Source organism: Ramlibacter sp. (assembly GCF_029866045.1).
Classification (GTDB): domain Bacteria; phylum Pseudomonadota; class Gammaproteobacteria; order Burkholderiales; family Burkholderiaceae_C; genus Ramlibacter.
The window spans coordinates 1-43,905 of the sequence record NZ_JARXAB010000095.1; the positions used below are offsets into that span (position 1 = coordinate 1).

The window sequence follows — 43,905 nt, forward strand, 5'->3', positions numbered from 1 at the left end:
TGTCCGAGCGGGCGGCCCATCTGCGCGAGGGTGTCAACGAGATCCCTGGCGATGCGCCCGTGTGGCATCCACCCGTGCTCACCACGGTGGCACTGAGTGGCAAGGGAATTGACACGCTGTGCACATGGCTGCAGGCGCACCGGCAATTTCTAGAGATGACCGGGCGCTTTGAACAGCTCAATCAGCAGCATGTCCTGCGCCGGATGCAGGCCTATTTCAACGAGGTGGTTCAACGGCGCTTGCGTGAGCGGACCGACCATCTAGGGCTCGAGCAACGCCTTCGCAACCAACTGGCCGAGGACAACGCCGACCCGCTGGTCATCGCGCGGCAGCTCGCCGATGCGGTGTTGCCGCCCCTCTCGTCCACCGTCACCCGCCCCTGATTTCCGTCGATGACTTCCCCTGTGTTTCACCCCAGCCCAAGCGCCACTAAAGGAGACAAACCCATGAAGAGCCCAACCGACAACACCCGCCGCCGCGGTCTGCAAATTGCGGCAGCCAGCCTCGCCGCAACCTTGCTGCCACAGGCCGTGCGTGCGCAGCAGGCCACCTGGCCGGCCCGCCCGGTGAAATTCATCGTCCCGTTTTCTGCGGGATCTGGCACCGACATCCTGGCGCGAATCCTCGCCGAGAGCATGTCAAAAAGCACCGGGCAAGCTTTTGTGGTGGACAACCGCCAAGGCGCCGACGGCATCCTGGGAACTGACTTGATCGCCAAGTCTCCCGCAGACGGTTACACGATTGGCGTCGTGCCCTCCAGCCCCATCGTGATGAACCCGGCGCTCTATGCCAAATTGCCCTTTGATCCGATCAAGGACCTGATTCCGGTCGCCAATATCGCCCGCGTGGGCTGCGTTCTGGGCGTGCAACCGACCCTGCCAATCAACAACGTGCAGGAACTGGTTGCCTACCTCAAGGCCAATCCAGGCAAGCTCAATTACGCGGCCGGATCCACCTTCACGCACCTCGCCGGTGAGATGTTCAAGCTGCTCACGGGGACCAATATGCAGGCCATCCCCTACAAAGGCACCGCCCCGCAAGTGACCGCGATGCTGGGCAAAGAGGTCGACGTGATCTTCGACCCGTTCCTGGGCGTTCAGCACTTCAAGGGTGGGAGGATCCGCCCGCTTGCGGTCACCTCAGGCACCCGATCAGGTGTTTTCCCCGATCTGCCAACCCTTCAGGAGGCCGGCGTCAAGGACTACCAGGTCGAGACCTGGATCGGTGTGTTCGCGCCCCCCGGAACACCCAAAGCCATCGTCGACCAACTGCACAGGGAAGTGAATCGGGTCTTTGCGACGCCAGAGGCTCGCCAGCGGCTTGCCGATCTTTCCTACGATCCGCTGCCGGATACGCAGGACCAATTCGCCAGACGCATCGTTGCCGACACCGCCCGCTGGGGCAAGACGGTCAAGGATGCCAATTTCGCAGTGAACAAATAAACGCCGAATCAGGAGACACACATGAAACGCTTCCAATTCATCCGGATTTTTTCAGCCCTCGCCGCGGCCTTTGCGATCACGCCGGCTTTGCACGCGCAGACGGCTGCGTGGCCGAACAAGCCAATCAAGATGATCGTCCCCCTGGCGCCAGGCGGCGGGACGGATGTGGCGGCGCGCGTCGTCGCACAGTACCTGGGCGAGGCACTGGGTCAGACGGTCATCGTGGAGAACAAGGTGGGCGCCAATGGCGTGGTGGGCGTGGGCGAAGCGGCCAAGGCCGCACCCGACGGCTACACGATCGTCGTGGGCTCTTCCACCACGATGGCCGCCAACAACTTCTTGTACAAGAGCGCTACCACCGACCCCCTGCGGGACTTTGCTCCCCTGGCCATGCTGGGAACGATTGACTTCGCCATGGTGGTTCCGGCGTCCTCGAACATGAACAGCCTCAAGGACCTGATCGCTGCGGCAAAGGCCAACCCGGGCAAGCTCAGTTACGGCTTCGGCTCAAGCGCCGCATTGCTCTGTGGCGAAATGTTCAACACGGCCGCCGGCATCAACATTACCAAGGTCCCCTACAAGGGAACCCCGCAATCGCTGACCGACCTAGCTGCCGACCGCATTCAGCTGGTGTGCGAGCCGCTTGGCACCAGCATGGCCCTCATTCGCGGTGGCAAGCTGCGCCCTCTGGCCGTGACAAGCAAGAACCGTAACCCGCTCTCCCGCGATGTTCCCACCATGGCCGAGGCCGGACTGCCCATGGAGCACGAAACCTGGGCGGGCTTTTTTGCGCCAGCCAAGACACCGCGTGAAGTGGTGCTGCGTCTGAGCAATGAAATCGTCAAGGTCATGAGCCGCCCCGATGTCCAGGCGCGCATCACCGAGACCGGGTTTGTCCCGCGCCAATTTGGCACGGAAGAATTCGGTGCCATCCACCGCGCCGACTTCGCCCGCATGGCCAAGCTCATTCCTGCCGCCGGAATTAGCCCGGAATAACTTCACACCCCCGCGACAGGACAACGCATGGCCCACCACCGACCCGCCCGCCCCGCCCGGCCTGCGGCGACCCACTACGACGCCTGGTTCGATATGAACCAGGACGAGTTACGGCAGACCCGCAAGCCTTCTTTCGTGACGCCCAACGGCGTCACTGTCCAAACCCTCTACACCCCCGAGCATCTCGAGAAAGAGGGTTGGAACTACCAAAGCGATGTCGGCTTTCCGGGCCAGGCGCCCTGGACCCGGGGCTTCAACCCGGCCGGTTACCGGCGCGAGCTCTGGAAGACCGAGATGTACGCGGGGTTTGGCTCGGCAGAAGAGGCCAACGAGCGCTATCGCTATCTGATGTCGCAGGGGAGCACAGGCGGCATCTCGATTGCGCTCGATCTGCCAACCCAGATCGGTTACGACTCAGACCACCCCATGGCACGCGACGAGGTGGGCCAGATCGGCGTGGCGCTGACCTCACTCGACGATGTGGAACGGGTGTTCGACGGCATCCCTCTGGAGAAGGTCGGCCACATCTTTTCCACCGCCAATGCCATCGGCCCCATCGTCTGTGCCTGGCTTTTGGCCCTGTATGAAAAGCGGGGCACCAAGACCGGCGATTGCATCGTGCAGTTGCAAAACGACCCCATCAAGGAGTACGTGGCGCGGGGAACGCAGTTTCTTCCGATCGAGTCGGCGGTCAAACTTACTACCGACATGATCGAGTACTGCCAGACGGCGGCGCCCGAATGGCTTCCGATCTCGGTCTCTGGCTCCCACATGAAGCAGGCAGGAGCGACCTGCATCCAGGAAGCCGCCTTCACCATTTGCAATGCCATTACCTACGTCGAGAGCTGCCTGGCGCGCGGCTTGAAGATCGACGACTTCGGACATGTTCTCGAGTTGCACTTTTGCACCGAGATGGATTTCTTCGAGGAGGTAGCCAAGTACCGCGCCGTGCGCAAGGTCTGGACCCGGCTGGTCCGCGAGCGCTTTGGCGGAACCACCGAGCGCGCCCAGCACTTCCGCCTGCACGCAGCAACCTCCGGACGCCCATTGACTGCGCAGCAGCCACTGAACAACATCGCTCGCATCACCCTGCAAGCGCTGGCGCAGATCCTGGGCGGATGCGAGCAAACGCGCACGGCTTCGTTTGACGAGGCCCTGGGTATTCCGACCCAGGAGGCCGCGCGCACCTCGATCCGCGCCAACCAGATCATTGGCTACGAAAGTGGCATCCCCGATACCGTGGATCCGCTCGGCGGCTCCTATTTCGTCGAGCATCTCACGCTCACCTACGAGCGGGAGATCGAAGCAATCATCCGCAAGGTCGACGAGATGGGTGGCGCGCTCGCAGCCGTTCGCGAGGGCTACTACAAGCGCGCCATTTCCAAGGGGGCCTACCGGGAAGCCTGCGCGATCGAGAGCGGCGAACAGGTCGTGGTGGGTGTCAACCGGTTCCAGTCCGAGGAAAGCCAACCCGTACCCACCTTCAAGCTCGATCCGGGCGCGGCGGAGCGTCAGGTGGCCAAACTGGCTGCCGTTCGCGCGAAGCGCGATGGTGCCGAGGTGCGCAGGACGCTGGCCAATCTGCACAAGGCCTGCGCGGCCGGCGGCAATGTCATGCCAGCCATCGTTGAGTGCGTGAAGGTATACGCCACCATCGGCGAAATTGCCGATGTGTGGCGCGATGTGTACGGCGTTTATGTTCCTGAATCGGAGAGGTTCTGATGGAAAAGCAGGCTCAAACTCCCGGCCAAGCCACACTGGCGGCGGGCCAACGCCCCATCCGCGTGGTTCTCACCAAGGTCGGTCTGGACGGCCATGACCGCGGCGTCAAGGTCATTGCCCAAGCCTTGCGCGATGCCGGCATGGAGGTGATCTACGCCGGCTTGCGTCGCACGCCAGAGGACATTGCACGCATCGTGCTCGAGGAAGACGCGGACGTCCTCGGTCTCTCTATCTTGTCGGGCGCGGTGGTTCCCTTGACACGCCGGGTGCTGGAAGCCTTGAAGGCACTGGACATTGATGACGTGGTGCTGGTGGTCGGCGGCATTGTCCCGGACCCAGCACGCGCAGAACTGAACGGCATGGGCGTGCCGGGCGTTTTCACGCCGGGCACGTCGCTCACAGAAATTGTCAAATTCATCGAGTCGAGCGTGAAGCTCGATCGGGACTACGGAGAAAAACAATGAAGGGCCGCCACGTTTACATCAACGGCGTGGGGTTTCATCCCTTCGGTCGCTTTCCAGACAAGTCGCTCAAGACGCTCGCGGCAACGGCGGCCTTGGCCGCGCTGGACGATGCCGGCATTGGCATTTCCGGCATTGACGCAGCCTTGTGTGCCAACGCGTACAGCGGCCTTCTCAATGGGCAGGAATCCATCCGTGGAGAAACGTGGCTGCGGGGCATCGGCCTGGGCGCCATCCCCGTCATGAACGTCGAAAACGCGTGTGCCAGCGGAAGTACGGCGGTCCATCTCGCCTGCATGGGTATCGCCAGTGGCAACTACGACACCGTTCTGGTTGTCGGCGCCGAAAAGATGTTCGTCAATGACACCGGCCGCACTCTCGCTGCCCTGGCCAATTCAGCCGACACCGAGGTGATGGGCAATATCGGCATGCAGTTTTCTGCGGTCGATGCCATTCGCGTACGCGAAATGATGGCCGAGGAAGATGTCGGTGCAGAGGCCTTCGAGTGGATCACGATGAAGAACCACGATCATGCCGTGAGCAACCCCATCGCCCAGTACCGCAAGCCGATCAGCATGGAGCAAGTTCGGGCCTCGCGCATGATTGCCGACCCGATTCGCCTGCTGATGTGCAGCGCCATTTCGGACGGTGCGGCTGCTCTGGTGATCTCCAGCCAACCGGGGCGTGGTGGCGTGCGTGTTCGCGCCAGCGCCCTCACCTCTTCCCCCTGGCGCTTGGCGCCCGGTGCGCTGCCTGGCCCCACCTTAGCGGCGGACAAGGCGTACGCGCAGGCGGGGATAGGCCCTTCGGATCTCGATCTGGCCGAAGTGCATGACGCTGTATCGCCCGCCGAACTGATGCACTACCGAGAGCTTCGCTTCTGCGAGGACGGTGAAGTGGCCAAGTTTGTGGCCGAACGCGCCAGTGCCCTGGGTGGGCGCCTGCCTGTCAACCCCAGCGGAGGGCTCAACTCCCGGGGGCACCCGGTCGGAGCCACCGGGGTGGCGCAATTGCTCGAACTCACCCTGCAATTGCGCGGCGATGCCGGGGCGCGCCAGGTGCCTGGCGCACGCCTCGCACTGGCCCACAACTCAGGGGGCTGGATTGGCGAAGACCCCGCAGTGAGTGCTGTCCATATTCTTGAACGCACGGCATGAGGGAGATTTTCTGATGCAAAAGGCCAACCCCCATCTTTTCGTCCTTGAAGGCGAACTACCCGACGCACCGGGCCTGCGCGGCACTCGCTGCCGTCAGTGTGCACAAGTGGTGCTACTTCAAGTTTCCGCCTGTCCGCGTTGCGCAGGCCGCGACCTCGAAGCCGTCTGTATCGGCCAACGTGCCACCTTGGGCGAATCGTCAGAGGTGTTCCACTCTCTCGACGGTTTCGAGGCCCCCTACTTCATCGGGATGATCAAAACCGAACAGGGGCCCGCGACATTCGCGCCGATCGCCGCTGCGCCAGGTACCGCCTTGACGGCGGGCATGGCCCTGAAATTCACGCTTCTCCCCCGGCCTGACGGCCGCGTCGGCTTTGCCTACGCCATTGCAGAGGGCGCAGCATGAACGTTGCCGACCAATTGCACCGGGCGGCATTGCTCTATGCCGATCGGGAGGCGGTGCGCTGCGGCGATGAAGTTCTCACCTTCGCCGAGCTGGAAGAACGCAGCAACCGATTGGCCAATGCGCTGCTGGCCCACGGACTCGCGCAAGGCGACCGGGTGGCCACGTGGCTGGAGAACTCGATTCGCTGCATTGAGTTGGACTATGCCCTGGCCAAGGCCGGCCTCGTTCGCGTGTCACTCAACCCGCGCCTGACCCCCCGCGAGGCGCAATACATCGTTGCGGACAGTGACGCACGCTGCATGGTGTGGGGCGCCTCCTTTGACGAGGCGATGGCGACGGTGCTGGCCGAGGCGCCACTCGTGGAGCTTCGGCTGCGAGACCCGGAAGGGGTTGCGCCAACCTCGCCCTGCGTCGACTTTGAACAATTCCTGCTGTCTGGCGCCGCAAGTGCACCAGGTCGGCAAATCGACGGCGAAGACCTTTACTGTCTTTTCTATACCTCGGGCACGACCGGCCGCCCCAAAGGCGTGATGCTGTCGCACCGCGCCATGCTCCATGTGTCGTGGAACCTGCTCATGGAGATCGGCCCGCTGGAGATCGGCGAAAAGATCTTGCTGATGCAGCCCCTGAGCCATGGCGCAGGGTTTTTCGTCTTGCCCCAGGCGATCAAGGGCGGCTGCAGCGTCATCATGCGGCAGTTTGATCCCGCCGAAGTGATTCGCCTGGCGACGGTCCATCAGATTGAGGTGATCAAGCTCATTCCCACGATGCTGCAGCGCATCTTGCGCGTCCCTGGCCTCGACCAGATGAAGCTCCCCCACTTGCGGGCACTGGTCTACGGCGCCAGCCCCATGCCGGCGGAGCCGCTTCGCCAGGCCATCGAGATTTTCGGCCCGGGACGCCTGGTCCAGATCTACGGCCAGAGTGAGTGCCCGGTGACCCTGTCGGTCCTGCACGGGAACGAGCATCGGCTCGATCAAGCGTACCCACAGCGGCTGCTGTCCGCCGGCCGGCCCTGGGCCACGGTGCAAATGCGCGTGGTCGACGATGACATGAAGGACGTGAGTCCTGGCGGCATCGGCGAGGTGGCCTTGCGGGGCCCCCACCTCATGACCGGCTACTGGAAGCGCCCCGACCTCACCGAGCAGGCGATTCAAGACGGTTGGCTGCGCACCAAGGACATGGGCCGCATCGACGAACACGGCTATGTCTATTTGCTGGGCCGCAAAGATGAAATGATCATCAGCGGCGGCTTCAATATTGCGCCGCGCGAAGTGGAAGACGTCATCTACCGCTTCGATGGGGTTCTTGAAGCCGCTGTATGCGGCGAAGCCGACGAGGAGTGGGGCCAGGCCGTCGTGGCCTATGTCGCGCTTCGGCCAGGGCTCACCGGTTCGGCTGGCCCGATGGTGGACTTTCTGCGCGCGGAGCTGGGGTTCAAGCGGCCCAAGCGCATCTACCTCGTCACCGAGCTGCCCAAAAATGCAGCTGGAAAAATCCAGAAAAGTGCGCTCAAGCCTGCACTGGCCATTGAAACAATCGGCGCAGCCAAGGTCACGGAGACAAGCACATGATCGACCCGATAGGCAAGAGCGTCCATTCCATCCGCTGGGACGCCTTCAGTGACAAGGCCCAGAAAAAATTGCTGCTGTGCCTGCTCGCCAATTTAGCCGTTGGTATCGCAGGACGATCCGCCATGCGCATGCCCCAACCGGCGGCGGGCGCAGGGCATCTGCTGCTCGATGGCGGCCAGACGCCCAGCGCACGGGATGCCGCGTTCTACAACGCGGCCCTGATGCATGCCCGAACGCAAGATGACTTCCACCCGATTGGCAATCTGCATCTGGCCACGGTGATCCTTCCGGCGCTTCTGGCACAGGCGGAAAGCAGCCCTGAAATCTCGGGCCGGGATTTCCTCGAAGCCATGGCCACTGGCTATGCCTGCGCCACGGGGCTGTCGGCCCAGTTCTCGCCCCTGGGGACGCCCAGAGGATTGCGCTCGACCAGCCTGTACTCCGCCATGGGAGCCGCTGCTGCCGTGGCACGCCTGCGCGGACAGGATGCCGCCGGCATCGCCAACACCATCGCACTTGCTTCCCAATCGGCGTTTGGAACCACGCAGTGCTGGCGTGATGGGAGCGACGAGTACCAGTTGCATGTCGGCAATGGCGCGTCGCAAGCGATTCTGTGCGCCCAACTGACTGACGCGGGGGTACACGGAGGCACCCACGCGCTGGACGGCCCCAGCGGCTTCTACCCTGCCCTGCTCGGGCAGGTGCCGGCATTCGACACCATTGCGGCGGATTTTGACGCTGAAGCCTCCATCCTCAAGACGGTACTCAAACGCTATCCGGTCAGTGGCATCTGCCAACCCGTGGTGCTGTTGTCCGAGCGCCTCGCAGCGGCCTTGGGGACTCAGCGTGTCCAGTCTGTGCGGGTCGAGATGAACGCGTTTGAGATGAACTACCCGGGCACCCTGAACGCCGGGCCCGTCTACAAATCTTTCTCAGACCGGCTCATGAGCGCTCGGTTTTGCGTGTCCTCGGTGCTGGAGAACGGCCACTTCGACTTTGCAGCCTTCGTACGACCCTTGTCCGCAGAAGGCAGCCGCATCATTGCAGCGACCGATGTGCAATCTGCCGACGACCTGGGCACACTCAGCTGCCGCATCCGCATCACGACGACCGAAGGCCAGACGATTCAGGGCGAGTTGCGCGATGGCGGCGACCAACTGACGATCGACTGGTCGTCCATCGACGAGTGGTGCGCCCAGTTGTGGAAGGAGGCAGGACGCCTACCGCGCTATGGCCAAGCCCTGCGAAGCGCCGTCGAAGACCTGCCAAAGACTGGCTTCGCGCCGCTTCGGCAGGCCCTGCTCGGCTCGGGGGCGCCGGCATGAGCAACTTGCTCGGCGCCTTTGCCCATGCCAGCCTGCCCGCTTCGGCCCAGGCCTACCGGCGCGATGTGCAGGCTTTCCTGCGTGAGCATCAACCCAGCCAACCCGCTGATGTCAGAGCCAGATCGTGGATGGGATTTGACCCGCAATTTAGCCGTGAACTGGCGAAACGTGGTTGGGTGGGTGTCACGCTGCCGGCTGAATATGGCGGAGCGTCCTTGGACGCTTTTTCACGCTTCGTTCTCGTGGAAGAACTGCTCTGCGCCGGCGCACCGGTCGCGGCCCATTGGATCGCAGATCGCCAGAGCGGCCCCCTCATTCTGAAGTACGGCACGGACGCCCAGCGCCGTCACTATCTGCCTAAGATTTGTGCAGCAGAGGCGTTCTTCTGCATTGGCATGAGTGAGCCCAATGCCGGCTCAGACCTGGCCAGCGTGTTGACCCGGGTCACCCGCGAAGCAAATGGCTGGCGGCTCAATGGTCGAAAGATCTGGACCACCTACGCACACCACTGCCACTACATGATCGCCCTGGTGAGGTCACAGGGAGCGCCAAGCGATCGGCAAAAGGGCTTGTCTCAGTTCATCATTGATTTGTCACTTCCCGGTGTCACGGTTCGGCCCATTCGCGATTTGTCGGGGGACGCGCACTTCAGTGAGGTGAGCTTCGATGATGTGTTTTTATCCGACGATGCGCTGATTGGACAGGAAGGCGCGGGCTGGGAACAGGTTACGGCGGAGCTTGCATTCGAGCGCAGCGGTCCGGAACGGATTTATTCCAGCATGGTCTTGCTCGAACACTGGATTGCCTGCCTGAAGGCAAATGGCGTGAGCGGCGGCAGAGGCGGTAGCAGCAGCGATACGCACGCGGCCTTGATCGGGCGCTTTGCGTCCCACCTCTCGGCGCTGCGCCATATGTCCATTGCGGTGACGGCAAGCCTCGTTCAGGGCGGGAGCCCCGTGGTGGAAGCCGCACTGGTGAAGGATTTGGGGACTGAGTTCGAACAGTCAGTCCCTGCCCTGCTCGAGGGCGTGCTCGGTGCGGATCCCAACGCATTGCCCGATCCACAGTTGTTGCGAGCGATGACTTATCTGAGCCAGATCGCTCCCACATTCTCATTACGCGGCGGAACGCGTGAAATTCTGCGCGGCATGATCGCCCGTGGACTTGGATTGCGCTGAAGGAATCACGATGTTTGCTGAGGCTCTTGAGGCGATTTTGAAAGACCACTGCACACCGGCGGTGGTGAGGTCCATTGAGGAAGGCGCCTCAGGACTCGACTTATGGGAAAAAATTGAGGGCGCGGGCTTCTTAGACCTGCTTGCGCCTGAATCCGATGGCGGGGGCGGGCTGTCCCTGGCCGAGTTCTACCCTGTCTTGCTGGCGATTGGCCGCCACGCACTGCCACTGCCCTTGGCGCAGTCCATGGCCGCACGGGCGCTGGCAGGTGACGCTGGCGAACTTCCCAAAGGCTTGATCTCCATGGCACCCGGCGTCACCGAGGGTGCGGATGGCACGCTTGTCTGCCCGTTGGTTCCGCATGGCCTACAGGCTTCGCATGTGGTGCTGGTGCACCAGGGACGCCGCAGGCTTGTAGACGCCCGCAATGCCGAGCGCAGGGCCTACGGCGCGCCGGGTCGACATACCGCCACTCTCTGTTGGGCGAAGGGTCATGCAACAGGCGCAGACATCGGCCAGGACTTGGGCCCGGACAGCGGCGAGTTGGAGGCATGGGGGGCCTCGATCCACGCCGCCTTGATCGCCAGCGCGATGACCCGTGTTTTTGAAATGACGCTCGAGTATTGCAACGGCCGTGAGCAATTTGGCCGGCCCCTGGGCAAGTACCAGGCCGTGCAGCACCAACTCAGCGTGATGGCCCAGCAGGTGGTTGCCTCGAGCAGTGCTGCCCAGGCCGCCTTTCAGGGGAAGGGCCAGAGCCCGAGCTTTTTGTCTGCCGCGGCGGCCAAATCACGAGCGAGCGAGGCCGCGGTGAGTGTCGCCAACACGGCCCATGCACTGCATGGCGCGATTGGGGTCACTGCTGAATATCACCTCCATCTCTACACACGGCGCCTGCACGAATGGCGGCTGGCACATGGCTCGGAAGAATGGTGGAACTTGAAGCTGGGTCACGCCGTTCTGGCGTCGGGCCAGGGTCTCTCGGAGTTCATCCATACTCTTCACACCTGAACCTCACCAAAAGAAGTACGACATGCGTGATTCAGTGATTGGGCGGATCCCCGGCGTCGCTCTGGCCTACGCTACTCTGATGTGAAGACGCAAAAGAGCCTGCCTCCTCCCCTATTTTGCTTGCTCCTCGCGTCGGCGTTTACGGTCATTGCCGGACCGTCCGCGGCCATGGAGGCAGTCGTTGCCCAAGACACCCTGATCCTGTCCGGGCCGGTGGTCGAAGGCGACATTCAGCGCTTTGACAACGCTTTGGCCCAGAACCCTGGCGTCAAGACTGTCGTCTTGCGCAACTCTTGGGGCGGGCACATCGACTCCGGCTATCGGATCGGCGAGCGAATACGTGAATTGGGTCTCTCCACCGCCGTCTCGGGCCATTGCGTTTCATCGTGCTCGCGCATGTTTCTGGGCGGCAAGGAGCGGCGCTTTTCCAGCGACTTCTCTCTGGAGAGAACCTTCGTCGGCTTCCATGGCCACTATGACGCGACCGGCAGGGTCAATCAACGCTTGGTCGAACGGCTGAACCTGGCGCAGTGGACGATCAAGCACTCAGACGGCAAGGCCGACCCCGCCCTGGTACAACGCTGGGTGTCGATCGAGCTCAACACCGGCATGGTCGCGTTCATGCATCCCGACACGCGCACGCCGTTTCGCACCGACAAGACATTCTTTTGCCAGGGGCGGGAGTCCAATCGCCCCTTGGGTTGCAGCACCCTCTCGGTCACGGCGCTGGACATGGGCGTGGTCACCGACATCACCCTGGTGCGCAGCCCGGATCGGTGAGCCTGGCGGGTCAGGCGAAATCCGCGCAGAAGCCAAAGAGGCGTCCCTGCGCATGGGGACATGCACAGGCCCGGCTGCGCACCGCGCCCCGCTCGCTCAGCGCGCCACCACGTCCTGCAACTGGGCCAGCGAATCGAGCCAGGCCAGGGCCGGGGTATTGCGGATCGGCTCGCCGTGGTTGTAGCCGTAGGTCATGAGCACCACCGGGCAGCCGGCGGCGTTGGCCGCTTGTGCGTCGTTGCTCGAATCTCCCACCATCAGGGTGCGCTCTGGGGCGGTTTGGAGGGCTTCGCAGGTTTTGAGCAGGGGCAAGGGGTCTGGCTTTTTGCGCTCGAAACTATCCCCGCCGAAAACCTGCGCGAAGTAAGGTGACAACCCCTTGGCCGCCATCAGAGGCCGGGCGAAGGCAATCGGCTTGTTGGTCAGGCAGGCCAGCGGCAGGCCCATGGCCTGGAGCTGCGCCAGGCCGTCCATCACGCCAGGGAAAACCTGCGAAAACCCGCCGTTGATGTCCAGGTAATGATGCTCGTAACGCGCCCACACGGGCGAGAACAGAGCCTCCACCTCACGGACGGTGTCCGCATGGGCGCCCTGGGCCGCTTGATCTGCCAACTGGTGGGCCAGCACGGTACGGATCAAGTGCTCCGAACCCTTACCGATGGATCGCTCGATCAGGCTCCGACTGGCGGGCGGCACCTGCAGGTCACCGAGGGCCCGGTTCAGGGCGACCTCAAAGTCGCCAAGAGTGTCGACCAAGGTGCCGTCCAAGTCGATGATGACGGCTTGCAATTCGAGTGCATTCATACCCAGTTTCTACCCCGTTGATCATCGCCGCTAATGCAGGTCCTTGCCATCACCAGCACACGCCTGCTACCGGTCCAGGTTCGCTGGCTCCTCGCCTTCCTCGTGGCAAACATTGCACAGCGGCCAAAGCCTTCGCGGACCGCATGAGCAAAGCCGTGCGCACAAGGGCCCTCGGAAGTAGGTCCTGCGCTCATGGGCCGAAATCGCCCCCTGAAGCGACACATCACTTCAGCCGCTCTGACAGAAACCGCGTGACCGCTGCCTGTGCAGCCGGCTCGAAAGCTGTGGCATGACCCACGCCAGGGAACATCAGTTCGGTGGCATTTGTCCTCCGGTTCCACGCCGGGGTCTGGACGCATTGCTTGAAAGGAGAGCTGACGAAGTAGGGATCTTTTTCCCAATTCAAGGCGAGGACCGGGGTGTCGAACTTAGCCCGCACGCCACCGCGCGCGGCACATGGAAACCCCGACAGCACGATGGCCCGAAACCCGGACTCCGGGGTGAGGTAAGCGGCCATTGCGCCCTCGCTATGGCCCATCAAAAACACCCTGCCCTTGTCGGCCCAGGGCTGCTCCCTCACTTGAGCCATCGCGTATTGGGCCTCGGCAGGTCGCAAATCATTCACCGGAACCAGACCCAAATTGGTTGTGTGTGACGAGGGGTCACAGTTTCTGGGCCGGTTGGGAATTGCGAACGAGTCGGGCATCACCACGATGAACCCCTGTCGACTCAGCGTCTCAGCCCACTTCTTTTCATGGACACCAATACCCGCACAGCCGTGCATCAAAATGACGACGGGCATCGGCGCCTCTGTTTTGACCGTGGCAGGTGTCTTGGGGAAAAAATTGGAGGGCACATAGACCACGGCCCCGTCCCAGGACTTTGAAATCTCGTAGTCCGCAAGCACTTGGGCACTTGCGGTAGCCGGTCCAAAACCGCCGCCCAAGCGAAGACCAGCAGCAGCCACTTCATCGCAGGACCCGCGCTTTCAGGTTGCCTCGCCAAGCTCAAGGCGAGGAGCGCTGTTCAACCGGCCGGTCGGCAAAGCGCATGGAGAAGTCCACCGCCTGGATGTCCTTGATCAGACCGCCGACCGAGATACGGTCAACGCCGGTGGCAGCCAAGTCGGGCAGTGCCTCGAAGGTCACCCCGCCGGAGATTTCGAGGCTGCAGCGCCCCCCGGCCATCTCCACCGCCTCGCGCAGGGTGGGCAGCGTCATATTGTCCAAAAGGACCATCGTGACCCCCACGTCCAAGGCCTCCCGCAGCTGGGTCAAGGTCTCGACCTCCACCTGGATGAAGGCCACCGGCTGCCGGCTCGCCAGTGCCTGCGCAGCGCGGAAGGCGGCGGTCAGTCCGCCGGCTGCGGCAATGTGGTTTTCCTTGATCAGGATGGCGTCGTACAGACCCATGCGGTGGTTCTGTCCGCCGCCGCAGCGCACCGCGTATTTCTCGGCGACGCGCAGACCGGGGATGGTCTTGCGGGTGTCCAGGATGGCGGCGCGGCTGCCCTGCACCGCCTCAACGTAGCGGGCGGTCTTGGTGGCAACGGCACTCAGCGTCTGCAAAAAGTTCAGACAGGTGCGCTCGGCGGTGAGCAGCTCTCGGGCCGGGCCAGTGATCTCCACCACCTTGGCGCCTGGGGTGGTGAGGCCGCCGTCGTCAATGAGCCAATGGGGCTTCGCGGTGGGCGCAAGCTGCCGAAGCACCTCGTCCACCCAGGGACGGCCGCAGACCATGGCCGCCTGGCGGCAGACGATGGTGGCGGTGACCTGGCGGTCAGCGGGGACGAGTGACGCGGTCAGGTCGCCGCTGCCCACATCCTCTTCGAGGGCGCGGCGCACGTCGGCCCGGATCTGGTCGGGCGAAGGGGTAGCTTGCATGGGCGTTATCGGTCAAGGCTCCGAGCATTATCGCTGGGGGTGCGACGCCGACCGATGTCACGGCGCACGACGACCGGCTTGCCACCGAGGCGCTGCTTGCACATCCAATGTGCCAGCGCAGAGTCGAGGTAGTCCGCATGGCCGGGGAACCAACGGGCCAGTTCCAGCGCTAGGCGGCGGCAGACCGCTGCGTCGCCCTGGGCGAGACGCTGCTTCACCCCACGCAAAGACGCGAGCACGGCCGCATGCTCGTTGACATGGCATTCGCGTGCGGGGAACCCGGTTTCTTCCATCCAGCGGTCCTCCTCGCCGAAGTGCGCAAGGACATGGGCCTCCAAGGCGTCGAGCGCCGCCGGCAGGTCGGCGTCGGCGGCCTGCTGCAGCGCGCTCAAGCACTGAACAAACTCCTGGTGAACACCATCCATAGGCCCGTAGCCCAGGAGCAAGCCGTCATGCCAGGCGAGCGTTTCGTCCCCTGCCTCGGCCATTTGCGCACCGGGGCTCGCCACTCACTCGGCCTTCAGGTCGGCTTCCTTGCCGGCCTTGGCCATGGCCTGGTTCTCACGGTCGATCTCACGGCGATAGGAATCCGGATTCCCCCCCACACCCATGATGCCGGCCGCGGTGAATTTTTCGATGACGTCGGGTTGCTGCACTGCCCAGGCAATGTCGTCGGCGAGGCGCTTGATGGCCTCGGGGCTGGTGCCCGCCCGGGCGAGCGCACCAATCGTGACCGAAAAGTCAAAGCCAGGAATCAACTCAGCGATCGCCGGAACTTCAGGCACCTGCGGGGAGCGCTTGCTGTCGTTGCTGCCGACCAGCACCACCTGCCCCGACTTCACGAAGCCGACCATCGAGGGAAGCGCAGCGAACAGGAAATCAACCTGACCACCCAAGAGCGCGGGCACCGACTGGCCAGACCCGCGGAAAGGCACGTGGCGTATGTCGAGCTTGAGGTCGGCCTTGAGCGCCTCCATGGTGAGGTGATGGGTGCTGCCGATGCCCGAGGAGCCGTAGGTGTAGTTGCCGGGCCCAGCCTTGGCCTTGTCCACGAAGTCCTTGAGGCTTTTGACGCCGGTCTTGGGGTGCGCCACTAGGAACAGCGGAGAACGGGCAATCAGCGACACAGGCAGCAGGTCACGGCCGACGATGTAGGAGGCCGACTTGTTCAGAAGCGGGGTGATGGACAGCATGGAGCCGTCGGAGACGATGAAGGCGTGGCTGTCGTTCGGCCCGGACAGCAGGTTCTGGTAGGCCACCACACCGTTGCCGCCAGCCCTGTTGTCCACCACCACAGACTGCCCCATGCGCTCGGTGAGCTTTTGGGCCACGATTCGCGCGACGGAATCTGGCAACCCGCCCGCTGCATAAGGGACGATCAACTTGACCGGCTTCGTAGGCCAGCTCTGGGCCAGGCCGGCCAGGGGCAATGCAGCCAGTGCAAGGCTGAGGGCTGCCAGGGTTCTGCGTTTCATGACTGACTCCGGGTTTTTGAGGATGTATTTTCTTAGCGGGCTAAGATAATTCAATTTTTGAGAGCACCCCGGCTCTTGTCAAGCGTGCTAACCCCGTCACCCGAGTGCCGTCCATGACCCTTTCTCACCCTCTGCGCCCCGTTCGGGTCATTCGCAAGCACCCGATCGCACGGGACATTCATCTGCTTGAACTGCGGGATCCCTCCGGGGAAAGCTTGCCCGCATTCTCGGCGGGTGCACACCTGCCGGTGCAAATCCCGACGGGCGCCATGCGTCACTACTCGCTGTGCGGCGATCCGAGAGACGCGGGGGCGTATCAGATCGCGGTCAAGCGGGAGGCCACAGGCCGGGGGGGATCGATCAGCCTCATCGACGGGGTGAATGAGGGCGACACCCTGATGGTGGGCGAGCCGGACAACCAGTTTGCCCTCAGCGAGAAGGCCCGTAGCTTCATCTTGATCGCAGGCGGCATCGGCGTCACCCCGATGCTGGCCATGATCCATCAGCTGCGTGCCGAAGGCCAGCGGCCCTTCAAGCTCTATTACCTGGCGCGTGACCCGGAGTCCACCGCTTTTGCCGAGACGCTGACCGCACCCGAGCTGGCTGCCCAGGTGCTGATTCACCATGACCACGGCGACCCGGCCCGTTCGCTGGACCTCTGGCCGGTACTCGAAAAATCGGTGAGCGGAGCACATTTGTTCTGCTGCGGCCCCAAGGGGCTGATGGACAGCGTGCGCGACATGAGCGGCCACTGGCCGACCAGCGCGGTGCACTTTGAGAGCTTTGGCGCCGACACCCGGCCGCGCGAGGACGATCAGCCGTTTGAGGTGGTTCTGCAGCGCAGCGGCAAGCAACTGAGCGTCGGGGCGCGCCAAAGCCTGCTCGATGCCCTGCGTGGCCACGGGGTACAGGTACCCAGCTCCTGCGAAAGCGGCACCTGCGGGTCCTGCAAGGTGGGGCTTCTGGAAGGTCAGGCTGATCACCGTGACTACGTCCTGCTGCCTGAGGAGTCGGACACCCACCTGATGGCGTGCGTGTCACGCGCCAAGGGCGGTGGGCCGCTGGTATTAGACCTATGACATTCGACCAATGACATTGGACCTATGACACTGAACCGCGCACCCCTGCGGATCGGCGTGCTCGGACTGGGCCGCGCCTTCACCCTGATGGTGCCCACCTTCAGCCGAGACCCTCGCGTCCAGCTGGTGGCAGCCTATGACCCGCAAAAGGCGGCCTGTGCAGCCTTCACCCGCGAGTTCGGTGGTGTCGCGCACGCAAGTGCGCAGGCGGTGTGCGCTGACCCGGCGGTCGAGTGGGTGTACGTGGCCACCCCCCACGCCATGCACGCAGAACATGTGCAACTGGCCGCGAGCCATAGCAAGCATGTGCTGGTTGAAAAGCCCATGGCCCTCGGCCTGGAAGACTGCACCCGCATGATCGATGACTGCGCCCGCGCTGGCACGCAACTGCTAGTGGGCCACAGCCACAGCTTCAACGCGCCGGTGCGCCTGGCGCGCAACCTGATCGCCAGCGGCAGCTTGGGGGCGGTGCGTCTGGTGCACGCGATGAATTTCACCGATTTCCTCTACCGCCCGCGCCGGCCCGAGGAACTCGATACCGCCCGCGGCGGTGGCGTCGTTTTCAGCCAGGCGGCACACCAAGTAGACATCGTCCGCATGCTGGCGGGCGGCCAGGCGCGGTCGGTCTATGCCCGTACCGGCGCCTGGGATCCGGCCCGCCCCACCGAGGGCGCCTACACCGCATTGATCGACTTCGCAGGCGGGGCGGTGGCCAACCTGACCTACAGCGGCTACGGCCGCTACGACACCGATGTCATCATGGACGGTATCGGCGAGATGGGACGGCCCAAGGCGCCAGGCACCCATCAAGCAACAAGGCAGCGGCTCGCGGCTGCGACCGATGAGGCCGCCGAGGCCGCGCAGAAGGCGCAGCGTAATTTTGGCGGCAGCGCCTACCAGGGCGACGACGGCCGGGTGCCCGACGCGTATCAGCACTTCGGCCCGGTGGTCGTCTGCTGCGAGCACGCCGATCTGCGGCTGACGCCGACCGGAGTCGAGGTGCATGACCTGGCCGGCCTGCGCATAGAGGCGCTGCCGGCCCCGACGGTGCCCCGCAGCGAGGTGATCGACGAGTTATGGGCGGTGGCGCGCGAGGGCCAGGCCCCGGTGCACAGCGGCGCCTGGTCGAGGGCCACGCTGGAGGTGTGCCTGGCCATCCTGAGCTCGCAGCGCCAAGGCGGGCCCATCCCCCTCCACCAGCAAGTAGCGTTGGCTGCCTGAGCCCGCAATCTGCCATGACAAGCCCCAGCCAGCCCGCGAACGACACCCACCAACTTCTGAAGCACTGGCGCGAGTCCGTGCCCGACGACCGGCTCGCGCACTTGGTCCGTGATGTGGCACGCGCCCAGATGCGGGCGCTGCAGCAACGCCTGACTCCCCATGGCGTGTCCTTCGGACACTGGACCTTTCTTCGCATCCTCTGGATCCGTGACGGCCTGACCCAGAAGGAGCTGAGCGACCTGGCCGGCGTGATGGAGCCCACCACATTCAGTGCGGTCAAGGCCATGGAAACCATGGGCCTGATCGAGCGGCGACAGCGCGAGGGCAACCGGAAGAATATGCACGTCTTCCTCACACCCGCAGGCCGCGCCCTGGAGAAAAAGCTGGTGCCGCTGGCCGAGGAAGTCAACCACATCAGCATGCGTGGGCTGTCGGACAAGGCTGCGGCAACGCTGCGCAAGTCTTTGCTGTCGATGATCGAAAACCTCGCCGCCGAGGAAAGTGGCGGGCTCGGCGACGAAGGGGAATAGACGCCGGAGAGCGGCTGGTGCGCTGGGGCAGTTAGACCTTCAGGCCTTCACCGCATAGTTTTGGTCGGTTCCTGCTTGGGCCTCTTCCACACCCAGCCAGATAGGGTGGGCGTCGTAATCGCGCCAGTCGATGGTCTTGGGGATGACATGCTGGAATGAGCAGACATCGGTAGGCGTTGCCTGGGCACCTGTGCCGATGGCAGGGCTGCCGTCTGCCACTGCGCGCACAGCCTCGATCATCTGCTTGCGAAACTCCACCACCGCCAGGTCACTGGCACCGAGCCTGTCGCGGGTCCGGTCGGTCACGCGTCCCATGGACACCCACATGGCCATGTCCTGGTTGGGAATTCCTTGAATACCGGTGAAGTTGCCGTCCCGCATCGCCTGCCGGTCTTGCCAGAACCGATTCTCGTGGTTGCGCAGCGGCCGATAGCGCTCGTCCACGTCGACACCCACGGTCAGATGCAGAAAGCGCCGCCATGCTTCGGTGTCTGGCGTCTGCTCGGCGTGGCCCCAGCCGATGAAGTAGAACACCATGTGGGTGTCGTCCATCGGCACGTTGACGTTGGCCACGTTGTACAGGTTGTTCGGCGGAATCAACACGGTGAACGGCGCGACAAAGATGGTGGTGCGCACATAGTCGTGCGTCTGCGCATTGAAGATGGGCCGTCGAATGGCGGCGTAGCGAAACCCGTAGCCGGTGCGCTGAACCTGCATCCGCGGGGCCTTGTCGGTGGTGGGGCGCAGCCAGTTCTTGTCATTGGCCTCAGCGCCCTGCACGCGTGCCGGCACCATGTCTGAGCTGTGCAGGCTCGAGCTGTGGGCCGAGTCGATCGCGCCCTCGAGCACCTGCACCCAGTTCACCGGCAATATGGCCTTGCCAATGGACACGCGCGTGTCAGCCGTGGGCGCCCAGCGGGGCGGCACGAACTCCGGCGCATCGACCTGCGGGTCCATCCAACCCCACACCATGCCGCCCCACTCCTTGACTGGGTAGGCCTTGTGCTTGACCTTGTCCATAAAGCCGCTGGCCGCCGGTTCGGACACCATCTCGATCACGTTCCCGTGAACGTCCATCTTCCAGCCGTGATAGAGGCAGCGCAGACCACCCTCTTCGTTACGGCCATAGACCAGCGAGGGTCCGCGGTGTGGACAGGCCTCGTCGAGCACGCCCACATTGCCGTCGCTGTCGCGGAACACCACCAGGTTCTCGCCCAGGATGCGTGCGGACACCGGGTCGCAGTCCGGCTCTGCCACCTCCTCGCTCAGGCAGATCGGCACCCAGTGCTGTCGCATCAGGCGGCCCATGGGCGCTTCGCCCTCGACGCGGCACAGCAAATCGTTTTCTTCGCGCGTGATCATGGTGTGAGTTTGCTCAGATAACCGGACACCGGAATATCCTTCGAGGGCTAAGAAAGAGCATCCGGGATATCCCTAGGGCGCGACCCCAGTGGGGCAAAAGTCCTCGTCGACAGTGCTCGCTGACAGTGCTCGCCGACAGTGCGCGCCGACAAGGCCTCAGTCTGCGGCCTGGCCCGAGGAGAGACCGGTCCGATGGCGCAAGGCCTCAATGGCGTAGTTGATCGTGGCCTGCTTGTTGGACTTGCCCGCCTCGCCAGCGGAGGAGATCGCAAGCCCACGCGAAAGGGCCCAGATCGCACGGATGATCAGAATGCCCTCGCTGGGCGGGATGCCACGCTTCTTGAGATGGGCCAACCAAAGCGCCTCGGTTTCAGAGCGCTGGGAGGTCAGAAGCCGGATGGCCGTATCCCCCACCAGGGTGTGCCTGCGCACCGACAGAAAGATGTCGAGGTAGATCAGGAACTCGGGCGCCGTGTAGAACCGCTCGGCGCTTCGGGAGATCGTGACCAACAGGTCCTCGTCCACCGGCGCGCGCGAAGCCTCCTGGGCGGCCCGCCGCATCACGCGTTGCGACAGCCGCTCCAGGACAGCCACCACAAGACCATCTTTGCTGGGAAAGTGGTGCAACTGCCCACCCAGCGACACGCCGGCTTCACGGGCGACAGCGGCCACACGAAGCGATGCGTAACCGTGCTCGGAGAGCAGTTGGGTGGCGGCCTCAAGAATCAGTTCGCGCGTCGCGTCCTTCTGGTCGCTTCGAAGGGTGCGCGATTTGGGGGTCTGCCGAATGCCGCTCTTGTCCACTTTCGCCGTCTCCACTGTGCACAGCGCGCAGAGGCGCTTGGGTCGCCATTTTGGTGCGTGCTACCGCCCGACCGCTGCAAAGTATGCCCCTAGAACGCGACCGCTAGGGTTAGTACGCATTCCGACAATTTTCACCGTAAGAACATACTGCGGAATGAAAAGGAGACAGTCATGGATATGAAGACGGTCATCAATAAGGACACCGTGGGTCCACGCGTCAATTTCAAGATCGTTGCAGACTGGGGCAACGCCAACTTTCATGCGATCGCGGGCTGGATCTGCGCCCACCTGCGCTGGCGCTCGGAGCCTGACTCAGAGTTCTGGATCAAGACCGGAACCGGCTACGGCGACAACATCAAGGCTTTGGCCGCGGGAGAAGTCGACCTGGCAATCACGACCCCCTTTGACCTGGCCCCCGAGTGGGCGATGGCGGGCTCACACTACTTCGCCGGTCGCGGGCAGTTGCCTGGCATGCGTGCACTCGGCTGGTTGCCGCAAAACGACCGCCTGGTGTTCGCCATTCGGGCTGACACCGGAATCACCTCATGGCAGGATCTGCGTGACCGTAAATTTCCGCTGAAACTGGCCAGCGCGTTTCGCACCGAAGACAACATGATGATGTGGGCAGTCGATCGTGTTCTGGAAGAACATGGGATCGAGGTTGAAGGCTGGGGGGGGGAGTGGCTGGAGCATGACTTCCCGCGGATCTGCGTCCCGTTCGTCACCAACGGACAAGCCAATGCAGTGATCAATGAAGCGATCGTGGTGCCGCAGTGGCGCGAGCTGGTCGAGAAAGTGCCGATGCGCTTTCTTTCCTACGAGCCGGACGCATTGCAACGCTTGCAGACGAAGTATGGTCTGCGCCCCGGTGTCATGCCCAAGGGCTATCTCAAGGCGCCAGAAGACGTGCAGTGCATCGACTGGTCAAACTGGGCGATCCTGGTGCGTGACGACATGGACGATGACCTGGCCTACCGCATTACCTCCTTGATGGTCGAGGAACGTGCCGAGTTGGAAGGGCGTTACCGGCATCTCCCGTCCGAGCATGCGGCGATGACCTACCCGATCGACCCCTATGCCATGTGGAAAGGTGTGGGCGCGCCCCTTCACCCGGGCGCCGAGCGCTACTACCGCGAGCATGGGTACATGAAGGGCGCCTGAGGCCCGATTTCGACCGACCCACCCCTTCCTACGAGGCCCCATGCTCTATCAGGATATTGCCCTGACCACGCCGCTGGAGGACACGCTTGACCAGTGGAACCTGCTGGCAGACGATGCAATCCGCCAGTTCTTCGGATTCAAGGGAACCGGCGACAACATCATCGGGATCCGCAACATCGAGCGCGCCACTGTCGCCCAGCTCGGTGAGAAGACGGTTCCGGTCGCTCTGCCTGCCATTCGCAAGAACTACGAGATCGGTCCGCAAGGCGTGGTCGAAGTGCCGCGCATCCCCTACTCCGCGCACGTGACGCGTGCAGGAACGCCGCACCGGACGCAGCATGTCTTTGGTTACTGGCACATCAACGACAAGGATGAAATCATCATCCCTCTGCCTCCTGATGGCGACCGACCCGGGCGGGTTCTCATCATCATGGGGATGCCAGCGGGAGATGAGACTGACCGGTTTGCCTGGTATTGCGACAAGTGCCTGACGCTGCTTTTCATGCGAGAGTCCACCAACTTCGACAAGTTCTGGGCCGCAGAACTGGCGGCTGTACGGGACTACAACGCGGATCCAGAGCACCAGATCTGCCCCACCTGCGGGCACCACAACCCGCTGGCCTACTCGGGCATGCAGCAGGCCGACCGTCCCGAAGAGCGCGAGGCGAGGTTTCTGTGGTGAACCGCGGCTACCTCCCCTCCGCTGCGGCGGTTCCGGCGCCGGACATGTCATTTGTGCGCCTGTTTGGCGACGCGAGCCTGGGCTGGCAGCACAGAGGCCAATACGCCATCTGGACCGGAACGTCCAGCCAAGAATCACGATACCGCTTGCTGGAGCGCATCGGCCAAAAGGTCGCTTGCCTCGAGTTGGCCGACGGCGGCCCCGTGTTTCACAGGATCGGCCGTGGGATCCCCTTCACCATCGAGAACATGATGAGCTTTTGGCTCACACTGGACTCGGACGCCATGTGGCTTGACACGCCCAGCGAGGCAGGACGCTACGCGCTGCTTGCCGTAGGCGGAGCCGCTGGCAAACCCGCCACTGCGACCGTGGATTGGACCTGCCCGAGCTGCGGCACCGCCATCGGGTCACGCACAGTGCCGATCGCAACCGCGGGCTTTGTTGCCATGCTCAAGACCGCAGAGGCGGCCGCTGCTGCATTCGACGCCGATGCGCAGTCACGTCGCTGCGGCGCCTGCGAGATGGTTCACCCGCCAACCACGGCGATGCGGTCAGGCCGGCATTTGCAGGGCGGCGCATGACGATACAAACACCGCCTCCACCCTCAGAGCCGTCCCATCTGGCCTGCGCAAGGTCGGATGTCCCGACCGATGGCGCTGTTTTGACATGCCGTGTGGAAGGACGCGCCATCGCGGTCGCCCGGAGATCCGCAGGGAGTGACGACATCGTCGCCTTCGATACCCGCTGCCCGCATATGGATGGCCCTTTGCGCCTGGGCCGGGTGGTCGAAGGAGAAGTCATTTGCCCCTGGCACTTTTTCAGGTTCGATGTTTGCACGGGCCACGCGGTCGCCTGCGACAAGAGCCAGATGCAATTGAAAATCTATCCGGTCAAGGTGCTCGACGAAAAGGTCTATGTCGACATCCAATAATCGCGGCACGAGCCAAGCCACGGCCGGCGTCGTGGCGATCACCCCCAGTTCTTGATTGACTTCGCAACCCACCACACAGGACACGAACCCATGACAGCCATGAAACCCCTCGCCGCCTTGCTCGTTTCTGCCCTTTGCGCCGCGGGCGCCGCGCAGGCCCAGACCGGCCCGATCAAGATCGGCATCATCCACCCGTCCACAGGCCCGCTGTCGACGCCCGGCATTGAGGCCACCAACGGCTTCCAGATGTATTTCAACGAGATCGGCAACCGGATTGCCGGCCGGCAGGTGCAGTTTTTCCAGGAAGACGAAGGGTCCAACCCAGCCCAAGGGCTGGAGCGGATCAAGCGCCTGGTGGAGCGCGAGGGCGTCCATGTCGTCACGGGCATCACCTCAAGCGCGGTCGGCTACGCGGTGCGCGACTACATCCATGAAAAGCAGATGCCCCTGGTGATCATGGGCGCAGCGGGCGCCAATGACCTCACTGCCGCCCGGGGCAGCCCGTACATCTTCAGAACCAGCTTCACCAACCGGCAGTTCACCGCGCCTTACGGGCAGTACGCCTGCCAGAAGATGAACTACAAGCGAACGGTCATCCTGGCCTCGGACTTCGTGACGGGCCAGGAGCAGGCCAACGCGTTTGAAGAGTCGTACAAGAAGGCGGGTTGCGAGATCGTCAAAAAGATCATGGTGCCCCTGGGCACGAGCGACTTCGCCCCCTTCCTGGCACAGATCCCGAGCTCCAACGTCGACGCGGTCTGGGCCATGTTCCTCGGCCAAGATGCCATTGGCTTCGTCAAGCAATATGACCAGCTGGGCTTCAAGGCCCGTATTCCCCTCACCGGCTCGGCCGGTTTGACGTACGAGCCACTGCTGCCGGCCATGGGCCGCTCGGCGGTGGGCGCCCAAGTCTCCACCTGGTACATCCCAGACCTGCCCGGAGACGTCAACAAGCGCTTTGTCGACGCCTACACCGCGCAGTACAAGTCGGTGCCGGGGTCCGCCACCGCGGGAGCCTATGTGGGCGCCATGGCCTTGGCCAAGGCCATCGAGGCGGTCAACGGGCGCGTCGAAAACAAGGCCGAGTTGCTGGCTGCGCTGCGCCGGGTGAATCTGCCGTCCACGCCGCAAGGGCCCTTCCGCTTTGACGACAAGCAAAACGTCGTCTTCAACCTTTACGCGGTCAAGATCGTCGATCGTGGCGGCAAGCCGGTCCCCGAACTGGTGGCGCCGATTGCCACCGGCGTCGACCAGGCCTGGCAAGCGCGCTGAACTTCCTGTAACCCTTGAACCTGGCCCGGGAAGGGCTGGGTGATCGGCCCTAGCACTGTGTGGACCCTCTCCATCATCAACGGAGTCGCGTACGGCAGCCTCCTGTTCCTCCTAGCGGCGGGCTTCTCGATGATCTTCGGCGTGCTGAAGGTCATCAACCTGGCCCATGGGTCCCTCTACCTGGCGGCGGCCTATCTGACGTACAGCCTGGTCGAGGCTGGAACCGGCATGGTCGTGGCCGTGGCTGGCGGAGCGATCGTCGCCGCGCTGGTTGCCGCGCTCTCTGAGCGTTTTCTTCTGTACAGGCTGCAGGGCCAATATCTGGCCCAGGTGCTGGTCACCCTGGGGCTGCTGCATATCTTCGCGGATGTCTTCCACGGGGTCTGGGGCGGCACGCCGCGTGTGGTGCAGGTGCCAGACATCTGGGACTGGTCGGTCCCCATGGGGGTCATGAGCTACCCCGCCTACCGCCTGTTCCTGATCGGATGCGGGCTCACCGTCGCATTGGCGCTGTGGTGGCTACTCGAACGCACGCGTTTGGGCAGCATCGTGCGAGCGGCCGTCGACGACGAGGAAATGGCGCAGACCAGCGGCGTGGTGGTTCCGAGGTTGCGTTGGATTGTTTTCGGCCTTGGCGGTCTTCTCGCCGGGCTGGCGGGCGGGCTTGGCGCGCCCTTCCTGGGCGCCCGATCGGGCCTGGACCTCGAGGTATTTCTGCTGGCCCTGGTGGTGGTGGTGGTCGGAGGAATCGGCTCGCTCGGGGGCGCCTACCTGGCCGCGATGCTGGTCGGTGTGATCGATTCGGTCGGGAAGATCCTGTTCCCCGAAGCCTCGATGTTCATGCTGTTCCTGCCCTTGCTTCTGATCCTGCTGTTCAGGCCCAGTGGCCTGTCGGGCCGCGTGTTGACGCATGTGGTGCCGGTGTCCCGCGACACCCGCGGCAGCAAGGAGCCAGAGGGGTTTGCGCGCCGCTTGCAACCCTGGGTCGAGCGCGCACGGACGGTGCCCGCGTGGAAGGTAGGTCTGGCACTCCTGGCCATTCTGGCGCTGTTTCCCGCGATGTCATCGCCCTACGGCGTGGGCATTCTGACATTGATCTTGATCTGGGCCATCGTGGGCTTGGGGTTCAATGTGCTGTTGGGGTACGCGGGCATGCCCTCCTTCGGCCATGCGGCCTTTTTTGGGGGCGGCGCCTATGCAGTCGCCCTGCTGGCCAAGCACTGGCAGGGACCGTCCTGGCTTTTGCTGGTCGCCGCTGTTGCCTGCATGACTGTCATGGCGGCAATTTTTGGCGTTTTGGCTCTGCGCACACGGCTGGTCTACTTTCTGTTGGCGACTGTCGCCCTGGGTCAACTGGCCTGGGGTGTGATGTTCAAGTGGCGGTCCTTATCCGGCGGAGACGATGGCATGCGCCTGGGGGAAAAACTCTCCATGCCCGGCGTCCCCGCCGAGAGCAGCTCCGCCTTCTACTATGCGGTCGCGGCGGTTTTTTTCCTGGTCTGTGTGGTGTTCTATCGCTTGCACAAGTCACATTTCAAGCGAGTGCTACAGGGCCTGCAGGGCAATGACCGGCGCCTTTCAGCCCTGGGCTATGACACCTGGGTGTATCAGTTCGCGGCCTTCGTTCTGTCGGGAACCATCACGGGTCTGGCAGGCGCGCTGTTCGCCTTTCACGCTGGCTTCGTGAGTCCACAGCTGCTGGGGATCGTGATTTCGGCAAAGATTATGCTGATCACCATTCTTGGCGGCGCAGGAACTTTTGTCGGGCCGCTGCTGGGCGCGCTTGTCTTGATAGGCGCGGAGGAATTCGTGACGCGCTGGACATCGCACTGGGAGGCCTTCCAGGGCATCCTGTTCATCTCCGTCGCCATCTTGGCGCCGCGCGGGCTGGCCGGTGCATTCAACCGGCTGTTCCCTGCGCGACCCGATCAGCAGGCGTGATGACGATGGCAGCCCAAGCCCTTTTCTCGATGCGCAGCGTGCGCCTTTCGCTCGGCGGCGTGGACATTTTGCGTGGGGTTGACCTGGATGTCGCCCCAACCGGCTGCCATGTTCTGATCGGGCCGAACGGTGCCGGGAAGACCTCGCTTTTCAACGTCGCGTCCGGCCAATACAAGCCCACAACGGGGTCTGTCCACTTTGACGGGCAAGACATCACGCGATTGGCGCCGCACCAGCGTGCGCAAAGGCGAATCGCCAGAACCTTCCAAGTGGCCAGCCTGTTTCGCGAACTGAGCGTAGAAGACAACCTGCGGCTGGCGGTGCTGGCACCTGCGCCCCATCTGGGCAAACGCACGGCAGCCGAGGTCCAGGACCAAATGGCCTCCCTGCTGGAGACCAGCGGCCTGCAGGCCAAGCGGCATATGACAGCGGGTCAGCTGGCCTACGGCGAGCAGCGGCAATTGGAGATCGCCCTTGGACTGGCGAACCAACCGGCCCTGCTGCTGATGGACGAGCCGATGGCGGGGCTGACCGCCCAGGAGCGCCAGGTCCTGGCCCGACGCCTGGACGACCTGTCCCAGAAAATCGCGGTCCTGATGGTCGAACACCACCTCGAAGATGCGCTGGCGATTGCCGATCAGATCACCGTGCTGTATTTGGGCGAGGCGATCTTTTCGGGCACTGCGGACGAGGTCAGGGCCCACCCGCTGGTTCAAAAAATCTACCTGGGGTGACAAGCCGCATGCAGCTGAACGTCTGTGACCTCAATGTCTTCATTGGCGACAGCCATGTGCTGCAGGGACTGACGCTGGGCATCGGCGCTAGCCGCCAGGTGGTGGTGATCGGTCGCAACGGCGCTGGAAAAACAACCCTGGCCCGGGCGCTGCTCGGGTTGACCGGTCCGTCCGCCGAGGGCACGCTGACCATTGCGGCCGATGGTGCGGCCGCATCGCCAGGCGGGACACGCGACATTTCATCAAGCGCCACCTGGGACCGCCACCAACTGGGAATTGGCTATGTGCCTCAGGGAAGGCGGGTATTTGCCTCACTCAGCGTCGAGGAGAACCTGCAAGTCGCGGCGCATCCGCCACGTGATGGCAGAGCGCCCGCGTGGACGCTGGACTCCCTTTACGACCTGTTCCCGCGGCTCAAGGAGCGCCGTCGCCAGCTGGCGTCCGTGCTGTCGGGGGGCGAACAGCAAATGCTCGCGATTGGCCGTGCGCTGAGCGGGCACCCCAGAATCCTGATCCTGGACGAACCGACCGAGGGCCTGGCACCGATCATGGTGGATCTGGTGGTGGGCACCCTGAAGAAGGTCAACGACAGCGGCATTGACGTTCTGCTGTTTGAACAGAATCTGCGTGTGGCCGCCAGCATGGCGGACGACCTCCATGTGCTTCAGTCTGGTCAGATCGTCCACAGCCAGCGCGATGTGAGCGAGGCTGATGTGCGCGATCTTGCCGAGCGCTATCTGAGCGTCTGAGTTTGCTCGCGCAGATGACAGCACACAGACCCGGCACGACACGTTCCCCTCGGCGGAACGCTGTTCCTAATCCACAAAGTACTTTACGATCCCTGGAAGAAAAGAGCCTCCAGGAGACGTGATGGCCTGTTTTAGAGTTTTGAACCGGCAGCTTGAGCTGCAAGCAACGCCCACCCAATCGCTCCTGCAAGCAGCGGAGGCGGCCGGAGAGCCGTGGCGCCGGTTTTGCGGTTCGTCGGCGCTGTGCGGCACCTGCGCGGTCGTCGTGGTGGACGGTCAGCCCGCGCCGGCTCGCCCGCGTGAGGCCATGTTCATTGAGGGCTGGGGCAAGCAAGAGGGGTTCCGCCTGGGCTGCCAGCTCAAACTGGCCGAGGGCGATGTGACCGTCATCAACTGCTCTGACTACGAGTTCGATCCCGACGCCATCGCCGCCGCGGCGAGCGCCGCCAAACAACAAATTTCAAAGGAGACAGCATGACGCAACGCAAAATTGAACTTGATTTTTCCACCTGCTGGGGCACCACCAACTTCACCCGCGTGGCGGGCTGGATCATGTGGGGCCTGCGTGACCACTTCGACCCCAAGTCACGCTTTGACATCAAGCTCGGTAACGGCGTGGTTGACAACATCCACCGCGTGGCGCGCGGCGAAGCTGATCTGGGCATCATCACCCCCACCCAAAACCTGAACCTCGCACGCGAAGGTCGCGGCCCCTTCACCACGGCCTACCCCGACCTGGTGTCCCTAGGCACACTCCAGCACGACGATCGGCTCACCTGCGGTGTGGCCAGCCACGTCAAGATCAATTCCCTGCACGACATCGCCGCACAGCGACTGCCGCTGCGCATCGCCGCCGACCTCGAGGACGACGGCGCATCGGTGGCCTTTGCCAGCCACGAGATCCTGAAGTTCTACGGCATCACACAAGACCGCCTGCGCTCCTGGGGTGGCGATCTGCTTCACCTCGACCGCGGTCCCGGCCAGGGCGTTGAAAAAATCATCGACGGCCATGCCGACATCCTGATTCACGAGGCAGTGATGCTCAAGCCGTGGTTCGAATTGATCCACGACCGCGGCGGGCGCTTCATGTCCTTTGACAAAGCCCTGCTCGACCACCTGGCCAAGGAATACGGCTACGGTTCGGCCAAGCTTCCCACGACCTTTGGTTACACCGGTGGCGACGTCGACTGCATCGACTGGGCAGACTGGCTGATCATCTGCCGCCGCGACCTGGACCCCGAAATCGCCTACCGCGTTTCCCAAGTCATGGCCGAAAAGAGGCGTGTGATTGAAAACCAGTACCGCTGGATGCCGATCAAGCACTCTCCCATGATCTACCCCATTGACGTGAAAGCCATGTTTGAGACCCCCGGCGTCGAGTACCACGAGGGTGCACTGCGCTACTACGCAGACAGCAAACAGACCCAGAAAGCCGCCTGAGGTCAGAGACCGTATGGACCAAGTCACTTCCGCAGGCCCGAAGCCGGGCTTGTCTGATGACGCATTTGCCCTGTTGCAAGACATCGTAGGGCGCAAGGGGGCGCTGACCGTCGTCGACATGCTCGACGACGACGCGGCGCTTCGGTATCGCAGCTTTTTCCCGGTCGGAGAGATGCTGATCGGACTGCGCTTCTACGAGAACGATCCTTCTCGGCTGGGCATGCGAAACGGCAACACGCTCAAGATCGTTGACGGAAAAATTGCAGTGGAGCCACGCCGGCACATGATGTTCACGCCGCCACTCGTGCCGCACCGCTCGGAACATATCTATGGCTTCTGGCATATCAACGACGAGCAAGAACTCGCGATGAACCTCACCCTGAGTGAGACCCGGCGCGTCACCGTGTTGATCGAGGGCTTCCCGAAGCGCGGCCGCCGTGACCGGTTCGCCTGGTTTTGCACCAGTTGCCTGAACCCCCTGTACATGCGCGAAGTGGAAACCGGCCGCGTGGGCCTGCCCGGTTTTTATGCCGTCGAGGAAGACGCCTTTGAGGTGTTTAATTCCGAACTGAGCCTGCGCACTTGCAAGCGATGCGGCACGGTTCATCCGCACGCTTATTCCATCTTCACCTGGAACGACTCAGAAGAACAAAAAGCCGCGCGCGCCGCTTCCTGATCGCCATTCAGCCACCATCCAAGAGGAGACACTCCATGAAAGCCACAGACAAGACACAACGCCGGCAACTGATTCGGGCCGGCCTGGGGGCCGCCGTATTGCTGGCTGCGCCGGCCTATGTGCGTGCACAAGCCCTCTCGCGCCCCAACATCATCGTCGCGCGTCCGCTCACGGTGCTCAATCATGCCGCCGCTGTCGATGCCGCGCTGCGCATGGATGCGTTTAAGGCCGAGGGCCTGAACGTCACGGTGAGCAACTTCAGAAGCTGGAGCGAGGTGACGCAGCTGACCATGAGCGAGCGTGGTGTGTTCGGTCTGGGTGCCAACACATTGATCCGTGCGGTGATGGGGCAAAACGCTCCCGTGCGCCAAATTGCCATGGTCTCCACCCTGCTGCCCTACAACTTCTGGTCGCGCCCGGGCAGCGGCATTGACAAGTTCTCCGACCTCAAGGGCAAGCGCATCCAGACCGTGCGTCCTGGCGAGACACTCGATCTGGTCTGGAACGAGTTGCTCACCGACGCCGGCGTAGCCTTGACCGATGTGGTTCGCGTCGAAGGCTTTGACGGCTTTGGCGCGCTGGCCTCCAACACGGTCGACGCTGCGAACATGAACGACAGCCTGTTCGGCCGTGCACGCCAGCAGGGCTTCAAGAGGCTGATCGATTACAACGACTGGCGCAAGTCCAAGGGTATGAAGAACGGGGCGGCCAACCTCGGCTGGTCCACAGGTACCGCAACGCTGGAAAACCATCCGGACACCGTGCGCGCCTTCTTGCGCGCGATGGTCAAGGCCACCCTGCGCATGCGCCAGGACAAGGCATTCACCATGGAAGTCATGACCGCTGCGCCCTACCGCATGGACGCAAAGACTGCCGAAGAATCCTGGGAACTGCACCGCGGTCACTGGATGATGCGCATGGACGCTTCTCGCGGCGACTTTGAATTTGACATTGAGAAGGCCGCCAAGGGCATGAACGTTCCCCTCAACCAGGTTCCCCGAGAAAGGCTCGTGGCTGCCGACCCCATTCGCACCGTTCTCAATGAACTGGGCGTGAACTTTGGCTGACCTGCGCATGTCCGACCTGCTTGAAGTTCACCAGATCCACAAGACATTCGATACGGCAAAGGGCTCGCTATCGGTGATTGAGGGCGTCTCCTTCACCCAGCGAGAGGGAGAGCTGATCACCATCGTGGGTGCCAGTGGCTCGGGAAAAACGACGCTGCTGCGAATCATTGCCGGACTCGAAACGTCCAACCAGGGCCATGTGAAACTGCAAGGTCAAGAAATCAATGGTCCTGGACCGGAGCGCTCCATGGTGTTTCAGCAGTCGGGGCTGATGCCTTGGCTGACCGTGGAGCAAAATGTGCGCTTCTCACTGCACACGCTGGGCCTGACTGACCAAGAGCAGTCGGCCCGGGTGCAAGACGCCATCAACCGGGTCGGACTCAAGGGCTTTGAGCAATTCGCGCCCAAGCAGTTGTCGGGCGGAATGCAGCAGCGGGTGGGCATTGCCCGTGCCATCGCGGTGAAGCCCAAGCTGCTTCTATGCGACGAGCCGTTCGCCTCGGTCGACGCCATGACCCGCCAATCGCTGCAGCATGACTTGCAAAAGGTGGTCGCAGAGGGCAACACCTCGGCGCTGCTGGTCACCCACGACATTGAGGAAGCGATCTACCTGGGCGACCGGATCATTGTCCTGTCTTCGCGTCCGGCCAAGGTGATGGAAATCATCCCTGTGGATATTCCACGGCCCCGAGCCCCGCTCGTGCGAACCCAGTCCTATTTCCAGGACCTGCGCGAGCACATTTGGAAAAAGCTGCAAATCCAGTGAAAAAGAATACTTCTCTTCCTGCTTGGATCTACAGCCTGCTGATCCTGGTGGTGGTGCTGTCCCTTTGGGAGGGACTGTCTCGCTACAAGATCATCAACCCGCTGTTCCTCAGTTCACCCACGGAAATCCTGGCAGCGGGTTACGACCTGATGAAGTCGGGAGAATTCTTCACGCACCTGCGACAGTCAGCCTATATCTACGTGGTGGGCGTGGTCGCGGGCTGCCTGGCGGGCGCGTTGCTCGGGCTGGCCATGGGCTGGTGGCGTCGCTTTGGCGATATCGTCGACCCGTATGTGGTGTTCTTTTCAGCCATGCCACGGGTTGCGCTGTACCCGGTTTTCATCATGCTTATGGGCGTGGGCAGCCTCTCCCGCATCCTGATCGTCCTGATCGGCGTGATGTTTCCGATGCTGTTCAACGCCTACGTGGGCGCCAAGCAGACATCCAAGCAACTGCTCGAGGTCGCCCAGGTGTTTGGCTACCGCCGCCATGAGATCTTCTACAAAGTGGTGCTTCCGTCTGCCATGCCCTACCTCATGGCGGGCTTTCGCAACGGGGTGACGCTGGGCATGATTCTGGTGGTGGTGTCCGAGTTCTTCGGGGCTTCGGGTGGCCTGGGCCAGCAGATTGCGGTGACCGCACAGTTTTTCCAGACTTCGTTCATGTACGCCTGGGTGATCTACACCTCCTTGCTGGCGCTTGCCTTTGTCAAGTTGACCGATTGGCTGGAGCGGCGCCTCCTGTGGTGGTCTTGACAGCCCGGCGGGCCTCCCGCTGACCGTGACTGACCCGAGCAGTTCTCCGGCGACCGACCCTGATCGGCTCTGGTCCTACCGCGCCTTTGCCAACTACTGGTTCGGTCGCATTGCGGCTACCGCCGGCCACCAGATGCTGGCGCTGTGGATCTCCTGGCGCTTGTATGAGTTGACGGGTTCCGCCTGGCTGCTGGGGATCGCAGGCCTGATTCAGTTCCTGCCCTCGCTGGTGTTCTTTCTTTGGGCAGGCGATCTGGCCGACCGGGTCGACCGCCGACTGATCCTTTTTGGGGTCATGGTCACCGAGGCCCTGAGCCTGATCCTGCTCGTCGTGGCCGAGGCCAGCGGTTGGATGTCCAGCGCGATGCTTTTGAGCATGTGCGTGCTACTGGGGAGTTTGCGGCCGTTCTTCATGTCTTCGCAGCAGTCGCTGGCACCGCGCCTGGTGCCGGGGAGATTGCTGGCACGTGCCATGGCCCTGAGCAGCGCCGGTTCGCAGGCGATGTTCATTGCTGGCCCGGCCATCGCCGGCTTGCTGCTGATTTGGGGAGCACTTCCGGTGCTGGTGCTGTGCGGCATTACCTTCTCGATCTCGGCCTTCTTCTTTCGCCGCGTGCACTCGGACTTCACCCCGCCACCGAGCCGCAGCCGGTCCCTCAGCGAGCTGTTCAGCGGCTTTCGCTTTGTGCGCAGTCACCCGTCCATCCTGGGGTCGATCACGCTCGATCTTTTTGTGGTGATGCTGGGTGGCGTCACGGCGCTGCTGCCCATTTATGCCAAGGATGTTCTGGCAGTGGACTCCTGGGGCTTGGGCCTGATGCGGGGCGCGCCGGCGATCGGCGCCCTCATCGTGTCGGTGGTTCTGGCGCGATGGAGCATTCAGCGAAAGGCCGGTCGCTATATGTTTGGCAGCGTGGTGGTGTATGCCGGGGCACTGATCGTGTTTGGTGTTTCGCACTCCTTGGCGCTGTCGGTCGTGGCGTTGGCCATTAGCGGTGCGGCCGACATGGTCAGCGTGGTCATTCGCCAGTCCCTGGTCCAAATCGATACGCCAGACGAGATGCGCGGAAAAGTCAGCGCCATCAATTCAGTGTGTATCGTCGCCTCGAACCACCTAGGGGATTTTCGGGCCGGCATGACTGCCCACGGTCTGGGGGCGGCCGGAGCGGTCACCGTGGGCGCGGTGGGGAGCCTGCTGGTCGCCGGGCTTTGGATCCGGTGGTTCCCGCAGTTGTGGCGGCGCGAGACGCTCAGCGGCGATAGGTAGGCGGGGGGCGCCGGGCACATGCCGCAGGCCCCAACAGAGGCGACCTATCGGCTGTCTGCTTGCCCGTTCAGGCGCGCCATGTGCATCTCGTGCAGCGTGATTTTTCGCACCTCGGACTGGCTGGTCATGATGTGTGCGCTGAGCAGCATGACCGCCTGCTCGGCTCGCTTGGCCTTGACGGCGCGCAGGATCTTTCCGTGCTCCTCGTAGGTGAGGTCGATACGCGGCTGCTTTGTAAAGTCAAGCCGGCGGATCACGCGGATACGCTCAGTCACATCGCGATGGACACGCGCCATTTCGGCATTTCCGGCGGCACTGACCAGTGCGCAGTGGAAGGCCTCGTCCCATTGCGCGACCTGATGGGTGTCGCTGCTTCGCTGCGCCACCGGTACCAGCCAGATCTGTGACAGGGCATCGATCTGTGTCCGGTCGACTTGGCTGTAGCCCTCGCAAATGCGCCGAACCGCGGTGGTCTCCAGCAGCAGGCGAAGGTCATAGAGTGCGTCATAACGGGCGAAGTCGAACGGAAGTACCCGCCACCCGCTGCGAAACAGCACCTCCACATGGCCCTCTTGTTGCAGGCGGAACAGGGCCTGGCGAACCGGCGTGCGCGACACACCCAGGCGCTCACAGATCTCGTTTTCTGTGAAGCGGTCTCCGGCGACGAGCTGAAAGTTCTCGATGTCGCGCTTGACCTGGTAATACACCGCCTCTGCGCGTGAGCCCTCGCGCTGGCCGCTGGGTTTGATGATGGCTTCCATGGCTGGCCCTTAAGTCGCCCGGACGGTCGCAAGCAAATCAGCGCTGGACGCAGTCCAACCCACGATAGCCCCCTGCGCGCGGATCATCTCGAGGGTGGCGGCCTTGAAATGCGCGAAATAGCTCTCGGTGCAATCTTCGAGCAGCAAGCAGTCATAGCCGCGGTCGTTGGCTTCACGCATGGAGGTCTGCACACAGACTTCCGTCGTGACCCCCATGAAAATGAGGTGGCTGACTCCTGCCTCCTGCAGGCGCTCGTGCAGACCGGTGCCGTAAAACATGCCCTTGCCTGGTTTGTCGATCACCCATTCGCCGGTCGCAGGCGCCAGGGCGTCGATGATTTGGCTGCCAGGCTCGCCTGCCACGAGGATGCGCCCCATCGGACCGACATCACCAATACGCAAGGTGGGCTGACCGCGCTGGCGTTTGGCCGGCGGGCAGTCGGACAAGTCGGCCCGGTGCGCCTCGCGTGTGTGCAAAACCTTGGCTCCGGTGGCGCGCCAAGCCGCAAGCAACTCCCTGCACGCCGGCACGATGGCAGACAAGCGGGACACGTCATTGCCCAGGGTTTCACCAAAGCCACCGGGTTCAATGAAGTCGCGTTGCATGTCGATGATGACAAGGGCTGTGCGGGAAAGCTCGAACTCGAACGCGAAAGGGTTGGCCTGTAGGCGCATCAGGCAGCCTCAACTTCTTCTTGATCTTGCGTGTGATGCCCGCCACCCATGTAGGCGCCAAGCACATGGCGCTGCGCGTCCGCAGCCGCTGTTTCGTGGACGATCCGGCCTTCACTCATGACCACAATGCGGTCGGCCAAGCCGAGGAGTTCGTCAATGTCTTCACTGATCAAAAGGATAGCACCCCCTTTGGCGCGCACGCCGAGGATGCGCGAATGGATTTCGCGTACCGCAGCGAAATCCAGACCGAAAACCGGGTTCATCGCGATCAAGACCTGGATTTCTCCGGCCAGTTCGCGCGCGAGCACCGCACGTTGCACATTGCCGCCGGAGAGGCTGGCGATGGGCGCGCCCTCCCCCTGCGTCTTGATGCCGTACTCGGAAATCCAATCCCGGGCACGCTGCCGCCACAGCCCCGGCCGCAGCCAGCCGCCGCGACTCAGGGGAGCTACATCAAAATCGCGCAGGGCCATGTTGTCCGACACGCTCATCGCGCCCACGCAGCCATTGCGCAGCGGCTCCTCCGGCAGGCTGCGCAATTTGAGCTGCCGGTTCTGGGCGCGCGAACCTTGGTAGGGAACACCGAGAACCTGGACGGCCCCGGACAGGCGGGCGCGCTGACCGACGATCGCCTCCATGAGTTCGCGCTGGCCGTTGCCGGACACGCCCGCCACACCCAAAATTTCTCCGGAACGTACGGCAAAACTCACCCGCTCCACGGCCACCGTGCCACGGTCTCCCAGCACACAGAGGTCACGCACCGCAAGCCCGGCCTGCGAATCCCCAGAGTCGGCGCCAAGGGCGTCCGCACGAGAAACCGGCTCGACCGGCGGCCGAATGACATCTGGCCCGGCCTCGCTCGCCTGAGCGTGCTCGTACCCAATCATCGCCTGCGCCAGCAGCGCAGGCGTCACCTCGGACACCGCACTGTGGTGGACCGCTTTGCCGCGCCGAAGCACCGTCACATCGTCGGCATAGGCCATCACCTCGCGGAACTTGTGGGTAATGAGCAAGACGGTGCACTGACCGCTGCGGGCGAACTCGCGCACATGGCCCAGGACTTCATCCGCCTCCTGCGGGGTCAGCACCGAGGTGGGTTCATCCAGAATCAGCAAACGCGGCTTCAGGTACAGCTGCTTCAACAGTTCGAGCTTTTGCTTTTGACCGGCCGCCATCGCTCCGGGGTAAGCGTCCAGATCCATGCGAAACGGCGTTGTCTGCATGAACGCCGCCAGGCGCTCACGCTCGCGCCGCCAATCAATCCAGGCGGGCACTTGCCCCCCCGCCAGCAACAGGTTTTCCGCCACTGTCATGCCAGGCGCCAGTGTGAAATGCTGATAGACCATGCCGATGCCCAGCGAGCGGGCCATCACAGGGTTGGCAATTTGTTGCTCGCGGTCATCACAGAGGATGGCGCCCTCCTCGGCTGTGTGAAAGCCTGCGATGCACTTGACCAGCGTGCTCTTGCCCGCGCCGTTCTCGCCCAGAAGGGCGTGAACCGTGCCGGGTCGGACATCGATCGACACCTGGTCGAGCGCGGTAAAGCTTCCAAACCGCTTCGTGAGCAGAAAGGTCTGGAGCGCCATCGCGCCCTCAGGAGCCACCGGCGGGTTGATGCGAACAACGCTCATAACAGGCCTCTAGCCCAGAGCGGACAGCAGGGACGCCGAATCCGCATGGGCGCCGAACACGCCGTGCTGCATCGTGATCATCTTCAACGCCGCTAGGTGGTTGCCATGGTCGGTGGCAGCGGTGCCGTCCGACAGCATGAGGCATTCAAAGCCGCGGTCATTGGCCTCGCGCATGGTGGTGTGCACGCACACGTCGGTGGTAATGCCGCACAGTACCAGGTTGTCAATGCCACGGGTACGCAAGACGAGTTCAAGGTCGGTTGCGCAAAACGAACCTTTGCCGGGCTTGTCGATGATCACCTCACCGGTCTGGGGAGCGAGCTCGGGGATGATTTCCCAGCCGACTTCGCCGCGCACCAGAATCTTTCCGCAGGGCCCCGGGTCGCCAATTCCGGCACCGATCTGCCGCGATCGCCAACGCTTGTTGGCCGGCAGATCCGAGAGGTCGGGGCGGTGGCCTTCCCGGGTGTGAATGATGTGGAACCCCAACTCACGCATACGCGCCATCGCGCGCTGAATCGGCTCGATGGGCGCCCGGGTGAGCGAGATGTCGTAGCCCATGGAATCCACATAGCCGCCCACACCGCAAAAGTCGGTCTGCATGTCAATGACGACCAGTGCGGTGTTCTCGGGCCGCAAGTCGCCGTTCCAGGGCCAGGCATACGGGTTGGCCTGCACAAAGCGCTGGGTCATGGTCAGGCTGCCTTCTTGGGCAAAGTGGCCTCTGCAACCGCCATTGCGTCGGGCACCAGCGGATGCGGCTCAGGGCCGCGGTAGTGGCGTGTCGGCGCCGCAAACCCACAGCTTGTGCCGTCAGTCACCTGAACCTCCCAGGGCAGTTGGTAACGCCCGGCCGCCATGTCCTGCATGAAGGTGTAGGGGCAATCCTGCGCGCCGCCCTTCACCGCCACATAACCGCGGTGATAGAGCTGATAGATGTTGTTCTCTACACCCCAGCCGCTGCGGGCCTCACGCACAAGGTCCGGGCGCAGTTCGGCGGTGACGATCTCGTCCGGACGCCCGCCCCCCTCGACCAGCACGGTACCGTCGAAATTGCAGAACATGCCCTCCCCCATCGAATCGAAGGTGCCGTCGCTGCCACACATGCACACACTGGCGGTGTAGGCGAGGTTCTGGAAGGCATTGGCCTGGTTGGTGATCTTCCAGGCATGGCGAATCGGCGCGGTGTAGCCGGCGGTGCGGATGATGACCTCGGCACCCTTGTAGGCCGCCTCGCGCGCCATTTCCGGGAACATGCCGTCGTGGCAGATGATGAGGGACAGCTTGCTCCCCTTGGGCCCTTCACAGACCGGAATACCCAGGTTGCCCGGCTCCCAAGGTTCCACCGGAACCCAGGGGTGGAGCTTGCGGTAGTAAAGCCGGATTTCACCTTGGTCGTCGATGATCAGCCCGCTGTTGTACGGGTTGCCATGCGGGTTAGCTTCCATGATCGAGAAGCAGCCCCAGATCCTGTTTTGCTGACAGGCATTTTTGAAGGAAGCCACCTCCGGGCCGTCCAGGCTCACCATCAGCTCCGGCGCAGTGCTCATGCTCAGCCCGTGCAGCGAGTACTCGGGAAACACCACCAGATCCATGGTGGACTGGTTGCGGCGCGCCTTGGCCACCATTTGCACAATGCGCTGAACCTGCGCCGCCAGTTGCACCGGGGTGTCCACCACGGGCAGCTGCAGTTGCACCAGCCCCATCACCACGCCATTGGCTGATTTGTTCAAGCCTCCAAGACCGCTCATCGCTCTTCTCCTTTACTTTGCGTTGGCTGTGAGTTCGCCAGGGCTGCCGGCAGACGCCGTGCCGGGCCTGCAGGTACTCACCAAAATCAACAGGGTGAGCACATAAGGAACCGTGTTGAACAGGTGATAGCCCCACCCGATGCCGATCGACTGCAGCGCAGGGCCGATGGCACCGGCACCACCAAACAGGGCCGCTGCGGCAATGCAGCGCAGCGGGCTCCAGCGGGCGAAGATGACCAGCGCCACCGCAATCAGGCCCTGCCCGCTGGAAATACCCTCATTCCAGCTGCCGGGGTAGAACAGGGTGAGCGAAGCGCCCCCCAAACCGGCAATGGCCCCGCCGGCCATGGTTGCCCCCATCCGAATCCGTTTGACCGAGTAGCCCAGGGCACGGGCTGCGTTGGCCGAATCTCCGGCCATGCGTAACACCAGCCCGGCGCGGGTACGGCGCAGAACCCAGGCCATTGCCACCGCCAGCAAGAGGCCGATGGGGAGCAAGGCGTTGATCTGCAGCGCGGCGCGGACCGACGAGATGTCGCTCCAATCACCCAATGGCAGGGCCGGAATCTGAGGCGCCTGGGGCTGGATGAGGGGCTTGCCGAGAAAAAATGCCAGGCCCATTCCGAGCAGCATCAGCGCAATGCCCGTGGCCACATCATTCACGCGGGGCAGCGAGCACAGCGCCGCATGAAGACAAGCCAACGCGGCCCCGGCGGCTGCAGCCACCAGCACACCGACCCAGGCGGAGCCGCTGAGATAAGCGCCCCCAAAGGCCGCCATCGCCGAGAGCACCAGAACACCCTCGAGACCGAGGTTGATGCGCCCAGACTTTTCAGTCAGGCACTCACCCAGACTCACAAACAGAAAAGGTACCCCCACGCGCAGGGCACCGCCTGCAAGTGCCGCGAAAAGGGCGATCCACTGGTCAGCTGTCATGGTGAGCTCGAGGGGACTGATTGCCCACGCGCAATGGCGCTGGCACGGTCGGGGCCCGCAGGCTGCGAGAGCCTGCGCCAGACAGCTCGCCACTGGGCATCTCGCAATGCCTCACTGGCAAGAATGAGAACAAAGGCAATGCCTTGCAGCACCAGCACCGAGGCGTCGGGCAAGCCCAGCCGGCGCTGCAGCAAACTGCCCGCGGCGCCAAAGCCGCCGAACAGGATGGCCACCGGAATGACGGCGATCGGGTTGTGTCGTGCAATGAAAGACACCAGGATCCCCGCGTAGCCATAGCCCGCGATCAACGATGCATTGGCAGCGTTGTGAACCGCCACCACCTCCACCGCTCCGGCCAGGCCCGCACACCCCCCGCCCAGCAAACAGGCCAGAAGCACCAGGCGGGAAGCCGGCATGCCCACGAGCTGCGCCGCGCGCGGATTACCGCCCACCACACGGATCGAAAAGCCCCAGACGGTGGAACGCAGACCAAGACCCAGAAAGACACACAAGACCACACCCAGGGCCAGGCCCCAATGCACCTCGGAGCCGAAAATTCCGCCCATGCGAAGGGATTCTTCCAGCGGGAGGGTCGACGGCTTGTTCAGACTGGCCGGGTCCCGCAGCGGGCCCTCCACCAAGTGCTTGAAGAGGCCAATAGCCACATAGGCCAGCAGCAGGCTGCTGATGGTCTCGTTGATGCCCCGGTACTCGCGCAGAGCGCCAGTCAGGGCGATCCACAGCGCGCCCGCAAGGATGCCGGCCATGCAGACCATGGAGAGGCCGGCCAGCCCCGAGGGGACTGGCATGACCATGGGAAGTGCCGCGCCGGCCAAGCCCCCGAGCACCAACGCACCCTCACCGCCAATGACCACCAGGCCAGCGCGCGCAGGCAGCGCGACGCACAGCGCGGTGAGCATCAGCGGCGCGGCCCTCTGGAGGGTGTTTTGCCATGAGAACCAGTCCCCGAAGGCGCCCTTGAACAGAAGGGCCCAGAGCTCCAGGGGATTGACGCCGCCGATGGCGACAAAGCCGCCGAAGATCAGCAAGGCCGCCAGCAGTGCGAGCACCGGCAGTCCGACGTCGATCAGCGTTTGTCGCATGGCAAAAGGCTCCAGCGTGCGCGCTTGGCGATCAGATGGAACCGATCACGCCTTCGACCAGGTAGTTCATCTTCTCGAGCTCGATGTCGGTCTGCTTGAGCGTCTTGCCACCGGCGATCACCACGTTGCCCTTGTTGTCCTTGAGGCCACCCGTGCCACCCTTGAAGATGTCGAAGCTGCCAGCAATCATCCTGCTCTTGATGTCGTCGGCATTCTTCTTGGCCGCGTCGGTCACCATCGAGCCGTAGGCCGAGGTCTTCACATAACCTTCCTTCAGACCGCCACGCAAGAAGTTGGGGTGCGGCTTTCCGTCCCGTGCTGCGTCGATGATCGTCTTGTACGCGGTCAGCCAGTTCCACTCCGCACCGGTGAGGTACGCGTTCGGGGCCAGCCTGGCCTGGCTGGCGTGGTAGCCGCACACCATCTTGCCGCGCTTTGCAGCGGTCTCCACCACCACTTTGGGGCCATCCACGTGCATGGTGAATACGTCCACGCCCTGATCGGCCAGGCTGTTGGTGGCCTCGGCTTCCTTGACCGGCATCGACCAGTCACCCGTGAAGATCACGCTGCAGGTGATGCCCGGCTTGACCGAACGTGCGCCCAGCAAAAACGCGTTGATGTTGCGCAGCACCTGCGGAATCGGCTTGGCCGCCACAAAGCCGATCTTGTTGCTCTTGGTCATGTGACCGGCCACCACGCCATTGAGGTACTGGCATTCGTCGATGTAGCCGAAGAAGCTGCTCACGTTCTTGGGGTGCTTGCCCTCGGTCCACAGGCCGCCGCAGTGCGAGAAGCGCACCGCATTGTTCTTGGGCGCCAGCGCCAGGATGTGCGGGTCAAAGTAACCGAAGGAGGTGGGGAACAGCAGCGTCGCACCGTCCTGGGAGATCATGCCGGTCATGCTCTTTTGCACGGCAGCCGTCTCGGGCACGTTCTCTTCTTCGACCACTTTCACGCCGGCGATCTTCTTGAGTTCAGCCGCGGCCTGGGCGTGGGCCTGGTTGTAGCCAAAGTCATCGCGCGGGCCGACATAAATCACGCCGACGGTCAGCGGCTTTTGCGCCAAGGCAAGCGAGCTCAGCCCGCCAAGGGTGCCTGCTGCGCCGAGGGCAGCCAGTGATTTCAGCGAGGCGCGGCGATTCATGGAATGGTCAGTCATGAGGAACTCTCCAGGTAGGTTGAGGGACATTAAAAAAGGGAGCGAGATTCATGCCAGCGGTCTGCACGAGGAACTCAAGTCACGCATCCAGCAGGCTCACATGGGCGGAGACCACCCGCCAGCCGGCGGGTGTTCGCATCCACGTCTGGGACTGCCTTCCGGTGCGCTGGCTGCCGGTGCGGCGAAATTCGGTGTTGGCGGTCGCGAAGTCGCGGCCATAGGTGGTAATGACGGTGTTGAAAATCTCACGCGCCAAGCCTTGCGACGGGCGCGCAGACCGAAAGGCCTCGATGGCGGAGTACCCGTACAGGTTCTCCGTGACGCCATAGCGGATGGTGCTCGGGTCGTTCCAGAACAACTCGTCCAGAACAGCCACATCGTTGCTCACCAGAGCCTGCTCGTAGCGCATGAAGACCGTGGTCATTTCACGCACCACTTCGGGAAGATTGATGTCCAATTTCGGGGAATTCACAGGTCAGCCTCCTTCAGTCCAGCCACACCGGCCTGCTGCAAATGCCAGGCAGCACGCAATGCGATGTCTTCACGCCAGGGGGCGGCGATCAGCTGCACACCCAGGGGGAGACCGTCCGTGCCGTCCAGCCACATCGGTGCGGCGACCACCGGGCAGCCGGCGGCGGATATCGGTTGGGTGAGCAGCCCCATCGAGGGGCGGCAGGGCAGCCGCGTGCCCTGGATGTCGATCCACTCGGTGCCAATGGGCGGTGCGGCAACCGGCGTTGCCGGGGCCACCAGCAGATCCCACTGCTGAAACAATGCGTTGACGCTGTCCCGGTAGCTGCGGCGAAAGCGCTGGGCGCGCACATACCAGTGCGCGGGCTGCAAGGCACCGGCAATGAAGCGGTCCACCGACAGGGGCTCAAAGTCCTGCGCGCGATGACGCAAGTCCTCAAGATGCAAACTGCCGCCCTCGGACGCGGTGATGACAAATGCGCAGGCCCGCCCGAGCGCGGCGTCGGGCCAGATCACTTCGCCCGCAGCGCCCAGGGCATTTGCGGCGGCACTTGCAGCGGCGCGCGCCGCTGCGCTGGCGTTGTCATGAAAGTACCCGCCGAGGATGCCAACACGCAAGCCCTTCACGCCATGCCCCAGGGTGGGGCTGACGGGCTGCACGCGTGTGGCGTGGCAGCCCGGGTCGAGCGAATCGGGGCCTTGCATCACGTCGTAGGACGCAGCCAAAGTCTCCACGCAGTGGGCGAAGGGCCCCAGGTGGTCGATGCTG

At 63.3% G+C, this 43,905-nt stretch carries 47 protein-coding genes; 30 read left to right on the forward strand and 17 right to left on the reverse strand.

Features of this window, described 5'->3' with window-relative positions; translation table 11 throughout:
• From QE494_RS10590 to QE494_RS10645, 12 genes are all read left to right on the forward strand, one after another.
• On the forward strand, positions 1-383 hold a 383-nt coding region (locus tag QE494_RS10590; RefSeq protein ID WP_300043169.1), incomplete at its 5' end, for a hypothetical protein.
• Between the two features lie 63 nt (positions 384-446).
• Positions 447-1,442 carry a tripartite tricarboxylate transporter substrate binding protein gene (locus QE494_RS10595; protein WP_300043170.1) on the forward strand — a complete coding sequence of 332 codons (996 nt, stop codon included), beginning with the start codon at positions 447-449 and terminating at the stop codon, positions 1,440-1,442.
• Between the two features lie 21 nt (positions 1,443-1,463).
• Positions 1,464-2,438, forward strand: a complete 975-nt coding sequence (locus QE494_RS10600; protein WP_300043171.1) for a tripartite tricarboxylate transporter substrate binding protein — start codon at positions 1,464-1,466, stop codon at positions 2,436-2,438.
• A 27-nt stretch (positions 2,439-2,465) separates the two neighbouring features.
• Positions 2,466-4,160: a methylmalonyl-CoA mutase gene (locus tag QE494_RS10605; protein ID WP_300043172.1), complete on the forward strand. Its 1,695-nt coding sequence runs from the start codon at positions 2,466-2,468 to the stop codon at positions 4,158-4,160.
• On the forward strand, positions 4,160-4,624 hold the full coding sequence (locus tag QE494_RS10610) for a cobalamin B12-binding domain-containing protein (protein WP_300043173.1): 465 nt from the start codon (positions 4,160-4,162) through the stop codon (positions 4,622-4,624). Before QE494_RS10605 ends, QE494_RS10610 begins: the two co-directional genes overlap by 1 nt.
• Positions 4,621-5,778: a thiolase family protein gene (locus QE494_RS10615; RefSeq protein WP_300043175.1), complete on the forward strand. Its 1,158-nt coding sequence runs from the start codon at positions 4,621-4,623 to the stop codon at positions 5,776-5,778. Before QE494_RS10610 ends, QE494_RS10615 begins: the two co-directional genes overlap by 4 nt.
• Before the next feature lie 13 nt (positions 5,779-5,791).
• On the forward strand, positions 5,792-6,184 hold the full coding sequence (locus QE494_RS10620; RefSeq protein ID WP_300043177.1) for a Zn-ribbon domain-containing OB-fold protein: 393 nt from the start codon (positions 5,792-5,794) through the stop codon (positions 6,182-6,184).
• On the forward strand, positions 6,181-7,758 hold the full coding sequence (locus QE494_RS10625; protein ID WP_300043178.1) for an AMP-binding protein: 1,578 nt from the start codon (positions 6,181-6,183) through the stop codon (positions 7,756-7,758). Before QE494_RS10620 ends, QE494_RS10625 begins: the two co-directional genes overlap by 4 nt.
• Positions 7,755-9,083, forward strand: a complete 1,329-nt coding sequence (locus QE494_RS10630) for an MmgE/PrpD family protein (protein WP_300043179.1) — start codon at positions 7,755-7,757, stop codon at positions 9,081-9,083. Before QE494_RS10625 ends, QE494_RS10630 begins: the two co-directional genes overlap by 4 nt.
• Positions 9,080-10,261, forward strand: a complete 1,182-nt coding sequence (locus QE494_RS10635) for an acyl-CoA dehydrogenase family protein (RefSeq protein ID WP_300043180.1) — start codon at positions 9,080-9,082, stop codon at positions 10,259-10,261. The genes QE494_RS10630 and QE494_RS10635 overlap by 4 nt, the downstream gene beginning before the upstream one ends.
• Before the next feature lie 10 nt (positions 10,262-10,271).
• Positions 10,272-11,270, forward strand: a complete 999-nt coding sequence (locus QE494_RS10640) for an acyl-CoA dehydrogenase family protein (RefSeq protein ID WP_300043181.1) — start codon at positions 10,272-10,274, stop codon at positions 11,268-11,270.
• 168 nt (positions 11,271-11,438) lie between these two features.
• On the forward strand, positions 11,439-12,050 hold the full coding sequence (locus QE494_RS10645; RefSeq protein WP_300043182.1) for a hypothetical protein: 612 nt from the start codon (positions 11,439-11,441) through the stop codon (positions 12,048-12,050).
• A gap of 96 nt (positions 12,051-12,146) precedes the next feature.
• On the opposite strand, the gene gph is transcribed toward QE494_RS10645, so the two are convergent.
• The 5 genes from gph to QE494_RS10670 all read right to left on the reverse strand — a co-directional run bounded on the left by gph (position 12,147) and on the right by QE494_RS10670 (position 16,212).
• The gene (gene gph, locus QE494_RS10650) at positions 12,147-12,854 is read right to left on the reverse strand and encodes a phosphoglycolate phosphatase (RefSeq protein WP_300043183.1); all 708 of its coding nucleotides are present in this window, start codon (positions 12,852-12,854) and stop codon (positions 12,147-12,149) included.
• Positions 12,855-13,077: 223 nt separating this feature from the next.
• Positions 13,078-13,761: a dienelactone hydrolase family protein gene (locus tag QE494_RS10655; protein WP_300043184.1), complete on the reverse strand. Its 684-nt coding sequence runs from the start codon at positions 13,759-13,761 to the stop codon at positions 13,078-13,080.
• Between the two features lie 100 nt (positions 13,762-13,861).
• Positions 13,862-14,737: a carboxylating nicotinate-nucleotide diphosphorylase gene (gene nadC, locus QE494_RS10660; RefSeq protein ID WP_300043185.1), complete on the reverse strand. Its 876-nt coding sequence runs from the start codon at positions 14,735-14,737 to the stop codon at positions 13,862-13,864.
• A gap of 5 nt (positions 14,738-14,742) precedes the next feature.
• Positions 14,743-15,225 carry a hemerythrin domain-containing protein gene (locus tag QE494_RS10665; protein ID WP_300043188.1) on the reverse strand — a complete coding sequence of 161 codons (483 nt, stop codon included), beginning with the start codon at positions 15,223-15,225 and terminating at the stop codon, positions 14,743-14,745.
• A 21-nt stretch (positions 15,226-15,246) separates the two neighbouring features.
• Positions 15,247-16,212 (reverse strand): tripartite tricarboxylate transporter substrate binding protein, encoded by a 966-nt coding sequence (locus QE494_RS10670; protein WP_300043191.1) that lies wholly within the window; start codon positions 16,210-16,212, stop codon positions 15,247-15,249.
• A gap of 113 nt (positions 16,213-16,325) precedes the next feature.
• Here QE494_RS10670 and QE494_RS10675 point away from each other — a divergent pair, with 113 nt between their 5' ends.
• From QE494_RS10675 to QE494_RS10685, 3 genes are read left to right on the forward strand one after another with little or no spacing between them, the layout of a single operon-like run.
• Positions 16,326-17,291, forward strand: coding sequence for a PDR/VanB family oxidoreductase (locus QE494_RS10675; RefSeq protein ID WP_300043193.1), 966 nt, complete (start codon positions 16,326-16,328; stop codon positions 17,289-17,291).
• A gap of 24 nt (positions 17,292-17,315) precedes the next feature.
• Positions 17,316-18,512: a Gfo/Idh/MocA family protein gene (locus QE494_RS10680; protein ID WP_300043195.1), complete on the forward strand. Its 1,197-nt coding sequence runs from the start codon at positions 17,316-17,318 to the stop codon at positions 18,510-18,512.
• Positions 18,513-18,526: 14 nt separating this feature from the next.
• Positions 18,527-19,042, forward strand: a complete 516-nt coding sequence (locus QE494_RS10685) for a MarR family winged helix-turn-helix transcriptional regulator (RefSeq protein ID WP_300043197.1) — start codon at positions 18,527-18,529, stop codon at positions 19,040-19,042.
• A 39-nt stretch (positions 19,043-19,081) separates the two neighbouring features.
• On the opposite strand, the gene QE494_RS10690 is transcribed toward QE494_RS10685, so the two are convergent.
• The gene (locus QE494_RS10690; RefSeq protein ID WP_300043200.1) at positions 19,082-20,404 is read right to left on the reverse strand and encodes a Rieske 2Fe-2S domain-containing protein; all 1,323 of its coding nucleotides are present in this window, start codon (positions 20,402-20,404) and stop codon (positions 19,082-19,084) included.
• Between the two features lie 156 nt (positions 20,405-20,560).
• Positions 20,561-21,208 carry a TetR/AcrR family transcriptional regulator gene (locus QE494_RS10695; protein ID WP_300043202.1) on the reverse strand — a complete coding sequence of 216 codons (648 nt, stop codon included), beginning with the start codon at positions 21,206-21,208 and terminating at the stop codon, positions 20,561-20,563.
• A 171-nt stretch (positions 21,209-21,379) separates the two neighbouring features.
• Here QE494_RS10695 and QE494_RS10700 point away from each other — a divergent pair, with 171 nt between their 5' ends.
• The 15 genes from QE494_RS10700 (at position 21,380) to QE494_RS10770 (ending at position 34,649) form a co-directional block, all read left to right on the forward strand.
• Entirely contained in the window at positions 21,380-22,369 is a 990-nt protein-coding gene (locus QE494_RS10700) for a TAXI family TRAP transporter solute-binding subunit (RefSeq protein ID WP_300043205.1), read from the forward strand.
• A gap of 40 nt (positions 22,370-22,409) precedes the next feature.
• Positions 22,410-23,051 carry a hypothetical protein gene (locus QE494_RS10705; protein WP_300043209.1) on the forward strand — a complete coding sequence of 214 codons (642 nt, stop codon included), beginning with the start codon at positions 22,410-22,412 and terminating at the stop codon, positions 23,049-23,051.
• Positions 23,048-23,632: a hypothetical protein gene (locus tag QE494_RS10710; protein WP_300043214.1), complete on the forward strand. Its 585-nt coding sequence runs from the start codon at positions 23,048-23,050 to the stop codon at positions 23,630-23,632. The genes QE494_RS10705 and QE494_RS10710 overlap by 4 nt, the downstream gene beginning before the upstream one ends.
• Positions 23,629-23,982, forward strand: a complete 354-nt coding sequence (locus QE494_RS18520; RefSeq protein WP_369289723.1) for a Rieske (2Fe-2S) protein — start codon at positions 23,629-23,631, stop codon at positions 23,980-23,982. The genes QE494_RS10710 and QE494_RS18520 overlap by 4 nt, the downstream gene beginning before the upstream one ends.
• Positions 23,983-24,072: 90 nt before the next feature.
• Positions 24,073-25,254: an ABC transporter substrate-binding protein gene (locus QE494_RS10720; protein WP_300043218.1), complete on the forward strand. Its 1,182-nt coding sequence runs from the start codon at positions 24,073-24,075 to the stop codon at positions 25,252-25,254.
• A 39-nt stretch (positions 25,255-25,293) separates the two neighbouring features.
• On the forward strand, positions 25,294-27,195 hold the full coding sequence (locus QE494_RS10725; RefSeq protein ID WP_300043220.1) for an ABC transporter permease: 1,902 nt from the start codon (positions 25,294-25,296) through the stop codon (positions 27,193-27,195).
• A 5-nt stretch (positions 27,196-27,200) separates the two neighbouring features.
• On the forward strand, positions 27,201-27,929 hold the full coding sequence (locus QE494_RS10730) for an ABC transporter ATP-binding protein (protein WP_300043222.1): 729 nt from the start codon (positions 27,201-27,203) through the stop codon (positions 27,927-27,929).
• Positions 27,930-27,937: 8 nt separating this feature from the next.
• Complete coding sequence (locus QE494_RS10735; protein WP_300043224.1) at positions 27,938-28,678, forward strand: ABC transporter ATP-binding protein; 741 nt, start codon at positions 27,938-27,940, stop codon at positions 28,676-28,678.
• Positions 28,679-28,799: 121 nt separating this feature from the next.
• On the forward strand, positions 28,800-29,156 hold the full coding sequence (locus tag QE494_RS10740; protein ID WP_300043225.1) for a 2Fe-2S iron-sulfur cluster-binding protein: 357 nt from the start codon (positions 28,800-28,802) through the stop codon (positions 29,154-29,156).
• Positions 29,153-30,118, forward strand: a complete 966-nt coding sequence (locus QE494_RS10745) for a TAXI family TRAP transporter solute-binding subunit (RefSeq protein ID WP_300043226.1) — start codon at positions 29,153-29,155, stop codon at positions 30,116-30,118. The genes QE494_RS10740 and QE494_RS10745 overlap by 4 nt, the downstream gene beginning before the upstream one ends.
• Before the next feature lie 13 nt (positions 30,119-30,131).
• Positions 30,132-30,794: a hypothetical protein gene (locus tag QE494_RS10750; RefSeq protein ID WP_300043227.1), complete on the forward strand. Its 663-nt coding sequence runs from the start codon at positions 30,132-30,134 to the stop codon at positions 30,792-30,794.
• A 35-nt stretch (positions 30,795-30,829) separates the two neighbouring features.
• Entirely contained in the window at positions 30,830-31,861 is a 1,032-nt protein-coding gene (locus QE494_RS10755; protein ID WP_300043228.1) for an ABC transporter substrate-binding protein, read from the forward strand.
• Between the two features lie 7 nt (positions 31,862-31,868).
• The gene (locus QE494_RS10760; RefSeq protein ID WP_300043229.1) at positions 31,869-32,627 is read left to right on the forward strand and encodes an ABC transporter ATP-binding protein; all 759 of its coding nucleotides are present in this window, start codon (positions 31,869-31,871) and stop codon (positions 32,625-32,627) included.
• Positions 32,624-33,382 carry an ABC transporter permease gene (locus tag QE494_RS10765; RefSeq protein WP_300043230.1) on the forward strand — a complete coding sequence of 253 codons (759 nt, stop codon included), beginning with the start codon at positions 32,624-32,626 and terminating at the stop codon, positions 33,380-33,382. The genes QE494_RS10760 and QE494_RS10765 overlap by 4 nt, the downstream gene beginning before the upstream one ends.
• 25 nt (positions 33,383-33,407) lie before the next feature.
• A complete protein-coding gene (locus tag QE494_RS10770; protein WP_300043231.1) occupies positions 33,408-34,649 on the forward strand; it encodes an MFS transporter in 1,242 nt (413 codons plus the stop codon).
• Positions 34,650-34,693: 44 nt separating this feature from the next.
• Here QE494_RS10770 and QE494_RS10775 read toward each other — a convergent pair whose 3' ends face one another.
• The 10 genes from QE494_RS10775 to QE494_RS10820 all read right to left on the reverse strand — a co-directional run.
• Positions 34,694-35,410, reverse strand: coding sequence for a GntR family transcriptional regulator (locus QE494_RS10775; protein ID WP_300043232.1), 717 nt, complete (start codon positions 35,408-35,410; stop codon positions 34,694-34,696).
• A 9-nt stretch (positions 35,411-35,419) separates the two neighbouring features.
• Positions 35,420-36,085 carry a cysteine hydrolase family protein gene (locus QE494_RS10780; protein WP_300043233.1) on the reverse strand — a complete coding sequence of 222 codons (666 nt, stop codon included), beginning with the start codon at positions 36,083-36,085 and terminating at the stop codon, positions 35,420-35,422.
• Positions 36,085-37,716, reverse strand: a complete 1,632-nt coding sequence (locus QE494_RS10785; protein ID WP_300043234.1) for an ABC transporter ATP-binding protein — start codon at positions 37,714-37,716, stop codon at positions 36,085-36,087. The genes QE494_RS10780 and QE494_RS10785 overlap by 1 nt, the downstream gene beginning before the upstream one ends.
• Positions 37,717-37,725: 9 nt before the next feature.
• On the reverse strand, positions 37,726-38,409 hold the full coding sequence (locus QE494_RS10790; RefSeq protein ID WP_300043235.1) for a cysteine hydrolase family protein: 684 nt from the start codon (positions 38,407-38,409) through the stop codon (positions 37,726-37,728).
• Between the two features lie 2 nt (positions 38,410-38,411).
• Positions 38,412-39,467, reverse strand: a complete 1,056-nt coding sequence (locus QE494_RS10795) for a formamidase (RefSeq protein ID WP_300043236.1) — start codon at positions 39,465-39,467, stop codon at positions 38,412-38,414.
• Positions 39,468-39,479: 12 nt separating this feature from the next.
• Positions 39,480-40,403, reverse strand: coding sequence for an ABC transporter permease (locus QE494_RS10800; RefSeq protein WP_300043238.1), 924 nt, complete (start codon positions 40,401-40,403; stop codon positions 39,480-39,482).
• Positions 40,400-41,506 carry an ABC transporter permease gene (locus QE494_RS10805; RefSeq protein WP_300043239.1) on the reverse strand — a complete coding sequence of 369 codons (1,107 nt, stop codon included), beginning with the start codon at positions 41,504-41,506 and terminating at the stop codon, positions 40,400-40,402. Before QE494_RS10805 ends, QE494_RS10800 begins: the two co-directional genes overlap by 4 nt.
• A 31-nt stretch (positions 41,507-41,537) precedes the next feature.
• Positions 41,538-42,665: a BMP family ABC transporter substrate-binding protein gene (locus tag QE494_RS10810; protein ID WP_300043240.1), complete on the reverse strand. Its 1,128-nt coding sequence runs from the start codon at positions 42,663-42,665 to the stop codon at positions 41,538-41,540.
• A 79-nt stretch (positions 42,666-42,744) separates the two neighbouring features.
• Positions 42,745-43,122 (reverse strand): oxalurate catabolism protein HpxZ, encoded by a 378-nt coding sequence (gene hpxZ, locus QE494_RS10815; protein WP_300043242.1) that lies wholly within the window; start codon positions 43,120-43,122, stop codon positions 42,745-42,747.
• Positions 43,123-43,133: 11 nt separating this feature from the next.
• The coding region (locus tag QE494_RS10820) for an amidase family protein (RefSeq protein ID WP_300043241.1) at positions 43,134-43,905 on the reverse strand (772 nt) is incomplete at its 5' end.

Bases quoted from the DNA above. Each gene is read 5' to 3' on its own strand.
- QE494_RS10595 (WP_300043170.1), top strand. From the start codon at position 447: ATGAAGAGCCCAACCGACAACACCCGCCGCCGCGGTCTGCAAATTGCG.
- QE494_RS10600 (WP_300043171.1), top strand. From the start codon at position 1,464: ATGAAACGCTTCCAATTCATCCGGATTTTTTCAGCCCTCGCCGCGGCC.
- QE494_RS10605 (WP_300043172.1), top strand. From the start codon at position 2,466: ATGGCCCACCACCGACCCGCCCGCCCCGCCCGGCCTGCGGCGACCCAC.
- QE494_RS10610 (WP_300043173.1), top strand. From the start codon at position 4,160: ATGGAAAAGCAGGCTCAAACTCCCGGCCAAGCCACACTGGCGGCGGGC.
- QE494_RS10615 (WP_300043175.1), top strand. From the start codon at position 4,621: ATGAAGGGCCGCCACGTTTACATCAACGGCGTGGGGTTTCATCCCTTC.
- QE494_RS10620 (WP_300043177.1), top strand. From the start codon at position 5,792: ATGCAAAAGGCCAACCCCCATCTTTTCGTCCTTGAAGGCGAACTACCC.
- QE494_RS10625 (WP_300043178.1), top strand. From the start codon at position 6,181: ATGAACGTTGCCGACCAATTGCACCGGGCGGCATTGCTCTATGCCGAT.
- QE494_RS10630 (WP_300043179.1), top strand. From the start codon at position 7,755: ATGATCGACCCGATAGGCAAGAGCGTCCATTCCATCCGCTGGGACGCC.
- QE494_RS10635 (WP_300043180.1), top strand. From the start codon at position 9,080: ATGAGCAACTTGCTCGGCGCCTTTGCCCATGCCAGCCTGCCCGCTTCG.
- QE494_RS10640 (WP_300043181.1), top strand. From the start codon at position 10,272: ATGTTTGCTGAGGCTCTTGAGGCGATTTTGAAAGACCACTGCACACCG.
- QE494_RS10645 (WP_300043182.1), top strand. From the start codon at position 11,439: ATGGAGGCAGTCGTTGCCCAAGACACCCTGATCCTGTCCGGGCCGGTG.
- gph (WP_300043183.1), bottom strand. From the start codon at position 12,854: ATGAATGCACTCGAATTGCAAGCCGTCATCATCGACTTGGACGGCACC.
- nadC (WP_300043185.1), bottom strand. From the start codon at position 14,737: ATGCAAGCTACCCCTTCGCCCGACCAGATCCGGGCCGACGTGCGCCGC.
- QE494_RS10665 (WP_300043188.1), bottom strand. From the start codon at position 15,225: ATGGCCGAGGCAGGGGACGAAACGCTCGCCTGGCATGACGGCTTGCTC.
- QE494_RS10670 (WP_300043191.1), bottom strand. From the start codon at position 16,212: ATGAAACGCAGAACCCTGGCAGCCCTCAGCCTTGCACTGGCTGCATTG.
- QE494_RS10675 (WP_300043193.1), top strand. From the start codon at position 16,326: ATGACCCTTTCTCACCCTCTGCGCCCCGTTCGGGTCATTCGCAAGCAC.
- QE494_RS10680 (WP_300043195.1), top strand. From the start codon at position 17,316: ATGACACTGAACCGCGCACCCCTGCGGATCGGCGTGCTCGGACTGGGC.
- QE494_RS10685 (WP_300043197.1), top strand. From the start codon at position 18,527: ATGACAAGCCCCAGCCAGCCCGCGAACGACACCCACCAACTTCTGAAG.
- QE494_RS10690 (WP_300043200.1), bottom strand. From the start codon at position 20,404: ATGATCACGCGCGAAGAAAACGATTTGCTGTGCCGCGTCGAGGGCGAA.
- QE494_RS10700 (WP_300043205.1), top strand. From the start codon at position 21,380: ATGGATATGAAGACGGTCATCAATAAGGACACCGTGGGTCCACGCGTC.
- QE494_RS10705 (WP_300043209.1), top strand. From the start codon at position 22,410: ATGCTCTATCAGGATATTGCCCTGACCACGCCGCTGGAGGACACGCTT.
- QE494_RS18520 (WP_369289723.1), top strand. From the start codon at position 23,629: ATGACGATACAAACACCGCCTCCACCCTCAGAGCCGTCCCATCTGGCC.
- QE494_RS10720 (WP_300043218.1), top strand. From the start codon at position 24,073: ATGACAGCCATGAAACCCCTCGCCGCCTTGCTCGTTTCTGCCCTTTGC.
- QE494_RS10730 (WP_300043222.1), top strand. From the start codon at position 27,201: ATGGCAGCCCAAGCCCTTTTCTCGATGCGCAGCGTGCGCCTTTCGCTC.
- QE494_RS10735 (WP_300043224.1), top strand. From the start codon at position 27,938: ATGCAGCTGAACGTCTGTGACCTCAATGTCTTCATTGGCGACAGCCAT.
- QE494_RS10740 (WP_300043225.1), top strand. From the start codon at position 28,800: ATGGCCTGTTTTAGAGTTTTGAACCGGCAGCTTGAGCTGCAAGCAACG.
- QE494_RS10745 (WP_300043226.1), top strand. From the start codon at position 29,153: ATGACGCAACGCAAAATTGAACTTGATTTTTCCACCTGCTGGGGCACC.
- QE494_RS10750 (WP_300043227.1), top strand. From the start codon at position 30,132: ATGGACCAAGTCACTTCCGCAGGCCCGAAGCCGGGCTTGTCTGATGAC.
- QE494_RS10755 (WP_300043228.1), top strand. From the start codon at position 30,830: ATGAAAGCCACAGACAAGACACAACGCCGGCAACTGATTCGGGCCGGC.
- QE494_RS10760 (WP_300043229.1), top strand. From the start codon at position 31,869: ATGTCCGACCTGCTTGAAGTTCACCAGATCCACAAGACATTCGATACG.
- QE494_RS10775 (WP_300043232.1), bottom strand. From the start codon at position 35,410: ATGGAAGCCATCATCAAACCCAGCGGCCAGCGCGAGGGCTCACGCGCA.
- QE494_RS10780 (WP_300043233.1), bottom strand. From the start codon at position 36,085: ATGCGCCTACAGGCCAACCCTTTCGCGTTCGAGTTCGAGCTTTCCCGC.
- QE494_RS10785 (WP_300043234.1), bottom strand. From the start codon at position 37,716: ATGAGCGTTGTTCGCATCAACCCGCCGGTGGCTCCTGAGGGCGCGATG.
- QE494_RS10790 (WP_300043235.1), bottom strand. From the start codon at position 38,409: ATGACCCAGCGCTTTGTGCAGGCCAACCCGTATGCCTGGCCCTGGAAC.
- QE494_RS10795 (WP_300043236.1), bottom strand. From the start codon at position 39,467: ATGAGCGGTCTTGGAGGCTTGAACAAATCAGCCAATGGCGTGGTGATG.
- QE494_RS10800 (WP_300043238.1), bottom strand. From the start codon at position 40,403: ATGACAGCTGACCAGTGGATCGCCCTTTTCGCGGCACTTGCAGGCGGT.
- QE494_RS10805 (WP_300043239.1), bottom strand. From the start codon at position 41,506: ATGCGACAAACGCTGATCGACGTCGGACTGCCGGTGCTCGCACTGCTG.
- QE494_RS10810 (WP_300043240.1), bottom strand. From the start codon at position 42,665: ATGACTGACCATTCCATGAATCGCCGCGCCTCGCTGAAATCACTGGCT.